Raw genomic sequence first — 55541 nt, 5'->3', positions numbered from 1 at the left:
CGGAGTTGATGAATATTCCACCTGATAACCCGCCACCAGTTCCGATTCCGCCTCGGGCAGATCGAACGGCGGGCGGTTGGTTTCGGCCAGCGCGCTGATAAAGAACAAGAACAGCATCGGGAAATGTGCGACCCAATACCAGCTGAAGATACCGCCAGCCCCGTCCTGTGCCGCCACGATATCGCCAAAGTTCAGCGACCCCGTGGAAATAATGACACCGACAATGATCAGACCGATCGACACTTCATAAGAAATCATCTGTGCCGCCGACCGTAACGACCCCAGGAACGGGTATTTGGAGTTTGACGCCCAGCCGCCCATAATGACGCCGTAAACCTCAAGGCTGGAGATCGCAAAGATATACAGGATCGCAACGTTGATATCGGCCAGCACCCAGCCGTCGTTGAAGGGGATCACAGCCCATGCGATGACAGCCAGCACAAAGGCAATCATTGGCGCAAGGAAGAAGACAAACTTGTCAGCGCCCGCAGGCACGACGATTTCCTTGACGATGTATTTCAGGAAATCTGCGAAGGATTGCAGCAGGCCAAAGGCGCCCACCACGTTCGGACCCTTGCGCATTTGCACAGCGGCCCAGACCTTGCGGTCCGCATACATCAGAAATGCCAGCGCCAAGAGCAGTGGAACAAGCACCAAAAGGCTTTGCCCCAATATCACAAGGACAATGCCAAGGTTGGTATTGGTAAAGAATTCAATCATCTTTGTCCCTCACACCGGTCTTGCGGTGTCTTTATGATCCAGCGCGTAACCAATCCGCGCCGCAGATGCCAGCCCTTGACAGGCAATTTTCCGGGCCAGGCCCGTCACTTATTCCGCCGCAACCGGTATTGACCTGCGCGCCTTGGCGTTTGCGCTTAATTCGGCCATCAATGTTGACGCCCGCGCAATCGGGTTTGTCAGGTAAAAATCACTGATCGCATTGATGAAATCAGCCTTGCCTGGCGTTTTAACAGGCAGCGGATTCCAATCGTTTTCAGGCACCTGATCCACCTTGCCAAGATGCGGGTGCGCGGCGACCAGCGCCTGACGCAATTGCGCCATGCTGTCGAATGGCAGCGTGGCCCCCAGTTCCGCAGACAGCGCCCGCAGAATGGCCCAGTTTTCCTTGGCCTCGCCCGGCGGGAAGCTGGCACGCAGCGCCAGTTGCGGCCGCCCTTCAGTATTCACGAACAGGCCGTTTTCTTCGGTATAGGCGGCACCCGGAAGGATGATATCGGCGCGATGCGCACCACGGTCCCCGTGGCTGCCCTGATAAATCACGAACGCGCCCGGTGCGATATCAACTTCGTCCGCGCCAAGATTATAAATAACTTCCGCCTCCTTGACCGCATCCATGCCACCCTCTGCCACAGCACCCACATCCATCGCACCGACACGACCCGCAGCGGTGTGCAACACCAGCAAGCCGGAACCCGACATTTCCGCCAGCTTCATCGCATGAGCCAGAACCGCCGCGCCATCGGCTTCGCGTAGCGCACCCTGCCCGACGATCACGACAGAGGGCTGATCTTTCACCGCGTTAAAATCTTGCGCCGCAAGCGCCACCAATGCCGCACGATCGGCACCCGCGTGGGTGTAGTCATAGGTCAGATCAACCGCCTCACCCACCAATGTTACATCCGCACCACGCGTCCAGACCCTGCGAATACGCGCGTTCAGCACTGGGGCTTCGACGCGGGGGTTGGTGCCGATCAGATACACCTGCCTGGCCGCATCAATGTCCTCGATCGTCGCCGTGCCGACATAGGCCGACCGGTTTCCGATGGGCAGTTTTGCCCCATCGGTGCGACATTCAACAACACCGCCCTGCCCTTCAACCAAATGCTTAAGCGCGAACGCCGCCTCGACCGGGGCCAGATCACCGACCAGACCGGCCAGTTTACGGCCCTGCATTGCAGCGGCGGCCACTTGCAGCGCCTCATCCCAGCCCGCTTTGCGCAGCTTGCCATTTTCGCGGATATAGGGGGTATCCAGCCGCTGGCGGCGCAGCCCGTCCCAGACGAAACGGGTCTTGTCGGAAATCCACTCTTCGTTCACGCCATCATGGTTGCGCGGCAGGAAACGCATGACTTCGCGGCCCTTGGTATCAACCCGGATGCTGGACCCCAGCGCATCCATCACATCGATGGATTCGGTCTTGGTCAATTCCCAGGGACGGGCGGTAAAGGCATAGGGTTTCGACACCAGCGCGCCAACCGGACACAGATCAATGATGTTTCCCTGCATGTTGCTGTCGAGCGTTTCACCCAGATAACTGGTGATTTCCGCGTCTTCACCGCGCCCGGTCTGGCCCATCTGGGTGATGCCCGCAACTTCGGTGGTGAATCGGACGCAGCGGGTGCAGGAAATGCAGCGGGTCATGTGGGTTTCGACCAGCGGCCCCAGATCCAGATCCTCGGTCGCACGTTTTGGTTCGCGGAAGCGGCTGAAATCAACGCCATACGCCATCGCCTGATCCTGCAGGTCGCATTCGCCCCCCTGATCGCAGATCGGGCAATCCAGCGGGTGATTGATGAGAAGGAATTCCATCACGCCCTCACGGGCCTTTTTCACCATGGGGCTGTTGGTTTTCACCACGGGCGGCTGCCCTTCAGGGCCCGGGCGCAGATCCTTGACCTGCATCGCGCAGGATGCGGCGGGTTTGGGTGGGCCGCCCACAACCTCGACCAGACACATGCGGCAGTTACCCGCGATGGACAAACGTTCATGATAGCAGAACCGGGGAATTTCAATTCCCGCCACTTCACAGGCCTGAATCAGGGTCATTGCCCCGTCAACTTCGACCTCTTTTCCATCAATGATGACTTTGCGCAGATCAGACATGGCACGCCTTTATGTTCCCAGTCGCGTAGCCCCCATCGTGATCGGGCCACGGCGTTGATCGCGTTCTAACGCGACATCGGGGACGATGCCAGCCGGATCGACAAAAAACCTGTCATATTCCGCAGTTTGCATGTGTTTTTAACGCAAGAGCCACCCCACGCGCGTGTCTGCATCAATCTGCGCACGACCCACGGCACAATATGTTTCCGCGTCTCCTGCGACAGCCCCAAGGGCCGCCAGTCGATCGCGCGCAATTTGTTCCAACCGGCGCTTTTCGGCGCGATCATTCACGTAGGCGTCGATGTCTTCGGCTGAATACCCCAGTTCACGCGCCCGATTCTTGAGCGATTGCAAATAACCGATACCCCGAAAGGTGCGCGCGCGGATACCGTCGCATTCTTGCGAAATCTCATAGGCCATGCCGACATGGATGATGCCATCGCGGACCTCGGCCACATCTTTCAGTTCCGTTTGCGCCGAAAGGCCCCCCGCCAGTATCACAAGGCCCAAGGCTGTAACGAATGCGCGTATCTTGTTCATTGTCCGCTCCTGCCCCGCCTGTCGGGATCTGTTATATGGACAGAGATCGCGCTTGAGCGTCGGATATTCAATAACACGACACCAAACAGATGGGATTACGCCCATCGCGGCATGTCATCAGACAAAAAAAGGCCGCAATTGCTTGCGACCTTTCAAGACATCACAGTTTGCGCGATCACACGGGAATCAGCACCGCGCTGAGCGCAGAACCTTCCAGCATTTCCCCATCAGCCGCCGCGCACAGATCGTCGGCCGCATCCATGTCAACGCCATGTTTGGCGGCAAAACTGCGTTTGGTCACATCGGTTTCCAGATCAATCGCATCGCGCAGCGCCATCGCAGACAACGACCCGCGCCCGACCTCGTTACGCTTTTCGTTGACCTGCACATCCAGCACGGAATCGTAAGTATAGCGCGCACATTTCTGGGCAATCAGACTGCCCAAACCAGTGGTGGCATAATATTCCGGTGTTGTCAGATTATACAGCTTTTGCACCGCCTGATCGTCAAACGGCCGCGCCGCTTGCAAGCCCATCGCGCAGGCTGACAATGCCAAAGCTGCGGCAACCATGCCCGCGCGCAAAATCACTCTGCCGCCATCCCGGGCATCCGTTTATGTTTGATCCGGTCCTCGATCTCGTCACGGAAATTCTTGATCAGACCTTGAATTGGCCATGCCGCCGCATCGCCCAGCGCACAGATCGTATGCCCTTCGACCTGTTTTGTCACGTCCAGCAGCATGTCGATTTCCTCGACGCTTGCGTTGCCTTCGACCAGCCGCGCCATCACGCGCATCATCCAGCCTGTGCCTTCGCGGCAAGGCGTGCATTGGCCGCAGCTTTCGTGCTTGTAGAATTTCGACAGCCGCCAGATCGCTTTGATCATGTCGGTGGACTGGTCCATCACGATCACCGCAGCCGTGCCCAACGAAGACCCTTTTTCCTTAAGCGCATCGAAATCCATGATCGCGTCGCGCATGTTTTCGCCACGCACGCAGGGCACGGACGACCCGCCGGGGATCACGGCCTTGAGGTTATCCCAACCGCCCCTGACCCCGCCGCAGTGCTTTTCGATCAATTCCTCGAAGGGGATCGACATTTCCTCTTCTACGACACATGGGTTGTTCACATGGCCGGAAATCGCGAACAGTTTGGTGCCTGCATTGTTTGGACGGCCCATGCCGGAAAACCACGCCCCACCGCGCCGCAGGATCGTGGGCACCACGGCGATTGATTCCACATTGTTCACCGTCGTCGGGCAACCATAAAGACCCGCACCCGCGGGGAATGGCGGTTTCATCCGCGGCATGCCCTTTTTACCCTCAAGGCTTTCCAGCAGGGCTGTTTCTTCGCCGCAGATATAAGCACCGGCGCCATGGGTCAGATAAATATCGAAATCCCAGCCGGATTTGCAGGCATTCTTGCCGACCAGACCAGCGGCATAGGCTTCGTCAATGGCGGCTTGCAGCGCCTCTTTCTCGCGGATGTATTCACCGCGAATGTAAATATAGCAGGCGTGGGCATTCATTGCGAAGCTGGCAATCAAGCACCCTTCTACCAGCGTGTGCGGGTCGTGGCGCATGATCTCGCGGTCTTTGCAGGTGCCCGGTTCGGATTCGTCGGCGTTGACCACCAGATAGGCCGGGCGCCCATCGCTTTCCTTGGGCATGAAAGACCACTTGAGACCCGTGGGAAAGCCCGCACCGCCGCGCCCGCGCAGGCCCGACGCCTTCATTTCGTTGATGATCCAGTCACGCCCCTTCTTGATGATATCGGCCGTGCCATCCCAATGCCCGCGCTGTTGCGCGCCGGCAAGGCTGCGGTCGTGCATCCCGTAAAGGTTGGTAAAAATCCGGTCTTGGTCTTTGAGCATCAGCTATCGCCCTTGTCATTCTGGCGCGCGCGCCAGAGTTGAAATGTCTGCCACAGCGCAAAGCCGAAACCGGCCAGCGCTGCAAGGTCAAAAAACGCGCGTGTGCGATTTAACCAGTTATATTCCGACCCGATCAAGGACGCCATAATCCAGAAAACACCTGTTCCTGCCACCGTCAACGCGATGCGTCGTCCCGCCCTTGCCTGATCTTTTTGCCCGGACTGTGCCATGAACCAAACCGCATTCGCAAACGCAGCCCCCTGCTTCGTCAAAACCTAGCTGTGCGCACCATTGGCCAATGCTTTGGCCTGCGCAACCCAGTCATCACGCGTGACACGCCCTTTGAAGCCTTCAAGGTTATCATCCATCCATGCCTCCTCTGCGGGGCCCCAGGCGGCAATCTGGTCAAAATGGAACACACCCATATCATGAAGTATCTTTTCCAGCTTTGGCCCCACGCCTTTGATCAGCTTCAGATCATCAGACCCGCTGTCGCGCGCAGCACGCAGAAATGTCGGTTTTCCATCAGACCCCTGCGGAACAATCGTTGCTGTGGTTTGGGCCGTAGCAACCGCCGGTTTCGGCGCAGCCTGTGGACCGGGCGCAGGTTCCCGCCAGCCCAGAAACAACACGCCACCAGTGACAACGCCAACCACCGCCCCGACAAACACCGCAGCGATAAAGCTGTAATCATACAAAACAAACGCCACGCCGATGGCGATGATTGCAAACAGGGCCGCAACCGCGACAATCCCTTCAAACTTTGATGCAGGCGCATTGAAATTAATCATGACTTATCCCCCCTTGTCTGGGCACTTCAAAACATAATGCGCATGACAATTCAGACCAGCATCATGCCTGCGCGACGGTTAAAATCTCTTGCGACATATTTAGCTGATTTACGCTAAAAAATGAACCACTTTGACGTGACGCACTGTTCAAGCTCTTTTTGGCCCAAAGCCACGTCAATCTTTTGTTTTTGCCAGCGCCGCAGCCTGTGCCATCCAGTTATCCCGTGTGATCCGCCCCTTGAATTTCAAGCGGCTGTCAACCCAAGCCACCTCGGCCTCTGTCCATTTCGCGATCTGGTCAAAGTGCCAGAACCCCAATTCATTCAGCACGGCTTCCAATTTTGGGCCGACGCCGCTGATTTTTTTCAGGTCATCCGCCCCACCGCTGCGCGGCTGTGCGATTGTTTCGGGTTGCTGTTCGGCTGTATCCCCCGGATCCGATTTTGACACCGGCTTGGCCTCAGATGTCGCTTGCGCCTCTTGCTTGGTCACGCCTGTGCTGTCGGCGGGCACTTTTGCCGCTGGCTTGGGTTCTTTGGCTTTTTTACCAGCTACGGCTTTTTTCCCGCCACCCGCGATCCATGGCGTCAGCAAAGGCACTTCGGTGCCGTCAATCCGTTTGACGGTATCGCCAATATCCACGGCCAGTTGCGCGCTGGCGTTATATTCCGTCTTGCCGCTTTCGTAGCCGCGCAGACTGGTCAGCCCCTTGCGCGGTTCCGCAGCAAACCGCCCGTTTTGCGGACCGGGCACAGGCACGCGGCCTGCGGCCAGTTCATCAATGATTTCGCCCAGACGTTCCGCGGTCAGATCTTCGTAATAATCCTTGCCGATCTGGGCCATCGGCGCATTTGTGCATGACCCCAGACATTCCACCTCTTCCCACGAAAACTTGCCATCAGCCGACAGCGCGAAAGGCTTGTCCGCGATCTTGTCACGGCAAACGCCGATCAGATCCTCGGCGCCGCAGATCATGCAGGTTAGCGTGCCGCAGACCTGAATATGCGCGACCGAACCGACCGGCTGCAACTGGAACATGAAATAGAAAGACGCGACTTCCAGCGCGCGGATATAGGCCAGATCCAGCATTTGGGCCACATATTCAATCGCGGGCCGGGTCAGCCAGCCTTCCTGTTCCTGCGCGCGCCAAAGAATAGGGATGATGGCGCTGGCCTGACGGCCTTCGGGAAATTTCTTGATCTGCGCTTCCGCCCACTTCAGGTTATCTGGGGTGAAGGCAAAGGTTTCGGGCTGGTCGTGATAAAGGCGGCGTAGCATTCATTCATTCCGGTCATCATGGCAGCGCCAATCATCAGCGCAAACAAGGCAGCAAGGCAACGCCCCACCACGGTTCATGCTTGCCCTAGCACAAGGAACGTGCCGGGCAAACCAATTGTCATCAACTACAAGCTGGTGTGGTCAGCCGCAGCGATGCCCCCATTGAGGTTTCGATCTTACCCTCACCCGCCAACTTTGTGACAATCTCGGTCACTTGCTCCGGGGTGACTTGCGCCTGGTTCAGGACACGTGCCGTGTTCGCCTGATTGAGGATACAGCCGTTATTTTCCACCGCTGACACGAACCGCGCCTCGGCAGAGCCGCCGGACATCGCGGTGGGCATACCATCGGCACAGGCAGCCAGCGCAAACAGTGACACAAGGATCAGAGAAGGTTTCATAGGTCTTTTCACTTTCTTTGCGTTATAAAGCCGGGTCACAGTCACAACAGGCCACGCACAACGTCCACCACAAAGACGATGATTGCGCCAACAACCGCCGCTTTGACCAAACGGTTGCCGCCCCGCGCCGCCAAAGCAGCACCAAAGCCGGCCAGTGCGCCGTAAATCAACAGCCAGTAATTCAGCGTCAATGTCATCATGGCCACATCATTCCAGCGGTGCGGCGTCGGGGAAGGTCGTGCCACCCAAACCGTAATACAGGACCAGCACCGATACCAAGATGCCCGCAACCCCACCAATCACAACACCCGCTGCAGTCCGGCGAAACATCCGCGACACAATCGCCGAAACAAAAAACCCACCTGCGATCATAAACCCGATCAGAACATCAACCATGGTCATCGGTCGATTTCACCAAACACAACATCCATCGTGCCGATCACGGCGCTGACATCAGCCAGCTGGTGCCCTTTGCAGACATGATCCATCGCTTGCAAATGCAGATAGCCCGGCGCGCGCAGTTTGACGCGGTAAGGTTTGTTGGTGCCGTCCGCCACAAGGTATACACCAAATTCCCCCTTGGGCGCTTCAACCGCGGCATAGACTTCGCCTGCGGGCACATGGAACCCTTCGGTATAAAGCTTGAAGTGATGGATCAACGCCTCCATCGAGGTTTTCATTTCGCCACGGGTCGGCGGGGTCATTTTGCCGCGCGCCATCACATCGCCTTTTTCGTGGCGCAACTTTTCGCAGGCCTGACGGATGATGGACGTGGATTCGCGCATTTCCGCCATCCGGCAAAGATAGCGGTCATAACAATCGCCATTCTTGCCAACGGGGATTTGAAACGAAAATTCGTCATAGCATTCATAAGGTTGCGCGCGCCGCAAATCCCATGCAAGGCCAGACCCGCGCACCATGACTCCCGAAAAGCCCCATTCCTGAATGTCCTCTTCGGTCACGATCCCGATATTGGCGTTGCGCTGTTTGAAAATGCGGTTTTCCGTCAGCAACCCGTCGATGTCATCCAACACCCCGGGAAACGCCACGGCCCATGCATCGATGTCTTCGACCAGTTGATCCGGCAGATCCTGATGCACCCCGCCGGGGCGGAAATAGGCGGCGTGCAAACGCGCCCCGCAGGCGCGTTCGTAAAACACCATCAGCTTTTCGCGTTCTTCAAAGCCCCAAAGCGGCGGCGTCAGCGCACCAACGTCCATGGCCTGTGTCGTGACATTCAGCAGATGCGACAGAATGCGCCCGATTTCGGAATACAGCACCCGGATCAGGCTGGCGCGGCGCGGCACCTGCGTGCCGGTCAGCCGTTCGATGGCCAGACACCAAGCATGTTCCTGGTTCATCGGCGACACGTAATCAAGCCGGTCCAGATAGGGCAGGTTTTGCAGATAGGTGCGCGATTCCATCAACTTTTCGGTGCCACGGTGCAGCAGGCCAATATGCGGGTCACAGCGTTCGACGATTTCACCGTCCAGTTCCAGCACCAGCCGCAAAACACCATGCGCGGCAGGGTGTTGCGGGCCAAAGTTGATGTTGAAATTACGTATCTTCTGTTCGCCACTCACAGCGTCAGTGGATCCGTCATCATAGGTATTCACCCGGATATCGCCGTCCATCATTTCGCGGCCTCCTTGGTCTTTTCATCGCCCGGCAGAATGTATTGGGCCCCTTCCCAAGGCGACATGAAATCAAACTGGCGATATTCCTGCACAAGGCTGACAGGTTCATAGACGACACGCTTTTGCACCTCGTCGTATCGCACCTCGGTGTAGCCTGTTGTCGGAAAATCCTTGCGCAGCGGATGCCCGCGGAAACCATAATCGGTCAGGATGCGGCGCAAATCAGGGTGGCCCGAAAACAGAATGCCGAACATGTCAAATACTTCACGTTCGAACCAGTTTGCGGCAGGATGCACCGACAGGATCGACGGCAACACATCTTCTTCGCGGATTTGCACCCGCAGGCGGATACGCTGGTTCTGATACATGCTCAGGAAATGATAGACGACATCGAACCGCTTGGCCCGGCTGGGATAATCCACCGCCGTGATATCCACCAGCGTCGAAAACTGGCACCCTTGGTCCAACTTGAGAAACTCGACAAAGCTGACCAGCGATGACGGCGCGACAGTCACCGTCAGTTCGTCATGCACGACATGCCATGACAACACACAGTCTGTGCGTTTCATTTCCAGATGGGTGCCAAGTTCTTGCAAGGCTTCGGTCATCGTAATTCCTTTTCACAGGTGCCTGACGCACGCTTGTCACGCCGCCGGGCGATCAGCGCACGATTGTCCCGGTTCTGCGCATCTTGCGTTGCAATTGCAGGATACCATAAAGCAGCGCTTCTGCCGTAGGTGGGCAGCCCGGCACATAGATATCCACCGGCACGATCCGGTCACAGCCCCGCACCACGGAATAGCTGTAATGATAATACCCGCCACCATTGGCACACGACCCCATCGAGATCACGTAACGTGGTTCAGGCATCTGGTCATAGACCTTGCGCAGGGCCGGCGCCATCTTGTTGGTCAGCGTGCCCGCCACGATCATCAGATCAGACTGGCGCGGGCTGGCGCGCGGCGCGGTGCCGAACCGTTCGAGATCATAGCGCGGCATGGATGTATGCATCATTTCGACCGCACAACAGGCCAGACCAAATGTCATCCAGTGCAGCGATCCGGTGCGCGCCCAGTTGATGATGTCAGCGGTGCTGGTGACAAGAAACCCCTTGTCCTGCAATTCGCGGTTCAGGGTTTGCGTGGCGTGTTCCTTGTCGGCCCCCACGGCGGTTCCGGTCATCACTCCCATTCCAGCGCCCCTTTCTTCCATTCATAGGCAAAGCCAATCGTCAGCACGCCCAGAAATACCATCATCGACCAAAATGCCGTCATTGAAATATCGCCAAACGCGACGGCCCATGGGAACAGGAACGCGACCTCAAGATCGAAGATGATGAACAGGATCGACACCAGATAAAACCGGACATCGAATTTCATCCGCGCATCGTCAAAGGCGTTGAAACCACATTCATAGGCCGACACCTTTTCAGGGTCGGGGTTACGCACGGCGACAATGGCCGCAGCCAGAATCAGGATCAGGCCCAGCGCGATCGCCAGCCCCAGAAAGATCATGATCGGCAGATATTCGGACAACATTTCCTGCAAAGGAAGTTCCTTTCAGCACGGTACGCCACACGGCGGATCAAAGCGACTGTGTGTTGCATACCCCCGCACCCCAGCGCGGTCAACCAAAGCCAAGCCTGATTCACGGTGTTTTTCAGGGCGTCATCTTGCCACTGGCCCGCGCCGACATCATGCCCAAGGGGCAGGTTTTTTACCGAAAAACGCCGCAATCCCCTGCGCGGCTTCATCGCTTTCCCAGCGTGCGATCAGGGCATCGACCGACCGGGCAACCGTTGCAGGATCAATGACAGGGCCAAGGCTGCGCGCCAAAGCCTTGGCCGCCGCCACCGCCCCCGGTGCGCATGACAGATAAGGCGCGACTTCGGCCGCAACCGCCGCGTCCAACGCACTGGCTGGGACTGCTTTGGCGACAATCCCCAGCGTCACAGCCTCGGCTGCATCAAACACCCGCGCCGACATGAACACACGCCGCGCATGCGCTTCGCCCATCCGCGCCAGCACATAAGGGCCGATCGTTGCGGGAATCAGACCCAGTTTCGTTTCCGTCAGCCCGAATTTCGCGTGATCCGTGGCAATTGCCACATCACAAACGCAGGCCAGCCCCACCCCACCGCCAAAGGCATTTCCCTGCAAACGGCCAATGACCGGCTGTGGCAGTGTATTCAGCGCGCCCAACATATCCGCCAAAGACCGGGCCGCTGCCCGTTTCATCACCGCGTCACCGGCCATCTGGTCGCGCATCCATCCCAGATCGCCACCCGCACAAAAAGAAACGCCCCGCCCGGTCAACACAACAACGCGGACCCCTCGGTCAGCGGCGATTCGGTCAGTGGCCTTGCGCACTGCGTCAATCAGCGCCTGTGACAACGCATTATGTTTTTCGGGCCGCGCCAGCGCCAGGGTCGCCACGCCGCGCCCGTCGACTGTCAGATCAATCATCGCATCGCCCTCGCCATCTCAGCCGCTTTGGCAATCACATCCACGTCCACGCCCGTGGTAAAGCCCAACCCATGCACCAGTTCCAGCAGCGCCTCGGTTGCAAGGTTGCCCGGCGCACCCGGCGCATAGGGGCACCCGCCAAGCCCCCCCACCGCGCTGTCAAAGGCGCGCAGGCCCATGTCCAGCGCCATCTTTACATTGGCAAGCGCGCGACCACCGGTATCATGAAAATGCCCCGCCAGATCCGCCAGAGGCACCACCACCATCACCGCATCCAGCATCGCCGCCACACGCGCGGGCGTGCCCTTTCCGATCGTGTCGCCCAGTGACACCTGCATCGGCGCCACCTTTCGCAACATTGCCGCCGCGCGCGCCACGGCTTCGGGCGGCACCGGGCCATCGAACGGGCAATCTGTGACACAGGAAATATACCCCCGCACACCAACCCCCGCCGCCTGCGCCGCGTGCACCACAGGCGTCAGACGTTCCACCGATGTGGCGATGGAACAATTCAGGTTGCTTTGCGAAAACCCTTCGGATGCGGAAATGAACACCGCCACCTCGTAGGTGACACCGGGCACGCGGGCTGCAACAAACCCGTCCCAGCCGCGCAGATTGGGCACCAACACACCGTAACGCACACCCGCAACAGGGCGCAGCCGGGCCAGCACGCGATCGGTATCGGCCATCTGCGGCACCCACTTGGGGCTGACGAAACTGCCCACCTCGATATCGCGCAAACCCGATGTGCCCAGCAGATCAATCAGCGCGACCTTGCGGTCCACCCCAATCAGCGCCGGTTCATTCTGCAACCCGTCACGCGGGCCAACCTCGTGAATCCGCACAAACTCAGCCATGACGCCCCGCATCTTCCGAGCATAAATATCCCGGGGGTGTGCATGCCAAAGGCCGGGACGGGGGCCGCGCGCCCCTCATGGCGCCACATCCCAGGCCGGATAAAAACTCTGCGCATATAGGCCTGGACCGTCCGGCAATGCCTTTTGAAACGCAGGCCGTTCCTGTAACCGGCCATACCACGCCGCAACCTTCGGAAACCCTTCAAGTTTGACAAAATGCGCCGCCATGTAAACCGCCTGCCCCACGCCCACATCCGCGGCCGAAAAAGACGACAAAAGATAGTCTGCCTGAAACGCTGCCTCGACCGTGCCCAGCGTGCGTACAAGTCGCTTGGCCTCCAGCTGCATGATGATCGGGCTGCGCATATGATCATCGCGCAGGGCAACATGCTGCTGGGTCAGTGCCGCGCAATGCTGGCTGATGGTTTCGGCAAAATGAATCCAGTTCAGCCACGCCGCCCATTCCGCATCAGCCGGCCCGCGCCCAAGGCCCACCGCAGGAAAGCGCGCGCACAGGTATTGCGCGATGGCCCCGCTTTCGGTCAGCACAACGCCGTCAATCTCCAGCGTCGGCACCCGGCCCGTAGGGTTTAGCAACCGGTAAGGTTCTTCGCGCAGCGTCTTATCAAACGGGTAGACAACCAGTTCGAAATCCACCCCGACTTCATACAGCAACCAAAGACTGCGCATCGACCGGGTCTGAGGGCAGTGATGCAACCGGATCATTCCACCGCCTCCAGCGCCACCATCAGCGCCCCCGCCGTCACCTGGTCGCCCTTTGCCACTGCAACGCTGGCAATCACCCCGTCGCGGGGCGCGCGCAGCACATGTTCCATCTTCATCGCCTCCAACACCACCAATCGGTCGCCCGCGCAGACCGGCTGCCCGACGCTGACGGCCACATCATGCACCAGCCCCGGCATCGGGGCCAGCACCGTGTCACCGCCAAAGGCATCGCCGGCGCGCGCCAGCGGATCGACAATATCAAAGGTCAGCGTTTGCGGGCCAAAAACCGTGACACGCCCGCCATGCCGCACCGCAGGCAGGCCCCAGTCATCGCCGCGCCAGCGCAATGCCATATGTTCAGCGCCCACCGTCACATCACAACGGCCACCCGCATGAACCATCAGCCGCACGGCAACATCCGCGCCCGCATGGGCCAGCAAAATATCCCGGCCCAGCGGTTCCCACAGCGTAAAGCCCGCCAGCGCATCCCGCCCGATCCCCGCCGCCACAACAGCCGCGACCGCAACTGCAAGCGCATCCGGCACAGGCGCCGCGCAAAGCCGCGCCTGTTCGCGCGCAATCAGCCCGGTATCAACCTTGCCCAAAACAAACCCCGGATCGCGCGACAGCGCCCGCAGGAAACCGATGTTGGTCACCGTGCCCGCCACCTGCGTCTGATCCAGCGCCGCCGACAGCGCCCGCAGCGCAGTTGCGCGATCCTCCCCGTGAACTGTGACCTTGGCGATCATGGGGTCATACCATGGTGAAACCTCGGACCCGGCAACAACGCCGCTGTCGATGCGGGCGTTATCGGGAAATTCCAGATGCTCGATCACGCCTGTGGCGGGCAGGAACCCTGCTGGCACGTCCTCGGCATATAGCCGCGCCTCGAACGCGTGGCCTGTGATTGCCAGATCTTCTTGCCGTGCGGGCAGCGCCTCGCCTGCGGCGACGCGCAATTGCCACGCGACCAGATCAACGCCGGTGATCGCCTCTGTCACGGGATGTTCCACCTGCAACCGCGTATTCATTTCCATAAACCAGAAGCGGTCAGGGTGCAGCCCGTCAGAGCCGTCCACGATGAATTCGATGGTGCCTGCGCCAGCATAGCCAATCGCCTTTGCTGCCGTCACCGCCGCGTCGCCCATAGCCTTGCGCATCGCGTCGGTCATGCCCGGTGCGGGGGCTTCCTCGATCACCTTTTGATGGCGGCGTTGCAGCGAACAATCGCGTTCGAACAGATGCACCGCATCCGTGCCATCGCCGAACACCTGCACCTCTATATGGCGGGGGGTGGTGATGTATTTTTCGATCAGCACATCGGGGTTGCCAAAGGCCGTGCGCGCCTCGGCCTGGGCAGAGGCCAAATTTTCGCGAAAACTTGGTCGCGTCTCGACCAGGCGCATGCCCTTGCCGCCGCCCCCCGCAACCGCCTTGATCAAGACCGGATAGCCGGTCTCATCGGCTTTTTTAGCTAAAAAATCCGGCTCCTGATTATTGCCATGATACCCCGGCACGACAGGCACGCCTGCCTTTGCCATCAGCGCCTTGGCCGCATCCTTCAGCCCCATCGCCCGAATTGCATCCGCCGACGGGCCGATAAACACCAGCCCCGCCGCCGTCACCGCATCAACGAAATCAGGGTTTTCGGACAAAAACCCATAGCCCGGATGCACCGCCTGTGCGCCGGTATCCAACGCCGCCTGAATAATCAGGTCACCCCGCAGGTAACTGTCAGCCACGGGGGCTGGACCCAGCCGCACCGCCTCATCCGCCAGCTGCACATGCAATGCCATGTTATCCGCATCGGAATACACCGCCACCGTCCGCACCCCCATGGCCAGCGCGGTGCGTATGATCCGGCAGGCAATTTCGCCCCGGTTGGCGATGAGGATCTTGTCAAACATGGCCATTACATCCGGAACACGCCGAAACGTGTCTCCTCTATTGGCGCGTTACAGGCGGCGGCGAGCGACAGCGCCAGCACCTCGCGCGATTTGCGCGGGTCGATGATTCCATCGTCCCACAGCCGCGCGCTGGCATAAAGCGGGTGCGATTGCTGCGCGAACATATCAATCGTAGGCTGTTTGAAGGCCGCTTCCTCTGCCGCCGACCATTCACCGCCCGCCCGTTCGATGGCATCGCGTTTCACTGTCGCCAGCACGCCCGCAGCCTGTTCGCCGCCCATCACGCTGATCCGGCTGGTCGGCCACGACCACATGAAATGCGGGCTGTAAGCCCGACCAGACATGCCATAATTTCCCGCGCCAAATGATCCGCCCACGACCATCGTGATCTTGGGCACCTTCGTGGTTGCCACCGCTGTCACCATCTTGGCCCCGTGACGCGCGATGCCTTCGTTTTCGTATTTCTGCCCGACCATAAAGCCCGTGATGTTTTGCAAAAACACCAGCGGAATTTTCCGCTGGCTGCACAGTTCCACAAAATGTGCACCCTTTTGCGCGCTTTCGGAAAACAGCACCCCGTTGTTGGCCACGATCCCACAGGGCCAGCCGTCAATATGGGCGAACCCGCAAACCAGCGTTTCGCCAAACCGCGCCTTGAATTCGTCAAAGCGCGACCCGTCCACTATCCGGCCAATCACCTGGCGGATATCATAGGGCGTGCGCAGGTCGGCGGGGATCACATCGAACAATGTCGCCGGATCAAGTGCCGGGGGTTCGGATGACAAGCGATTGACATTCGAAATATTATCAAGATTGCAAGACGCCACCGCCTGCCGCGCGAGTGCGAGCGCATGGGCGTCATCTTCGGCCAGATAATCGGCCACACCGGACAGGCGGGTATGCACATCGCCGCCGCCCAGCGCCTCGGCGCTCACCACCTCACCCGTCGCGGCCTTGACCAGCGGCGGACCGGCCAGAAAGATCGTGCCCTGATCCCGCACAATGATTGACACATCGGCCATCGCCGGCACATAGGCGCCGCCTGCCGTGCAGGATCCCATGACAACCGCAATCTGCGGGATACCCGCCGCCGACATTTGCGCCTGATTGTAAAAGATACGGCCGAAATGGTCGCGGTCGGGGAACACCTCGTCCTGATTGGGCAAGTTCGCGCCGCCGCTATCGACCAGATAGACGCAGGGCAGACGGCAGGCCGCAGCGATTTCTTGCGCGCGCAGGTGTTTTTTCACCGTCATCGGGTAATAGGTGCCGCCCTTGACCGTCGCATCGTTGCAGACAACCATCACCTGCGCGCCATTCACAAGCCCCACACCCGCGATCACACCGGCACAGGGGGCGGCCCCGTCATACATGTCATGCGCTGCCGTTGCACCGATTTCCAGAAATGGGCTGCCGGTGTCCAGCAGGCTGGCCACACGGTCACGCGGCAGCATCTTGCCCCGCGAAACATGACGCGTGCGGGATTTTTCGCCGCCGCCAAGGGCGGCCTGTTCTGCCGCATCGCGCACCTTTTTCAACGCGGCAAGGTGAATCTCGGCATCGCTCATGCGGCTGGTCCTTGGTGTGGGTCGGGCAGTGGTTCACCGCGCGGACCCGCGTAAAATGTCGTGGCAACGCCGTTGGGATGCACGCAGGTAATCACCATGCGCACGCCGGGATCAGGGTGCGTGGTGGCGGCGCAATCGGTCAGGCTGGCCCCGGCGGGCGACATATCCAGATAGGCGGCGGCATAGCGGTTGATAATCTCTGTCTCGGACGGCACCTGCCCCATCCGCAACCCCAGCACCCCGGCAAAGACGGCCAGCGCGGCGACGGGGATAAAGACCATCCAGCGTTTCACCCCATCGCCCCCATCAATTCGCGGCCCACCAGCATCCGCCTGATCTCGGACGTGCCGGCGCCGATTTCCATCAGTTTCGCATCGCGGAACAGCCGCGCGACGGGCGCGTCGGCCAGAAACCCCGCGCCGCCCATCGCCTGCACCGCCTGATGCGCCTGTTTCATCGCCTCTTCACTGGCATAAAGGCAGCAGGCGGCAGCGTCTTGCCGCGTCACGGTGCCTCGGTCGCAGGCGCGCGCCACCTCATAAACATAGGCGCGGGCAGAATTCATCGCCGTATACATATCGGCAATCTTGCCCTGCATCAGTTGGAAGTTTCCGATGGGCTGGCCGAATTGTTTACGCGACGCAAGATAAGGCATGATTTCATCCAGACAGGCCGCCATGATCCCCAGCCCGATCCCCGCCAGCACGACACGTTCGTAATCGAGGCCGGACATCAGAACACGCACACCGCGCCCTTCTTCGCCCAGCACGTTTTCGAACGGCACGGCCACATCATCGAAAACCAGTTCAGCCGTGTTCGACCCGCGCATCCCCAGCTTGTCAAAATGCGGGCTAGTGCTGAAACCCGTCATTCCTTTTTCGATCAAAAACGCCGTGATCCCTTTTGACCCCGCATCAGGATCGGTCTTGGCATAGACAACAAGCGTGTCGGCATCGGGGCCGTTGGTGATCCAGTATTTGTTGCCGTTAAGGCGGTAATGATCGTTGCGCTTTTCCGCCCGCAGCGACATCGCCACCACGTCAGACCCGGCCCCTGCCTCTGACATCGCTAGCGCGCCCACATGGTCGCCCGAAATCAGGCGCGGCAGGTATTTCGCCTTTTGTGCATCATTCCCGTTCAGCTTGATCTGGTTGACGCAAAGGTTGGAATGCGCCCCATAGGACAGCGACACCGATGCGCTGGCGCGGGCAATTTCCTCTACCGCGACGGTATGGGCAAGGTATGACATGCCCGCGCCGCCGTATTCTTCACCCACTGTCACACCCAGCAGGCCCAATTCGCCCATTTCGGGCCAGAGTTCAGGGGGAAAGAGATTGTCGCGGTCAATTTGCGCCGCCATCGGTTTCACGCGGGTCTGCGCCCAGTCGTGGACCATATCGCGCAGGGCGTTCACATCCTCGCCCAGATCGAATGTCATTGAGGCATGAAACATGGCGCGGCTCCGGTTAATTGAACGCTTGTTCAGTTGTAGGCTTGTGGGGTCACATCTGTCGAGTCATTTTTACACGATTATTGGGCGGCGGCCGGTCGCTGATACACGGCTGACACCTCTGCCCGGATGATGCGTGCAATCAGGGCGCAGTCGTCAAGGCTGAATGTCAACGGCAGGCGCATGTCGATGATGCCTGCCAGCACGCGGTCGGTTTGCGGCATCGGCGGGCTAGGCGCATAGCGCCAGCTGTCATAGCGCGAGGTAAATCCAGTGGGTTCTGCCCCGCCGAACCATTTCAGCTCAACCCCGCGCGCGGCGCACCGGCGCAGCACATCGGCCACCGCATCCGCCGCCCAATCCAGCAACAGAAACTGGAACGACGAGGCGACGAAATGTTCCTTGTCGGGGCGCGGGATCAGCCGCAGCCCCGGCGTATCGGCCAGCCCGGTTTCCAACACGCGGTAACGGTCGTTCCAGCGCCGTGCTTGCGTGGCCAGATCGCGCAGTTGCGGGCGCAGGATCGCGGCGCGCAGATTGTCCATCCGCCCCGAGATATTGGGCGTTTCATATTTGATCTGCGCGAATGTTTCGGGTGGTGGTGCTGCACGGTGTTTTTCATACAGCATATAACTGCCTGACAGGATGATTGCCCGCGCCATACCGTCGGCATCGTCACTGATCAGCAATCCGCCCTCGCCGGAATTGATGTGTTTGTAGGTCTGGGTGGAATAACAGCCGAACTTGCCCCAGCGCCCGCTGGGCGTGCCATCCCATGCGGCACCCATTGTATGCGCGCAATCCTCGATCACGGTCACACCAGCGGCGTTGCATAGCGCCATCAGCCTGTCCATATCGCAGATATGCCCGCGCATGTGCGACAAAAGCAACACGCGCGCGCGGTCCAGTTTGCCCGCCAGATCTTCAAGGTCGATCACCAGATCAGGGGTGACACCGACATAGATCGGCACGCCCCCCACGGCAGCAATGGCACCGGGCACAGGCGCCAGCGTAAAGGCGTTGGTCAGCACCGTGTCCCCATGCTTTACCCCGCAGGCGCGCAGGGCCGTCGCCATGGCGTAACCACCCGATGCCACGGCAAGGCAGTATGCCGCACCGACGCTGGCAGCAAATTCCTCCTCCAGCAGGGCCGTCTGCGACACCTCGTGCGGTGCGGTGTTATAGCGGTGCAGGCGCCCCGTTTGCATGATGGCAACCGCCCCTGCGATGCCTTCTTCGGGAATCGGTTCCTGTTGGGTGAAACTGCCTGTGAAATTCTCTGTCATCGCCTGATCTTGTGGCCCCGCAAGCGCCCCGTCAATCCTCAACCGATCAGGCGGGCCACCACGCCGGGCAGTTCGTCATAGCTGTCGATCGTTGCCTCGGCGTCCAGCGCCAGCACCGCTTCGCGGCCCGGTCCGAAGGTCACCAGCACCGACGGCACGCCTGCATTGCGCGATGTGTCGCGGTCGGTCGCGGTATCGCCCACCAACAGCGACCGGCGCACATCGCCGCCTGCGCGGCGCACGGCCTCGAAATGGTGTTCAGGGTCGGGCTTGCGCACCGGCAGCGTATCGGCCCCGATCAATGATGCAAATTCATCGCGCACCCCAAGACTGCGCATCAGGGTTTCGGCCAGACCTTCGGGTTTGTTGGTGGCGATACCCACGGCATAGCCATCGGCGCGCAACCGCGCCACCGCATCCATCGCGCCGGGGTAAAGCACTGTGTGGGTGTCGATCGCATCGGCATAGGCGGCCAGCAGCACAGGGTATTGCGCATCGACATGGGCCGCATCAAATCCGCCCACGCGGCTGAACCCCAGCGTCAGCATCGCCCGCCCGCCGCGCAGGGCCGTGGCGGCATCATGTGCAGGGTCCAGCAGATCGCCCAGGCCAAGCCCGCGAAAACAATGATTCGCCGCCGCGATCAAATCGCCGCTGGTATCGGCCAACGTGCCGTCGAGATCGAAAATCACTGTGCGCATTCCGCCCTGTCCCATAAATTCTTTGCCCGCCTTCTGTAACGCCCTGTAAACTGATGTGAACCCCCTGCCCTTGTGATCATCACACATCCCGCTAGAAGCGTCATCAACAAGACCGGAATTCGAGGCAGAAATGGCGACCGCACTAATCATCCTTGGCGCAGGCATGGGCACGCGCATGAATTCGGACCGGCCCAAGGTGCTGCATGACATCGCAGGCGCGCCGATGCTGGTGCATGCGATGAAGGCAGGCGGCGCGCTTGACCCCGCGCGCACTGTCATTGTGGCAGGTCATGGGGCCGATGCCGTGGCCAGGGCCGCGCAGGACTATGACCCTGACGCGGTAATTGTGCTGCAAGACGAACAGTTGGGCACCGCCCATGCCGTCGCACAGGCGCGTGATGCGCTGGCGGGCTTTGATGGCGATGCCATCGTGCTTTATGGCGACACACCGTTCATCACACCCGAGACATTGGCCGCGATGGCCGCGGCACGGCTGACGCATGATATCGTCGTGCTGGGGTTTGATGCCACTGACCCTGCGCGCTATGGCCGGTTGATCCTGAAAGACGACCAGTTGGACAGGATTGTGGAATTCAAGGATGCCACAGCCGATGAACGCGCCGTGACCCTCTGCAACAGCGGTGTGGTCGCGGCAAATGCCGCCACCCTTTTCGCGCTGATCGACAAGGTGAATAACGACAATGCAGCGGGCGAATACTATCTGACCGACATCGTGGGCATCGCCCGCGCCCAAGGCCTGCGCGCGACCGTGGTGCAATGTGATGAGGCCGAAACGCGGGGAATCAATTCGCGCGCCGAACTGGCCATGGCAGAGGCGCAGTTTCAGGCCCGCGCCCGCAGCACAGCGCAAGACGACGGTGTGACCCTGACCGCCCCCGAAACGGTGTTTTTCGCCCATGACACGGTGATCGGCCGCGACAGCATTATCGCCCCCAACGTCGTCTTTGGCCCTGGTGTCACCGTCGAATCGGGTGCCACGATCCTGGCGTTTTCCCATCTTGAAGGCTGCCACGTCAGCCGCGGCGCGGTCGTCGGCCCCTTTGCGCGGCTGCGCCCCGGTGCGGAACTGGCAGAAGGCGTCAAGGTCGGCAATTTCGTGGAAATCAAAAACGCACAGATCGCCGAAGGGGCCAAGGTCAACCACCTGACCTATATCGGTGACGCGGACATCGGCGCGCGCACCAATATCGGTGCAGGCACGATCACCTGCAATTATGACGGGGTGTTCAAGCACAAAACGGTGATCGGGGCCGATGCATTTATCGGATCCAACACCATGCTGGTCGCCCCTGTCAGCGTCGGCGATTCTGCCATGACCGGCAGCGGGTCGGTCATTACCAGCGATGTGCCCGCGGGTGATCTGGCCATCGGGCGCGCGCGGCAGGTCAACAAACCGGGCCTTGCCCGCCGTCTGATACAGAAACTGCGCGATCTCAAAGCAAGGAAAGGTTAACCCATGTGTGGCATTATCGGGGTTCTGGGTCAGCACGAGGCTGCACCTATTCTGGTTGAGGCGCTGAAGCGGCTGGAATATCGCGGCTATGACAGTGCGGGCATCGCCACGGTGAACGATGGTGTGCTTGACCGGCGGCGCGCGGTAGGCAAGCTGTTGAATTTACAGGATTTGCTGGTGCATGACCCGCTGGCGGGCAAATCAGGCATCGGCCACACCCGCTGGGCCACACATGGCGCGCCCAACGTTGGCAACGCGCATCCGCATCGCGCCGGCGGCGTGGCGGTGGTGCATAACGGGATCATCGAAAATTTCCGCGACTTGCGCGCGTTTCTGGCGGATCATGGCATCAGCTATGAAACCGACACCGACACCGAAACAGTGGCCCTGCTGGCGCAATATTTCCTTGATCAGGGCATGACCCCGCAAGACGCCGCCGCCGCGACCATCGCAAAGCTGGAAGGTGCCTATGCGCTGTGTTTTCTGTTCGAAGGCCACGACGATCTGTTGATCGCCGCGCGCAAGGGGTCACCGCTGGCAATCGGGCATGGGGATGGTGAAATGTTCGTCGGGTCTGACGCCATCGCGCTGGCTCCGATGACCGACAAGCTGACTTATCTGGACGAAGGCGACTGGGCCGTCATCACCCGCAACACGCTGGACATCCGCGATGCCAGTGGCGCTGCGGTGCAGCGCCCGATCAAGACGATTCAGGTCGATGCCGCCCGCGTGGACAAGGGCGGCTATAAACACTTTATGGCCAAGGAAATCGCCGAACAGCCCACCGTGCTGCAAGGCGCGCTGGCCCAATATATCAACGCCGATGCCACGGCGATTACCCTGCCCGCACCAGGGCTGGATTTCACGAAGATCGAACGCCTGACGTTAGTGGCCTGCGGCACCGCATTTTACGCCTGCATGGTCGCGAAATACTGGTTCGAACAGATCGCCGGTATCCCTGTCGAGGTCGATGTCGCGTCCGAATTCCGCTATCGTGAACCGCCTGTCACACCCGGCACCGTCGCCATTTTTGTCAGCCAGTCGGGTGAAACCGCCGATACGCTGGCTGCTCTGCGCTATATGGCGGGCAAAGCGCAACAAATCGTGTCGGTCGTCAACGTCACCGAAAGTTCCATCGCGCGCGAAAGCGATTTGCCGCTGCCCATTCTGGCGGGCACGGAAATTGGCGTCGCCTCGACCAAGGCATTCACATGCCAGTTGACAACGATGGCCATTCTGGTGCTGCACGCCGCAGCGGTGCGGGGCCGGGTCAGCCCGGCGGAACTGGCCGAAAAACTGGCGGCCCTGCGCGGCCTGCCGGGGGTGATGAACCTTGCGCTGGGGATCGCGGACAAGACCCGCGACGTGGCCCGCAAACTGGCCGAGGCGCGCGATATCCTGTTTCTGGGGCGCGGCGCGATGTATCCGCTGGCGCTGGAAGGCGCGCTGAAACTAAAGGAAATCAGCTATATCCATGCCGAAGCTTATGCATCTGGCGAATTGAAACACGGCCCCATCGCGCTGGTCGATAAAAACGTGCCCGTGATCGTCATGGCCCCGCGCGATGCGCTGTTCGACAAGACGGTTTCCAATATGCAAGAGGTCATGGCGCGGGGCGGCAAGGTTTTGTTGATCACCGATGAAAAGGGCGCTGCCGAGGCTGGCGCCGGCGTCTGGGACACGATCCTGATGCCACCGATCGACCCGTTCCTTGCGCCGATCCTGTATGCCATTCCCGCGCAACTGCTGGCCTATCATACCGCCATTGCCAAAGGCACGGATGTAGACCAGCCCCGCAACCTTGCCAAATCGGTGACTGTCGAATGAAAACATCTGATGCCCTCGCCGCCCTGCGCGACCACGCCGCCCCGGCCAAAGCCTCTGCCGCGCACCGCTATCACAAGGTAGACCGCCCCTATCTGGGCGTGACGAACCCGGTGATTGATGCGCTGGCCAAGGATTGGCGCGCCGCCCTTGATCCGGACACGCGGCTGGTGCTGGCGCGGGGCCTGTGGAAAAGTAATATCCACGAGGCGCGCATTATCGCCGCCAAACTGCTGACGCAGGCGCGCATCCGCCCCGATGACAGCGACGCATGGAACATGATCGTTGCATGGTTGCCCGACTGCGACAGCCTGCCCATTGCCGACGCGGTTTGCACTGCGGGGCAGAAACGGCTGGTGGCAGATCCTGCGCGGCTGGATCTTGTTGCAACATGGATCACGTCAGACAATCCGTGGATGCGGCGGCCCGCCTTTGCCATGACCCTGCCATGGGCAAAACTGAACCACCCCAAAGCGGGCGATCTTGCCCTGCGCGAACGTGTGCTGGACTGGGCGGCGCAATCTGCCGCCGACCCTGACCGCATCGTCGCGCGTGCGCTGGCAGGCTGGTTGCGCGATTTATCCAAACATGACCCCGACCGCGTGCGCGCCTTTCTGGACACCTACGGTGATACTATGCCCCCTGCCACAGCGAAAGCGGCCGCCGCGCATCTGGCCCCCTAGGCCGGGCTGAAACCCGCCCTGACGTGTGCCGATCGGGCTTGCGAAACCCCGCGACGGGGCATAACTTGACATCATGACCCAAGCATTGATCGACCCCTTCGCGCGCGCTATCGAATACCTGCGGGTATCCGTGACGGACCGCTGTGATTTCCGCTGCGTTTACTGCATGTCCGAAAACATGCAGTTCCTGCCCAAAAAGGAATTGCTCACACTAGAGGAGCTGGACCGCATGTGTTCGGCATTCATCCGTCTGGGCGTGCGCAAACTGCGCATCACGGGCGGTGAACCGCTGGTGCGGCGCGATATCATGACCTTTTTTCGCGCCATGACCCGCCATCTGGACAGTGGTGCGCTGCGCGAACTGACGCTGACGACCAATGGCAGCCAGTTGGAAAAATACGCGGATGATCTGTACGCCGCAGGTGTGCGGCGGATCAATATCTCGCTTGATACATTGGACGAGGAAAAATTCGCCCGCATCACGCGCTGGGGCCGCCTGCCGCAGGTGATGCGCGGGATTGATGCCGCGCAAAAGGCCGGTCTGCGGGTCAAGATCAACACAGTCGCCCTGCAAGGGTTCAACGAAGACGAATTGTTCACCCTGACCGATTGGTGCGCGTCGCGTGACATCGACATCACATTCATCGAGGTGATGCCGATGGGCGATATTGGCAACGAAGACCGGATCGGCCAATACTGGTCGCTGAAAGACCTGCGCGCGCGGCTGGCCGAACGGTCGGCCCTGACCGACCTGCCCGAAAGCACGGGCGGACCTGCGCGCTATGTGCGGGTGGAAAACACGGGCCAGAAAATCGGGTTCATCACACCGCTGTCCCATAATTTCTGCGAAAGTTGTAACCGCGTGCGGATCACCTGCACCGGCGAAATCTATACCTGTCTGGGACAGGAAGGCCATTCCGACCTGCGCGCGCCCCTGCGCGCGTCAGAGGCGGACGCCGATCTGGAAGCTGCCATTCGCGCCGCAATTGCCCTGAAACCGAAGGGCCATGATTTCGATTATTCGCGCCAAAAGGTCGATGGGCAGGTCAGTCGCCACATGTCGCACACCGGCGGATAATTTCGCCGGACCGCGCGCTAGATGCCGGGCTTTCGGGCGATATAGTCAAGCAATGCCGCCTGCCCCACATGCCCCCGCCCTGATCGCTGGTCGCGTTCATAGGCTGCGCAGCGTTCGATCTGCCAGCCGCCAAACGCCGCCGTCAGTTCCGCAGCAGCATACATGTTTTCAATATGCGGCGGCCCGCCTGTGCCACGCCCCACCTGTTCGGGCCGGTAACCATGCAACACAATACGCCCACCGGGGCGTAGGGCGCGCTGCATATCGACGAACTGACGCGCGCGAAACGCAGGGTTGGCAAACTGAATAAAGATCGCCACCACCATATCGAACTGGCGCGACCAGTCCCAATCATCCCAAGCTGAAACACGCGCATCGACCTGCACCCCTGCATCCGTCGCCAACGCGTTGGCACGGGTCACGGCGGTCGCGGCGGTATCGAATGCCGTCACCTGCATTCCCGCACGGGCCAGATGCACGCTGTTGCGCCCTTCACCATCAGCCACGCACAGCACGGATTGCCCCGGCAGGATCAGCCAAGGATTATCCGACAGCACCCCCGCCGGTTCCGTTCCGAACAGATAGCCGTCGTTTTCGCGGTAACGTTCTTCCCACATCAGGCGACCGGCATCCGCTGTTCAACGATGCCCGCCCACCAGGAACAGCCCGCAGGGATCGCGTCATCGTTGAAGTTATAGGCAGGATGATGCACAGGCGCGCTGTCGCCATTGCCAACAAGGATATAGGCGCCGGGGCGTTCTTCCAGCATATAGGCGAAATCCTCGCCCCCCATGATCAGCGGCGCCGGATCACACTTGCCGGAAACGGATCGGGCGACAGCGGCGGCAAAATCTGTTTGTGCAGCGTGGTTCACCATCACCGGATAGCCCGGATGATAGACGACTTCGGCGACCGCACCCAGACTTTCCGCGGTCAGCCGCGCAATCGCGGTCAGGCGTTCCTTGGCAAGGGCGCGCATCGCGGGTGACATGCTGCGCACGGTGCCTTTCAGATGCACCTCTTGCGCGATGACGTTGTAGGCGTTGGATGATGACGCGACCGACGTGACCGACACCACCACCTGATCCACCGGGTCCGCGTTGCGGCTGGCGATCGTTTGCAGCGCGGTGATCAGATGCGCGGCCACCACCGTGGCATCGACCGTTTCATGCGGCTTGGCGGCGTGGCCCCCGCGCCCCTTGATCGTGATATCAAACTGGTCGGTCGCGGCAAAAAACGCGCCTTCGCGGATGGCGAACTGCCCCAGCGGTATGCCGGGCCAATTGTGCATGCCGTATACCTCTTGAATGTTCCAGCGGTCCATCATGCCGTCTGCGCACATTTCGCGGCCGCCGCCGCCGCCTTCTTCGGCGGGCTGAAAGATCACCACGACAGTGCCGTCGAAATTCCGCGTTTCCGCCAAATATTGCGCGGCCCCCAGCAGCATCGCGGTATGCCCGTCATGCCCGCAAGCATGCATCGCGCCGGGTGTTTTCGATGCATAGTCAAGCCCTGTCGCCTCGTGGATGGGCAGCGCATCCATATCGGCACGCAACCCGATCACCTTGCCCATAGTATCCTGCTTGCCCCTGATCACGCCGATGACGCCAGTGCGCCCGATCCCTGTTACGACCTCATCACAGCCAAAACAGGTCAGCTTGTCCGCAACCACCTGCGCGGTGCGGTGGGTGTCAAACAGGATTTCAGGGTTTTCGTGCAGGTCGCGCCGCCAGGCAGTGATCTCGGGCAGCATTTCGGCAAAACGGTTCTTGATGGGCATGGGCTTCTCCAGTTCTTGTCTGACATATGGCGTCAGACGGGGCTTTGTCCATGCGACAAAGAAAAAGCCCCGCCGTTGCCAGCGGGGCCATAGGATAGGTGATATCACCCATCTTACCTGTCGTATCTTTATTCGATCTTGGGCAGCAGCGCATCCAGTGACGCCTTGGCGTCACCATAGAACATCCGCGTGTTGTCCTTGTAGAACAGGGGGTTTTCGATACCCGAGTATCCCGTCCCCTGCCCGCGTTTCGACACGATCACCTGTTTGGCCTTCCAGCATTCCAGTACGGGCATCCCGGCGATAGGGCTGTTGGGGTCGTCCTGGGCAGCCGGGTTCACGATGTCGTTGGACCCGATCACAATGGCCACGTCAGTGGTTGGGAAATCTTCGTTGATTTCGTCCATCTCCATCACGATGTCATAGGGCACCTTGGCCTCGGCCAGCAGCACATTCATGTGGCCGGGCAGACGACCCGCAACCGGGTGAATGGCGAAACGCACGTTCTTGCCCTTGGCGCGCAGCTTGCGGGTCAGTTCGGCCACCGCCGCCTGCGCCTGTGCCACCGCCATGCCGTAACCGGGGATGATGATCACACTGTCCGCCTCGTTCAGCAGGGTCGCAACGCCATCGACGTCAATCGCGATCTGCTCACCCTCGACCGACATCTGTTCACCAGATGGGCCGCCAAAGCCGCCCAGGATCACGCTGATGAAACTGCGGTTCATCGCCTTGCACATGATATAAGACAGGATCGCCCCGCTTGAGCCCACCAGCGCACCCACCACGATCAGCAGGTCGTTGCCAAGGCTGAAACCAATCGCCGCCGCCGCCCAGCCGGAATAGCTGTTCAGCATCGACACGACCACAGGCATATCCGCCCCGCCGATCCCCATGATCAGGTGATAGCCGATAAACAGTGCGGCTAGCGTCATGATGAACAGCGGGAAAAACCCACCGGTGTTGAAATACCAGATCAACGCCAGCACCGAAATCACTGCCGCACCGGCGTTCAACATGTGACCGCCCGGCAGTTTGTTCGCGGCGGTGTTCACCTTGCCCGCCAGCTTGCCATAGGCGATGACCGATCCGGTGAATGTAACTGCACCGATGAACACGCCAAGGAACAATTCAACCCGCAGGATGTTGATTTCAACAATATCCTTCTTGGCCAAAAGGGCGGCGAACCCTTCCAGTGCCGCCTTGCCACTGGCGTCCATCGCCAGAACGCGGCCCAGTTCGAAATGCGCGATAAAGCCCACGAAAACTGCCGCCAGACCGACAAGGCTGTGCATCGCTGCAACCAGTTCGGGCATCTGGGTCATCTTCACTTTGGTGGCCAGTTGAAAGCCGATGATCCCGCCGCTGGCGATCAGGACCAGCGACAACAACCACAGACCAGCACCAGGGCCAAACAGCGTTGCCGCAATTGCCAGCGCCATGCCCGCAATGCCATACCAAACCGCGCGTTTCGCGCTTTCTTGTCCCGACAACCCGCCAAGCGAAAGGATAAAGAGAACTGCCGCGACAACATATGCCGCTGTCGTAAAACCGTATTCCATTGCTCTTTACCCCTTTATGACTTCTGGAACATGGCGAGCATGCGCCGCGTGACCAGAAAGCCACCGAATATGTTGATGCCGGTCATGAAAACCGCAAGCGCCGCAAGGATGATGACCAGGAATGACCCTGATCCGATCTGCGTCAGCGCACCCAGAATGATGATCGACGAAATCGCATTCGTGACCGCCATCAGCGGCGTGTGCAGCGAATGGGCCACGCCCCAGATCACCTGGAACCCGACAAAGACGGCCAAGACAAACACGATAAAGTGCTGCATAAAGCTGGCCGGCGCGACAAGGCCCACGCCCAAAAGCAGCACCGCGCCAACGGTCAGCAACGTCACCTGATTCCGGGTCTGCTGTTTGAATGCCGCGACTTCCTGCGCCTTCTTTTCCTCGGCGGTCAGTTCTTTTGGCTTTTCCTTTTTTGGGGCTGCGGCAATCGCGGCCACTTTTGGCGGTGGCGGCGGGAAGGTGATTTCACCCTTGTGCGTCGCTGTCGCGCCACGGATCACGTCGTCATCCATGTTGTGAGCAGGCGCGCCGTTTTTATCCGGGGTCAGGTCCGTCAGCATGTGGCGCACGTTCGTTGCATAAAGCGTGGATGCCTGTGCCGCCATCCGGCTGGGGAAATCGGTGTAACCGATGATCGTCACGCCGTTGTCGGTGACGATCTTTTCGTCCATGACCGTCAGCTTGCAGTTGCCGCCGCGTTCCGCCGCAAGGTCGATGATGACCGAACCGGGTTTCATGCTGTCGACCATATCCTTGGTCCACAGTTCCGGCGCATCGCGCCCGGGGATCAGCGCGGTGGTGATCACGATATCCATGTCCGGCGCGATTTCGCGGAACTTGGCCAATTGCGCCGCCGCAAATTCAGGGCTGGACACCGCCGCATAGCCGCCGGTGGCCGATCCGTCCTGTTGTTCTTCCTCGAAATCAAGGAATACGAATTCCGCGCCCATTGATTCGACCTGTTCGGCCACTTCTGGGCGCACGTCGAAGGCGTATGTAATTGCGCCCAGCGACGTCGATGTGCCGATTGCGGCCAATCCGGCCACACCTGCGCCGACCACCAGCACTTTGGCCGGGGGCACCTTGCCGGCGGCAGTGATCTGCCCGGTAAAGAAACGGCCGAAATTGTTGCCCGCCTCGATCACGGCGCGGTAGCCTGCGATGTTGGCCATGGACGACAGCGCATCCATTTTTTGCGCGCGACTAATGCGCGGCACCATGTCCATCGCGATAACGGTTGCACCCTTGGCGTTGGCGGCCTCCATCAAGGCCTTGTTTTGCGCAGGATAGAAAAAGGAAATCAGGGTTTGGCCTTCGCGGAGGCGCTTGACCTCGGCATCCGATGGCGGGCGCACCTTGGCGACGATATCGGCGGCCTTGTAAAGGGCCGCTGCGGTTTTCACCACATCGACGCCGGCGTCCTTGTAAGCCTGATCAGAAAAGCCAGCAGCCGCCCCGGCCCCGGCTTCGATCACGCAATCATAGCCAAGTTTTTGCAGATCCCTGGCCGAGGCCGGAGTCATTGCGACCCTGTCTTCGCCTTGAAATATCTCTTTTGGTGTGCCGACTTTCACGGACTGTCCCCCATATGCGTTCTTGCAGTTTAAACGATTATCTTGCGGAAGAATATTTCACAAGACATGCAGGCGCGAGTTCTTTTGTATCATGCGTTAAAAGTCACACCCAGCGGCGGGTCTTTTCGCAATAGCGGGCAAATTCGGCGCGAAACTTGCGCCGCAGCATGTTTTCTTCGGGAATAATGAAACGCTGGGTGATCGTCCCGATGAACAACGGCACCAAAACAAGCGCGACCGGCGCTTCCCAGCGCAGTGCCAATCCGGCAAGGATCAGGGCATCGCCCAGATAGATCGGGTTGCGGGTGCGCTTGAATATCCCGCTTGTCACCAGCGCGCTGGCTTCCTGATGCGGCACGAAAGTCGTGCGCCGCTTGCGCATTTCGGCGACGGCCAGCAACATCAGCACCAGACCGGCCCCGACAAGCAGACCGCCGGCAAGGTCTGTCACCGGGCCACCAACGGCAAGCGACATGGGTTGCAGATCGCTGATCAACCACGTCATGATCAGCGCCAGCAACAGCCAAACGGGGGGAATATCAATCCATTTCATACCCCCTTATTGCCGATTGGTTTCGGACTTGTCCACGCCCCCTTTCGCGTTAGCATAGCCGCAACGAAAGGACGGATCATGGAACATGCAGGCAAACATGCGCTGGTGACAGGTGGCGGCAGCGGTATCGGCAAGGGAATCGCCCTTGCGCTGGCCCATGCCGGGGCCGAGGTGACGATCACCGGGCGCCGTGCTGACACATTGGCCACAGCCGCCGCCTTGCACCCACGCCTGAACGCGCTGGAAATGGATGTGACGGACGAAGCATCGGTGCGCGAGGGTATCGCCGCCGCCGCCGCCCTCCGCGGGCCGGTGCGGATTTGTGTGGCCAATGCGGGCATCGCCGAAGGCGGCCCTTTTGCCCAGACCACGCTGGCCGACTGGCGCCACATGATGGCGACGAACCTTGATGGCGCTTTTCTGACCTTTCAGGCCGCCCTTGCCACGCTGGGCGATGATGATGCCGCGCGCATGATCGTGGTCAGTTCCATCGCCGGGGTGCGCGGGCTGAAAAACGCGATTCCCTATACTGTCACCAAACATGGTGTGATCGGGTTGATCCGTGGCCTATCCGAGGAATACATGCGCCGCCCCATTACCTTTAACGCGCTGTGCCCCGGATACGTGGACACGGCAATCGTGCGGGGCCAGTTGCCCGGCCTCATGCGCCGCTTTGATGTTGATGAACAGGGGGCCATCGACATCATCGCCAAAGGCAACCGCCACCGCCGCCTGTTGCAGGTGGATGAAACCACGGGTGCTGCGATGTGGCTGTGTTCGGATGCGGCGCGCAGCGTGAACGGGCAGACAATCGAAATTTCTGGAGGACAAGTATAATGACCGATTTTGCAGCAACCAAGGCGCTTTTTCACCTGCCGGAGGGGATGATTTACCTTGACGGCAATTCGCTGGGGCCCCTGCCCAAGGCGACCGCCGCGCGCGTCGCGCAGACCGTGAACGATGAATGGGGCGAGATGGTGATCACGGGCTGGAACCGCGCAGGCTGGATGGCGCAGCCCAGCGCCCTGGGCGACCGGATCGGGCGGTTGATCGGGGCGGAACCGGGCCACGTCGTTCTGGGGGATACCCTGTCGATCAAGGTCTATCAGGCGCTGGCCGCCGCGATTGATCTGGCGGGCGACCGCAAGGTTATCGTCACTGACAGCGGCAATTTCCCGTCTGACATCTATATGGCCGAGGGGCTGATCAAATCACTCGGGCGCGGGCATGAATTACGCGTTGTCGCCCCCGAAGATGTCGCCAACCACATCAACGACGATCTGGCGGTGCTGATGCTGACGCAGGTCGATTATCGCACGGGGCGGTTGCACGATATGCCCACGCTGACGCAGGCCGCCCATGCGGCGGGCGCCGTCACGGTCTGGGATCTGGCCCATAGCGCGGGCGCGCTGGCGGTCGATGTGGCGGGGAGCAACGCCGATTTCGCAGTCGGTTGCACCTATAAATACCTCAACGGCGGGCCGGGCGCGCCTGCGTTCATCTATGTGGCCCCGCGTCACGTTGACCGGTGCCAGCCTGCGCTGTCAGGCTGGCTGGGGCATGAAAAACCCTTTGCCTTCGATCTGGATTACCGCCCTGGCGCGGGCATCGAACGGATGCGTGTCGGCACGCCGCCGGTGTTGCAGATGGCAGCACTCGATGCCGCGATGGATATCTGGGATACGGTCGATATGGCCGCCCTGCGCCGCGCCTCCATCGCGTTGGCCGAACAGTTTATCACAGGGGTCGAGGCCGCCTGCCCCATGCTGACACTCGCCAGCCCGCGCGATGCGGCCCAACGCGGCAGTCAGGTGTCGTTCCGCTTTGCCGATGGCTATGCCGCGATGCAGGCCTGTATCGCACGCGGGCTGGTGGGGGATTTTCGCGCGCCAGATATCATGCGGTTCGGCTTTACCCCGCTGTTCATCGACGCGGGCGACGTGGGCCGCGCAATCGCCGTCATTGCGGATGTGATGCAGAACCGTCTGTGGGATGATCCGGTGTATCAGCAGCGGGCAGCTGTGACGTAGGTTTGCCATAGCCATGCACCGCCACGTTCAGCGCCGCCCCCAGCAGGATCAGATAGGCGCTGACATAAAGCCACATCAGCAGACCGATCACCGCCCCGATCGAGCCATATACCTCGTTATAACTGCCGAAATTGGTCAGATAATACGATAACCCTACCGAGGCCACGACCCAAAGGATCACCACCACAAAGGCCCCCACGGTGATCCAGCGCCCGCGCGTGGCCTCCATGCGGGCGGGGCCGAACCGGTAAAGCAGGCTTAGCCCCGTCAGCAAAACGACCAGCGCGATGATCCAGCGCACGGCTTCCAGCAGCCACGCGGTTGATGTGGCCAGCGGAATAAAGGCCAGCACGATTGGCAGCACGACAACAACGGTCATTGCCACAATCGCAAGCGCGACCAGCGCAAAGGTCAGCAACAGCGCCACGACCATCTGCCAGATCCCGTTGCGCATCCGCTGGCCTGCGATCGCGTTTAACCCGCCGATCAGCGCGCTGACCCCCGCGCGCGACGACCACAGCGCCAGCGCGATCGACACCACCGTCGCCCAGCCCAGCGTGCCCCTGCCCGCATTCACCAGCCCGTTGATCTGGTTTGACAGCAACCGATAGGCATCCGGTGGGATAATGTCATCCATTAAGGTCAGTTGTTCGGCAATGACGATCGGGTCGGCCATCAGGCCAAAAATTGCGATCACGGCAGCAATGCCGGGAAAAATGGCGAAAATGCCGAAAAATGCCACACCGGCGGCGATCAGGCCAATGTGCTTTTCACCGGCGGTTTGCCCGACAGCGAACAGCACGCGCCACAACCAAAGACCCTTTTGTAACAGCGCACGACCCTCTTTTCTTAACGTCTTTTCTGCAACCTAGGGCAAAGAGGCGGCAGTTGCCACTTTTCATCGCTGTCTTAGCGCAGAAGCCACAGCTTTGCCTATCCCGCGCAAAAACTGATCGCGCGTGGGGGGCAACCGCGATAGAGTTGAAAAACAACGGCAAAGCCGACGAACAGCAGGTAAACCAGTGTCCACACTCACCCATCACGTCAATCTTTTGACGGATCATTTGCGTGACCGTCCTGATACATCGCAACTTGTGGCCATCACCGGTGCGCCGGGGTGCGGCAAATCCACGCTGGCGCGCGAGCTTGCACGCCGTCTGACCCTGCAAAAACGCAAGACAGCCATAGTTACGCTGGACGGGTTTCACCTGGATAATAGCGTGCTGGACAGCGAAGGGTTGCGCGCGCGCAAAGGTGCGCCGGAAACCTATGATGCGCCGGGATTCATCCGGATGATCAAGGCGTTGCGCGCGGGCGAAAAAATCTATGCGCCCGCATTTGATCGCGCCCGGGATATGGCTATCGCGGGTGCCGTGGCGGTGCCGCAAGACGCCGCGATCGTGATCGTCGAAGGTGATTATCTGATGTTCAAGGAAACCCCTTGGGCTGATCTTGCCACATTATGGGATGTGACAGCGCGGATCAGCGTGCCAATGCCCGAACTGCGCGCGCGGTTGATCCAGCGCTGGTTGAGCCTGAATTATTCCCCTTCTGTCGCGACACGCCGCGCCGAAGGCATTGATATTCCCAATGCTATGCGCGTTATTGAAAATGCCTTACCCTGCGATTTTTCGCTTGACGGTCAGCCAGGCCGCACTGTCACGGCCTGACCCGCTGTGATCAAGCGCGGACGATCCGCGTTTCAACCGGATCAAGGCCACCAATCGTGCCATACAGCACGTCACCAGCGACAACAGGCCCGACGCCAGCCGGTGTGCCGGTCATGATCAGATCACCCGGTTGCAAGGTATAAAGCGTTGACAGGTCAGCAATGATTTCCGGCACCGACCAAATCATATCAGATAGAATGGCCGCTTGCGTGACAGCGCCGTTCACGGTCAGCCGGATGGGCAGATCATCAAGCAGACCAAGCTGATCCTTTGGCGTGATCGCGGCGATGATCGCGGCATTTTCGAAATCCTTGCCAGTGTCCCACGGCCTGCGCTTTTCCTTGGCCTGCGTCTGAAGGTCGCGGCGCGTCATGTCCAGCCCGCAGGCATAGCCAAGCACGACACCCAGCGCGGCGGCGGGGGCGATATTGCGCGCCTCGGCCCCGATCGCGACGACCAGTTCCATTTCATGATGTAAATCGGCGGTGCGCGGCGGATAGGGCATGTCGCGCCCCGACAGCAGCACAGCATGGGCGGATTTCGTGAAATAAAAGGGGTCTTCACGGTCTACTTCATTGCCCATCTCAATGGCATGGGCCGCATAGTTGCGCCCGACACAAAAAATGCGTGCGACGGGAAAACCGGCCATGCCCTTGACGGGGATCACGGGTGCGGGACGGGGGGGGAACAGCGTATTGTTCATGCAGGCTCTCTGATAGTTGAATTGCGTGGGCCGGAACTGTGGCATATCCCGCCGCAGACCGGTATCGTCGTTCAAATCCATGGGCGAAATGCCCGCAAACCGCAAGGAGCCAGCGTGACAGCGCCATTGCCGCCATTGAATGATCTGGTTGCCTGCCATCAGTGCGACACGTTGCACGCAGCGACAGATCTACCCCCGGGGACACGGGCCTATTGCCAGCGCTGCGGGGTGCTGTTGATGACATCACAACCTGCGGCGATTGCGCGCATCCTCAGCCTTGCGCTGACCGCTTTCATCATGCTGCTTGCCGCCATCAGCTTTCCGTTTCTGACACTGGACGCTGGCGGGTTTCACAACGCGACCTCTGTTATCGACGCAATCATGGCCTTCAACGACGGGCTGGCCTTGCCGCTGGCGATTGCGGTGGGGTGCTTTATTGTCGTGATCCCCTTGATGCGGCTGGGTGCGCTGATATTTGCCTTGGGGCCGTTGGTCCGCGAACAGCCGGGCGATGCCAGAGCGCGCATCGCCTTTGGCATCGCAGAACGCTTGCGCCCGTGGAGCATGGCTGAAATTTTCATCGTCGGCGTGACGGTCGCGCTGATCAAAGTGTCGGGCCTTGCCGCTGTCACCATCGGTCCGGCATTCTGGGCATTCACAGGCGTCGTGCTGATCACGGTGCTAAAAGACACAATGATTTGCAGGTATTCAATTTGGGAAGCTCTGGACCACCGCAACACCTGATCACGGCGCGCGATGCGGGTCTGGTGGCCTGCCAACGCTGTGGGCAAGTGCATCAAATGGGAACGCAGACCTGCAAAAGGTGTGACGGCCCCTTGGTCAGCCGTGATGAAAAAAGCCTGCAAAAGGTCTGGGCCTGGCTGATTGCAGGGATGATTGCCTATATCCCTGCCAATATCTATCCGATGCTGCTGACATCGACACTGATCGAACGCAGCGAAAGCACGATTGTCGGCGGTGTGATCGAACTGGTCCAGCACGGGTCAATCGGGATTGCCGCCATCGTGTTTATCGCCTCGGTTATCATACCGATCGGAAAATTCATTGCCGTCGGCTATTTGGCGATCAGTGTGCAGCGCCGCTCTGTCGCAAGCCGGCATGCCCGCCACAAGGCATTTGAGGCGGTAGAGTTCGTCGGGCGCTGGTCCATGATCGACGTGTTTGTCGTTGCGATCCTGTCGGCACTGGTGCAGTTTGACACTATTGCGACGATCAACCCCGGCATTGCGGCCGTCAGCTTTGCCCTTTCCGTGATCTTTACCATGCTCGCCGCACAAAGTTTCGACGCCCGGCTGATCTGGGATGCAAACAGGACACCATCTTTATGAATGACATAGACCCAACAGGCCCCGCGCCACTTGATGTGCGCGCCGTAAAGCAACGCATCTGGCGGCGTCTTTCGCTGGTCTGGCTGGTGCCTGTCGTCGCGTTGGCGGTGTCACTGGGGGCTGCATGGCAAAACTATCTGGATCGCGGGGTTTTGGTGACGATCAGCTTTGAAAACGCATCGGGCATCTCAGCTGGCGAAACGCTGGTCAAATACCGCGATGTCACCGTGGGCCGTGTCGAGGATGTGACATTCGCCCCCGGCCTGGGCGAAGTGTTGGTCCATGCGCGCATTGACAACGAAGTGGCCCCATATCTGGATGATGACGCACAATTCTGGGTGGTGCGCCCGAATGTGTCGGTGCGCGGGATCAGCGGCTTGGATACGGTCCTGTCTGGCGTTTATATCGAAGGCAACTGGGACACGGACCCCGACGTGCAGCAATTCGCTTTCACGGGCCGTGAACGCCCGCCTTTGACACGCGCAGGACAGCGTGGCACCCATGTGGTGTTGCGCGCCTCTGATGGCGGGTCGATTGCGGCAGGCGCACCCGTGCTGCACAAAGGCTTGCAGGTCGGCTATCTAGAGACGCCGGAATTATCGTCCGATGGCAATCAGGTCATCGTCAATGCCTTTATCGAAAGCCCCTATGACCGCCGCATCACCACCAATACCAGGTTTTGGGATACTTCAGGGTTCAGCGTGTCGCTGGGCGCGGGGGGCGTGTCGCTGGATGTGAATTCACTGGCTTCGCTGATCGAAGGCGGCGTGGCCTTTGATACAATCGTATCCGGGGGACAGCCCATCGTTGACGGACAAACCTTTGATATCTTCAGCAATCGCGAAACCGCCCGCGATAGCCTGTTCAACGACCCCAATGCCGATGTGCTGGAAGTTGCCGTCTTGTTTGCGGAATCCGTCAGCGGATTATCCGCCGGGTCCGACGTGCGGTTTCAGGGGATCCGTATAGGGCAGGTCAGGACGCTAAGCGCGATTGTCGTGGGCGAAGGTGAAACCGCTGATGTGCGCCTGCAAGCGATCCTTGCGATCGAGCCGAACCGGCTGGGCATGGGGGCGGCCGCAACGCCGGAGGATGCGCTTGCGTTACTGTCTGATTTTGTTACCCGCGGGCTGCGGGCACGCATGGTGACGGGCAACATCCTGTCGGGATCGCTCAACGTTGAACTGGTCGAAATCGAAGACGCGCTGCCCGCCATCATCAACCTGACCTCTGGCGCTTACCCGGTCATCCCCACGACAGAATCGCAAATTTCCGATGTGGCCGCCACCGCCGAAGATGTGCTGGCCCGCATCAACGCCCTGCCCGTCGAAGACCTGATGACCGGCGCGATCGACCTGATGGACAGTCTTGATCAACTGGTGGCCAATCAGGCCACCCGCGACGCGCCCCAAGCTTTGCTGACCCTTTTGCAAGACGCGCGCGCGCTGGTCACCGCAGAAGACACGCAAGCCATCCCCGGCGATCTGCGGCAGGTCATCAACACCATTGATACCATTATCGCCAGCGCATCCGAGGCCGATCTGGTCGGCAATCTTGATGCCGCGCTGGCTGTCGCCACGCAAGCGGCCGCGAATGTCGAACAGGCCACCCGCAACCTGCCCGAAATCACGGCCCAGATCGAAGCGCTGACCGCCCGCGCAAACAGCCTTGAATTCGAGGCGTTGATCGCATCGGCCACGCAAACGCTGGGTTCCATCGACCGGCTGGTCGGAAGCGACGATACCGCCGCCCTGCCCGCATCGCTGAACGGCGCGCTGGACCAGATGCGCGGCTTTCTGGCCGAGGTCCGCGAAGGCGGGGCCATCGAAAACGTGAACGCCGCACTGGCATCTGCCAATGAGGCCGCGCGCGCCGTACAACAGGCCGTCGGCACCCTGCCCGCCCTGTCGGCACAGGCCAGCGCATTGGTCCGCCAGACCGAGGCTGTGATCAACAGCTATGGCGAACGGTCGCGTTTCAACGCCGAAACGCTAGCCACGCTGCGCGAAATCCAACGGGCCGCCGATGCGGTATCGGCCCTGTCACGCGCGATCCAGCGCAATCCCAATTCCCTGATCACAGGACGCTAAGATGCTGAAAAAAATGACAATCGTGGCGATAACGGCGCTGGTCGCGGGCTGCACACCACCGGCTGACAGATTGGCCATGCCTGCGCTGCAATCGCAACTGCAACTGCAACCACGGGTGAACAGCGCGCTTTTGCGCACGGTGTCCCTGCCCACCTATGCCGCGGTCGACGAAATCGCCGTTGAAACCCCCGCCGGGTTGATCGGCGCCAATCAGAATGTGTTCTGGGCGGACGATCCGCAGCGCGCCGTCACGCTGGTGCTGACGCGCAACCTGTCGGATATCCTTAACATCGACGTCGGGCCGGAACCCTGGCCCTTTGTCGAACTGGCCGATGTGGCCGTTGACGTGCGCGTGGCGCAAATGCTGGCAGGCGCCGATGGCACATTCCGGTTGGCAGGGCAGTATTATGTTGGTGGTGACCGCATCGCCTATCGCAATTCCACCCACCGCTTTGCCATTGCGGTGCCGATGCCCGACCTCAGCCTTGGCAGCATCGCAGAGGCGCAGGCACGCGCGCTGCTGGGATTGTCCGAACAGATCGCGCGGACCCTTGCGCGTTAGGCTGATCCACCCCCAAAAAGCGCCAACTGCTTGTCTGTCGCAACGCTTTAATCCGCGACGATAAAATACCTTGCTATTCCGTACACATAAAGCACGGCAAACAGCATGTTGATGTATTTCAATTGCGGCTCGCGGCGCAGCCATCCGCAATACATCCAGATCATGCAAAACGGCAGGCTCAACATCATTGCGCCCAGTTGCCAACCCTGCACGACGCAGATCGTGCTGGCAATGCCCAGCACCACTGCGGCCCACTTCATCTGCTGCTCATAGGCAGCAAAACGCATCAGAAACATTGCATGAGAACTTTGGGTGATGTCCGCAGTTAACCCTGCGCGTAACCCAGCTAGATTACAGCAGTTTAACGGCTGGCACAACGGTTCTGTCGCATGGGATTGTTTTTGTTTTAACCGGATTTACTGATTCCCGTTGTGCGGAAGGGCACGCGCAACGCGTCGCGGGATCGACACGCGGTCTGCGGATCGCATGTCATCCAGCTGAAACCAGCCTTACCCAAGCGCCGTTGCGTTTCGACGACCGCACGCAGGCATCGACGAATTGCATACCTGCAAGACCGTCCTGAATGGTCGGATAGGTCACATCCGCCGCCACATCGCGCCCGTCACGATGGGCCACAATCGCATCCGCCGCCTCGCGATAGATTGTGGCAAAGCCTTCCAGATAGCCCTCTGGGTGGCCAGCAGGAATACGGGTGACACGGTTGGCCGCATCACCCGCGCCCGCGCCGCCGCGCGTCAACAGGCGCTTGGGTTCACCAAAGGGCGTGAACCACAGCTGGTTGGGGTTTTCCTGCGCCCATTCCAGCCCGCCCTTGTCGCCATAGATCCGCAACCGCAGCCCGTTTTCATTGCCGGGCGCGACCTGGCTGCACCACAGCATCCCGCGCGCGCCGCCTTTGAACCGCAGCATCACGTGGGCGTTGTCATCCAACTGCCGCCCGCTGACAAAGGCCTGCAAATCCGCCGACAGGCTGTCCAGTTCCAGCCCGGTGACGAAACTGGCCAGATTGAACGCATGGGTGCCGATATCGCCCGTCGCCCCGCCCAGACCCGATTGCGCGGGGTCCGTCCGCCACGCTGCCTGTTTACTGTCATCCGCCCGCGTCAGCCAATCCTGGGCATATTCCACCTGCACCACATTCAGGTTACCCAACTGGCCATCGGCCACCATCTGTCGGGCCTGCCGCATCATCGGATAGCCGGTGTAATTATGCGTCAGAACGAACAGCGCGTCGCTGTCTTGGGCGGCCTTGGCCAGTTTACGAGCGTCTGCCATCGTCGCGGTCAGGGGTTTGTCGCAGATCACGTGGATGCCGCGTTTGAGAAATTCACGCGCCGCAGCATAATGCACGTGGTTGGGGGTGACGATCGCCACCGCCGCGATCCCGTCTTTCAGCCGCGCCTCGCGGATCGCCATGGCCTTGAAATCGTCATAGGTGCGCGCGGGGTCCAGCCCCAGTGCCGCACCGGATGCGCGCGCCTTTTCTGGCGTCGATGACAGCGCCCCGGCAACCAGCGTGAACCGCCCGTCAATACGCGCCGCAATCCGGTGGACCCCGCCGATAAAGGCGTCATTGCCGCCCCCTACCATACCAAGGCGAATAGGGTTTTGGTGCGTCATCGTGCGGGTCTCCTTACGCGGCTTCACAGCGACGATAACGATTTAGAAACTGTCGACCAGCCCCTTCCGCAACTTTTTACGCGTACAACCGGCAAGTGCAGTGTGGCGCGTCAGTCCAGCCGGACCGCCGCACCGGCTGTGCGTTCTTGCGAGGTAAAGCCAGCATAATCCAGCCCATAATCCGCACCAAACGCAATCAGCCCGGCCACGACAAAGGCAATCAGCATCGGTTTCATGATCTGTATCCTTTATTCAGCTGGCGTGGCTGCGGCGGTAGACGTCTCTTTCGCCTTCACCTCGTCCACCCACAGGCTGTGGTGTTCGCGCGCCCATTGCTCTTCGACCTCGCCGGACCCCATGGCATCAAACGCGCCTTCCATGCCAACCGACCCGATATAGATATGCGCCAGAATGATCGCCATCAGGACGAACCCCATGATGGCATGCCAGAGCTGCGAAAACTGCATTTCCGCGTGCGGGGTCAGTTGGGTCGGCAGCACACCCAGTCCCATCAGTTCCGGCAGCCCGGTCGCGTTGAGCACCCCAAAGGTTTTCCCGAACATCGGCAGTTCGAACGGAAACAGCAGCGCCAGCCCCGACACCGAAATCGAGGTGCCTAGCACGATTACCGACCAGAATATCACCTTTTGGCCGGCATTGAATTTCTTGGCGGGCGGGTGCACGCCCTTTTTGAACAGCCCGCCGCCCACGGCGATCCATTTCAGATCCAGCCGATTGGGGATGTTTTCCAGCACCCACATGAAAAAGATCAATACAAGCGCGATCATGAAGGCCCATGAAATGTTGTTGTGCACCCATTTCGACGCAATCGCGAGGATAGAAAAACTATCATGCCCGAACAACGGGATCATCACCTTGCGTCCAAACAGCGAAATCAACCCGGTGATCCCCAGAACAACGAACGACCCCGCCAATAGCCAGTGACCGAACCGTTCAAAGGATTTGAAACGCGTGATCGTGCGGCCTGTCTTTTCGCCATCGATCCGCACCCGCCCGCGCAACAGATAGAACAGCGCCAGCAGGCCGATCGTGCCGACCAAAAGCCATGCGCCATAAGTGGCCAGTGGTCCTTCGCGGACTGCCAGCCACCACATGCCGCTGTCCTGGATCAGCGTCGTGCTGGCCGGACCCCGTGACTGTGTGTAGATATCGGCCGCATTGAACCGATAGGCGCGCCACAGGTCGGCATCGGATGCACCGCCAAGCGTGCCCAGTTGATCCGTTTCGGGTGATGCAACAGCGGGATCACCGATTTGGGTGGCACGTTCTGCGCCATCGGCGGTTTTCAACGCTTGCTGACGGCGCAAAATATCCTCTAGGCCCGACACCGCCGGGTTGGTCAAGACGGTGCTGTCATTTGGCGCGCGGTCTTGCGCGGGGGCAGCGGCGGCAATGAAGCAGAACAGGCAAGTGGCGATCAGGCGGAGCATAGGTCAGATCCTGTGGCTGGAAAGACGAAGGGACGGCCCCGAAAGGCCGCCCCGTGAGATGTCGGCGAAGCGGTTACTGGGCCTTCATCTGATAGGCCGTGCCCCAGCCCCATGCGCCGGACCCGAAACCACGGGCAACCACCCGTTCGCGGTAGATGTCCGACACTTCGGCACCGTCACCGGCCAGCAGGGCCTTGGTCGCGCACATTTCCGCACAGATCGGCAGTTTGCCTTCGGCGATCCGGTTGCGGCCGTATTTCTGGAACTCAGCCTGGCTGTGGTTTTCCTCGGGGCCACCGGCGCAGAAGGTGCATTTGTCCATCTTGCCGCGTGACCCGAAGTTGCCAGCCTGCGGATACTGCGGCGCACCAAAGGGGCACGCATAAAAACAGTAGCCACACCCGATGCACAGATCCTTGGAGTGCAGCACGATCCCTTCTTCGTTCTGATAAAAGCAATCGACCGGGCAGACCGCCATACAGGGCGCATCGGAACAATGCATGCAAGCGACCGAAATCGAGCGTTCGCCCGGCTTGCCGTCATTGATCGTCACCACCTTGCGGCGGTTAATGCCCCAAGGCACTTCGTGTTCGTTTTTACACGCTGTCACGCAGGCATTGCATTCAATGCAGCGTTCGGCATCGACGAGAAACTTTGCTCTTGCCATCTTATTGGTCTCCTTACGCTGCCCAGATTTTGCAAAGAGTCGCTTTGGTCTCTTGCATCTGGGTCACTGAATCATAGCCATAGGTTTGTGCGGTGTTGGTGCTTTCGCCCAAGACATAGGGGTCAGCGCCGTCGGGGTATTTGTGCCGCAAATCAACACCTTCAAGGTGCCCACCAAAGTGGAAAGGCATGAAGGCCACGCCACTGCCCACCCGTTCGGTCACCATTGCCATCACCTTGACCTTTCCGCCTTCGGGGCCTTCGACCCAGACCTGTGCGCCGTCACGCACACCAAGGTTGTTGGCGTCGCGGATGTTGATTTCAACGAACATGTCCTGCTGCAATTCGGCCAGCCAAGGGTTTGACCGGGTTTCATCGCCGCCACCTTCGTATTCCACCAGACGCCCCGATGTCAGGATGATCGGATATTCTTGCGAAAAATCGTTTTCCTGGATCGATTTGTAAAGTGTTGGCACACGCCAGAATTTGCGGTCCTCATAGGTGGGATAATCGGCCACCAGATCGCGGCGGTTGCTATACAGGGGTTCGCGGTGCAGCGGCACCGGATCGGGGAAGGTCCACACGACTGTGCGGGCCTTGGCGTTGCCGTAAGGGGCGCAGCCATGTTTGATCGCAACACGCTGGATCCCGCCCGACAGGTCGGTTTTCCAGTTGGCGGTTGGGCCGCCCACCGCGTCGATCGCAGCGCGTTCATCCGCCGTCAGGTCACCATCCCATCCCAGATCCATCAGCATCTGCATGGTGAATTCAGGGTATCCGTCCTGAATTTCGGACCCGACAGGGTAAACCCCTTCAGCCAGCAGATTGTCACCGTCGCGTTCAACCCCGAAACGGGCGCGAAAACCCATGCCACCCTGCGCCACAGGGATCGACATGTCATAAAGGTTCGCAGACCCGGGATGGTTCATTTCCGCTGTACCCCAGCAAGGCCAAGGCAGACCGTAGGTATCACCGTCAGCAGGGCCACCCACTGCGCGCAACGTCGTGCGGTCGAATGTGTGCTGGTTGGCCATATGCAGCTTCAGCCGCTCCGGGCTTTGGCCGGTATAGCCGATGGTCCACATGCCGCGGTTGAATTCGCGGGTGATGTCCTCGATGTTCGGCTCTCCGCCCTCATCAATCGCGATGTTGCGGAAGATCCTGTCGTGGAAGCCGAATTTTTCCGAAAACTTTGCCATGATCGTGTGATCGGGCAGCGATTCAAACAGCGGTTCCACCACCTTGTCGCGCCATTGCAGCGACCGGTTGGATGCGGTGACGGACCCGCGCGTTTCGAACTGCGTGCAAGCGGGCAGCAGATACACACCATCGGTGCGGTCCTGCAACACGGCAGACACGGTCGGGTATGGATCAACCACGACCAAAAGGTCGAGCTTTTCCATCGCCGTCTTCATTTCCTTTTGCCGGGTCTGGCTGTTGGGCGCATGCCCCCACAGCACCATGGCGCGGGTGTTGTCTGGCTGGTCGATGTTTTCCTTGTCTTCCAGCACGCCATCAATCCAGCGGCTGACCGTGATCCCGTTCAGGTTCATCATCGAGGTGTCGCCGTAAGACGCATCAGAAAAACGCCCCTTGAGCCAGTCAAGGTCTTCTTCCCAGACACGCGCCCAATGCGCCCATGCGCCGGGGGCCAAACCATAATATCCGGGCAGCGTATCAGCCAGCACCCCAAGGTCGGTTGCGCCCTGCACGTTGTCGTGCCCACGGAAAATATTGGTGCCACCACCGGCGACACCGACATTCCCCAGCGCGAGTTGCAGTATGCAATAGGCGCGGGTGTTGTTGTTGCCGTTCGAGTGCTGCGTGCCGCCCATACACCAGATCAAAGTGCCGGGGCGGTTGTTGGCCAGCGTAAAGGCCACGCGGCGCAGTTGTTCACCCGGCGCGCCGGTGACGCGCTCCACTTCCTCGGGGGTCCATTTTTTAACCTCGTCGCGGATCTGGTCCATGCCCCAGACACGGGTGCGGATGAATTCCGCATCTTCCCAGCGGTTTTCAAAAATGTGCCACAGAATCCCCCAAACCAGCGCTACGTCAGAACCAGGCCGGAAACGCACGTATTCGTCCGCATGGGCTGCCGTGCGGGTAAAGCGCGGATCGCAGACGATCAGCGGGGCGTTGTTTTCTTCCTTGGCTTTCAGCATATGCAGCAGCGACACAGGGTGCGCCTCGGCGGGGTTGCCACCGATCAGGAAAATCGCCTTGGACTTGTGCATGTCGTTGTAGCTGTTGGTCATGGCGCCATAGCCCCATGTGTTCGCCACACCCGCAACAGTGGTCGAATGACAAATCCGCGCCTGATGGTCCACGTTATTAGTGCCCCAATAAGAGGCAAACTTGCGGAACAGATAGGCCTGTTCGTTGTTATGCTTGGCCGAGCCAAGCCAATAAACGCTGTCTGGGCCGCTTTCGTCGCGGATCTGCATCATCTGGTCGCCGATTTCGTCAATCGCCTGTTCCCAGCTGATGCGCACCCATTCGCCGTTTTCTTTCTTCATCGGGTATTTCAGGCGGCGTTCGCCGTGCGCGTGTTCCCGCACTGCCGCGCCTTTGGCGCAATGGGCGCCAAGGTTGAACGGGCTGTCCCAGCCGGGTTCCTGCCCCGTCCAGACGCCGTTGCGGACCTCTGCCACCACGGTGCAACCGACCGAACAATGGGTGCAGACCGATTTGATCGTCTGAACCGCGCTATCGACGGCCTGCGCATTTGCCGCCGTGACGGTGCCGCCAGTTGCGGCAATCGCGGTCAACCCGCCGATGGTCAGACCAGAACCGCGCAGAAATGTGCGGCGGTCAACAGTACCTTTTGCGGTCGGTGTGTCGATGCTTGCGCGCCGTGCGACCCCATTGGTTTTTTTCTTTAACATGTCTCTCTCCCTTGCTGGCCCCGGATCGTCCGGGCTGGCTGGGTTGCGTTGTTTCGGACGATACCCCGAAATTCCTTAAAAACGGGCGCTGGCCAGATAGGCGCGGGTGTGTTCGGTATCCTGCATCTTGTTGGATAACAGATCGACCGGTTGCGCCGCTGCTGCCGTGCCGGTTGTGGCAGCTGCCACCGCCGCCGGTGCCGCGACACCCAGTTTCAGAAAATCGCGACGGCTTGCACCATCTTTGTTTTCGTTGGCCATCAGAGCCTTCCTTTTCTTTCCTAAGGCGGGCAAACCGCCGTCTTGTTAACGGATTACTCCGCAATCATGCGAAACGCCTCGCGTTCGATGTCCATCATATTCCGGCCCACCGCCCCGACCGAGGCATAAAGAACCGAATTTTTCGCAGCTTCCAGATCGCTGAAAAAATGTCCGGCCCATGATCCGATATGTTTGTTGAAAAATGCTTTCTGCGTTTGCAGATCCGCTGGCGGGCCGGCAAAGCGGCCCACGATCATTCCGCCCATCATTTCCATCAGCGACGCGATGTTGTCTTCGGGTTCAAACACGTTGGGCGCACGCCCGATGCCCCGCGCCGCCATGTCGGCACGCAAGGCGGCAAGCGGTTTTTCATTCAGGAAACCCGTCAGATAATAGCTGGCAAAAGGTAGCAATTCACCCCTGCCAAGCCCGATGAACAGCGCATTGTATTCACTGCGCACCGCCTTTGGCTTGCAGACCCTTGCCACCCGCGCCAGCTGCGTGATCGCCTGACCCAGCGCGCTGTCATCGCCATGAAGATCGGCCGTTTGCACCAGCAGCATTTCATCGGGTGGCCCTGACAGCATCAGCCCGAGATAATTATAAAGATCCGCCCGCAGACGGTCTTCGGGGGTGACCGGATCAATGTCGGGCATCGCAGTCATGATGTGGCATCCTGTTCAAATTCAAAACGCATCCGGCGGACAACAGGCTGCGGCGTTTCAGCGGTGGCCGCATCGGCCTTTGCCACCACTGTCGGTTCATCGTCCGATGACGGCATATCTTGCACCTTTTCAACCTGATCCAGATCAACGCCGTGATCATCGGCCGCCAGCAGTTCATCGGCCTTTTGCGCAACATCCTGCAGGTGGGCCAACATACCCTTGCCAACCTGATATGCGGTTTTCATGCCCGGCATGACCGTCGCGGCATCGGTGAAATCGTCTTCGTAGTCGTTCAAACCGTCCAAACAGGCCAGCACCGGATTGGTGCGCCACAGCTTTCGCAGGGCGCGGCGGCGCAGATGTTCGGGCACGGCCCTGGACATAAAGCCCTTGATATCATCACCCAGTTTCAGGCTTTCGGGATCAGGCAAATCGAATTTCGCCAGAATTTCCGCATCTGTCAGATCTTCCTGCGGCAGGTCCTGCACAACCTCTTCGGCTTCGGCCTCTTGTGCGACCTTTGCCTTGCGGCGCGACCAGAAATCGGTTTGCGATACATTCATACCGCCGACCCCTTGCGCTGCGGCGCGCGATACACATCCGTCAGCTGCGCGATACGTCTGTCGCCGATCCCGTCCTGCACACCATCAACGCGCTGCTTGTCACGGCGGCGCTTGATAAACACTTCTTCTTCGAAAAACCGGTCGGTAAATTCGCGCACCCAGCCGATCACCCCGTCCGGCATCGCGACCTTTTCGACGATGTCCTCACCGTTATCCATATAATCCTGCGCTTCATAAGGCGAAGCTGTGACCAAGACCACGTCAAACGGGCGCAGCGCATCATCGCGGCGGCGCATCACGACATAAAGCGCGGGCATTTTCGCGGAAAGACCGGCCATATAGGATTCTGATTCGGCACCGTGCAGTTCCAGGGGGCGGGTGGCGGCGTGGTATTCGGCCACATCACCTGTATCGCGCAAAACCGCCCAGTCAGCCTGTGCCGCACCGGGCAAAACAGCCGTGACTTTCCATGCCCACTTGGCCCAACGCGTCACGCCAGGGCGTCGCTGCACGACAACACCCACAGGCATGGTTTGATATTGGTCAGGATTATGGATCACTATTTTGCTCTGGGTTTTCAGAATGCCGTGGCATACATCATGCCCCACAACACGCGGTTCGAAAAGGGCTTTCTTGCACAAAACTATGCTGCATCGCAGCGCAAACTGTCATCATTTTCGGTTTACGTTACCCCCAAACCATGGCTTAACTTCGCCGACTGCGCACCGCAGACCACCCTGGAGAAAACAATGTCATCTTCGTCAGATACCGCTAAGCAGTTGATATTATGTGATTGTCTGGGAAGTCAGTCAATTGATACGACGAAAATCGAAGATGTCACCGGGCTGAAATGTTCCAAGCTCCACACAAATTTATGTACACAACAAAGCGATCTGGCCACCAAGGCGATCGCTGCGGGCAACGTCATAATTGCCTGCGGTCAGGAACAGGCCCGTTTTGCCGAAATTGCCGCCGAAATCGGGGCAGATTTACCCGTTTTCGTCGATCTGCGTGATCGGGCCGGATGGTCGGCTGACAAATTGTCGCAGGCACCCAAGATGGCCGCCCTTGCCGCAGAGGCAGCATTGCGCCCCGCAGAACCGAAAGTGCGCGATGTGACATCCGATGGCGTCTGCCTGATTATCGGCGCGGGCGAAGTCGCAGTCGCGGCGGCGCGGAAACTCCAAGATACGCTGAGCGTTACGCTCTTGTTGACAGATGACTCAGCGCCACCGGTGACAGGCGGCTTTGACATCATCCGGGGGCGCCTGACGCAGGCCAGCGGCAGCTTTGGCAATTTCAACCTGCGCATTGACGCGGTGCAGGCCCTCGAACCCGGCGGGCGCGGGCAGCCGCAGTTCGGCGCGGCGCGTGACGGGGCGAAATCGCAATGCGATATCATTCTTGACCTGACGGGTGATACCCCGCTGTTTTCCGCCCATGAAAAGCGGGACGGCTATCTGCGCGCCGACCCACGGCATGCTCCATCAGTGGCCGATGCAGTGTTTGCGGCCGCGCAAATGGTCGGCACCTTTGAAAAGCCGCTGTATGTGCGGCTGGAACCGGCACTTTGCGCCCATTCACGGGCCGAACAGCCCGCCTGTTCAAACTGCCTGAACGCCTGCCCCACCGGTGCAATAACGTCAGCCGGGGATACGGTGGCGATTGATCCGATGATCTGTGCAGGCTGTGGGGCCTGTTCCGCGCTGTGCCCGTCGGGCGCAATCACCTATGACGCGCCGCCGGTCGATCATGTCTTTCGCCGCATCCAGACGCTGGCAGAAACCTTTCGCAAGGCCGGTGGCATCAACCCCCGCCTGCTGGTCCACGATGATACCCACGGCATCGAGATGATCCAGCTTGCCGCCCGCTACGGCAACGGCCTGCCCGCCGATGTCATCCCGCTAGAGGTGACGGCACTGGCGGGGTTCGGCCACGCCGAAATGCTCGCTGCACTTGGTGCAGGGTTTGCCTGCGTCGATGTCCTGCTGTCGCCCAAATCCGACCGCGACACGATTGACCGTGAAACCGCGCTGGCGCAGGCGATCAGCGCCCGCACGATCCGCCTGCTGGACATGGCCGACCCCGACGCGTTGTCTGATCTGCTGTTTCAGGGCAGCGACGCACAGGCCATCGCCACGCCGATGCTGCCCATGGGCACGCGGCGGCAGGTCGCCCGCACCGCCGCCAAGGCGCTAACCGACGCCGATGTGATCCCCCTGCCCGACACCGCCCCCTATGGCGCGGTGCTGGTCGATACCGATGCCTGCACGCTGTGCCTGTCATGTGTCTCGCTCTGCCCGTCGGGCGCGCTGATCGATAACGAAGACCGCCCGCAACTGCGGTTTCAGGAAGACGCCTGCCTGCAATGCGGGCTATGCAGCAATATCTGCCCTGAAAAGGCGATCACCCTGCAACCGCAGTTGAACCTGACAGATGCCGCCTTTGCCCAGCAGGTGCTGCACGAGGAAGAACCCTTTGCCTGCGTCGAATGTGGCAGCCTGTTCGGCGTGAAATCCACCATCGAAAAGATCACCGAAAAGCTGGCCGGCAAACACGCGATGTTTGCCAACCCCGACACGGTGCGGATGATCCAGATGTGCGACAATTGCCGCATACAGGCGCAGTATCATTCCCAGAACAACCCCTTCGCAGGGGCAGAACGCCCGCGTGTGCGCACATCCGATGACTATCTGTCAAAGCGCAAGGATCACTGATATCCCCGCGATCATTCACTAATCAGGAGAAAACCCATGAGCGAAGATTTCAACATGTCGATGCGCAAATTCCTCAAGCAGGTCGGCGTCACGTCCCAGCAAGCCATCGAAGAGGCGATGCGCGATGCGGACACAGCCGGAAAAACCTTCGAGGCCAAAATGGTCCTGACAATTCCCGAACTGGGGCTGGAACATGTCATCACTGGCAAGATCACCGGAAAGGACGACTGAGTGAGCATCACCCGCGATGCGGTCATTGCGACCCTGAAAACGATCACAGACCCTGTTTCGGGTGATGACATCATGGCCGCCGGACTGGTGCGCGCCCTGAACGTGGACGGCGGCAACGTGCGTTTCGTGTTCGAAGTCGCGCCATCCATGGCCAGCCAGATGGAACCCGTGCGCGCCGCAGCCGAGACCGCGCTAAAGGCGCTGGATGGCATCGGCACCGTGTCGGCGATCATGACCGCCCACAGCACACCCGCCGCCCCGCCCGATCTGAAACCGCAACGCAGCGCAGAACCCAAGGGCCCGCAAAAGGTGCCGGGCGTTGACCGGATCATCGCCGTTGCATCCGGCAAGGGCGGCGTGGGAAAATCCACCGTATCCGCCAATCTGGCCTGCGCGCTGGCCGCCGAAGGGCGGCGCGTCGGCCTGCTGGATGCCGATGTCTACGGCCCGTCACAGCCGCGTATGCTGGGCGTGTCGGGGCGGCCCGCTTCACCCGATGGCAAGACGATCCTGCCGATGCGCAACCACGGTGTGACGATGATGTCGATCGGGCTGATGCAGAACGACGATCAGGCGGTCGTCTGGCGCGGTCCGATGCTGATGGGGGCGCTGCAGCAGATGATGAATCAGGTGCAATGGGGCGCGCTGGATGTTTTGATCGTCGATCTGCCGCCGGGCACAGGCGATGTGCAGATGACCCTGACACAGAAATTCGACGTGACCGGTGCGGTCATCGTATCCACCCCGCAAGATGTCGCGCTGATCGACGCGCGCAAGGGGATCGACATGTTCAACCAGTTGGGCACGCCGATTATCGGCATGATCGAAAACATGAGCACGCATATCTGTTCAAACTGCGGCCACGAGGAACATACATTTGGTCACGGCGGGGTCGCGGCAGAGGCGGCAAAACTGGGCGTGCCACTGCTGGCTGAATTGCCGCTGCAACTGGATATCCGGCTGGCCGCCGACGGGGGCGCGCCGATCGTGGTGTCGAAACCCGACAGTGCCGCCGCGCAGGCGTTCCGCCAGGTGGCGCGCGACCTGATCGCAGGCGGCAACGCATGACAGCACCGGTGTTTCCGCCGCTGCTGACCGGCGTGGCCACGGTGGATGATCCGCTGGCGGTCGCGGTGGCAATGGCGTCAGACGGCTGCGACGCGGGCACGGTTGTGTATAACCTGACCGGCAATGACCTGCGCGCGGCCATTATCTTTGCCCCCGAGGTGCCACTGGCGCAGGCCATGGCGATGCTGCCCGCCTGCGGCATCGGGTTTCAGAACGCCTTGGGCGCCACAGCCCCGCCCGAAGTCGCCGTGCATTTGGATTGGAACGGTGCGATCCGGCTGAACGGGGGTATTTGCGGTCGGCTGAAACCGCGTGCGTCGGGGCGTGATCCGGCGGCAGTGCCGGACTGGCTGATCATCGGGCTGCACCTGCAACTGTGGCCCGCATCCGACGATCCGGGGCAAACCCCCGATGAAACAGCGCTTTATGCCGAAGGCTGCGCCGAGGTGGACCCGGTGAATCTGCTGGAAAGCTGGGCGCGGCACACGCTGGTCTGGATCAACCGCTGGGACGATGAAGGCGCAAAGCCGCTGCATGCCGAACTGCAGGGATTGATGTATGGGCTGGGTCAGGGGGATTTCATCGGCCTTGATCAGGATTTCGGCCAGTTGTGCCGCAGCGGCCCAACCACCACATTGATCCCGTTAACCACTTTGTTAGGGCAATCATGACCGACCAATACCTGGCCCGCGCCATCCATTTCGACGACAGCGACATGAACATCTTTCACGCGCCCGCGCGCACGGGCGAATGGTGCATCTCGGGAGGATTCGAATTTTCCAACTGGTCCGAAGGCGATCTGTCAGGTAAGGCGAAACAGGCGTTCAGCAATGGCTGGCTGGGGCTGGAAACATTCGGGCGGGTTTCCGTCGTGGCGGTGACCAAGGTCGAACCGGCCGAGATTGCGGCGCTGACCGATGCGCTGGCGGCGCATTTTGTCAGCCATTACGGGGCGCCTTCGGTCGATGCCGCGCGCGGTGTGGCGGCGGATGAAATCGCGCATATGATCGACCTGTGTGACGGGCAGGCACCCAACACGCTGCTGATGGTATCACGGGAATTAACAGGTGCGGGTGTGCGCGAAGGGTATCGCAGCATTGAACCCCAGGGTGCCGGGCTGGACCAATTCGCGATCCACGGGTCGCTGGACGACGAGCCGCATCAACATTGAGGCGAGGGCGCACAAATTTAGCTAAATTTGTGCGCCCTCGCCAGATGCTTACGACTCAGGCTGCGCATTATAGGTGAACAAGGTCTCACCGTTGATCGTGTAGCCGTTGATCAGCTCCGCCGCACGCGGTGATGTCAGCCATTCTTCCAGTTGCACCACAAGATCGGTCTTTACGTGGGGGTGGCGTTCGGGGTTCACAGGAAGATAGGCGTATTGGTTGAACAACACCGGATCGCCCGCAAACAGCAGTGCAAGATCGCCCTTGTTGCCAAAATTCAGCCAGCTTGCCCGGTCGGCCAGAATATAGGCGTTCATGCCTGCCGCCGTGTTCAGCGATGCCCCCATGCCTGCGCCAACAGGCCGATACCAGTCGCCGCCACGCTGGACACCGGCCGTATCCCACAGCGAGAGTTCCTTTTTGTGGGTACCGCTGTCATCGCCACGGCTGACAAAAACCGATTCTGTCTGCGCAATCCGCACCAGCACGTCGGCGGCTGTATCAGCCTGCGCAATGGCGGCGGGGTCATCCGACGGCCCGATATAGACGAAATCGTTGTACATGATTTCGCGACGGTGGGTGCCGTAGCCTGCTTCGACAAACGCCTCTTCGGCGGCACGCGCATGCACAAGAACCGCATCGACATCACCGCCCTCACCCAAACGCAGCGCCTGTCCTGTGCCCACGACCAGCAGTTGCACGTTGATGCCCGTATCCTCGGCGATCGCGGGCAGCAGTATTTCCGCCAGTCCCGAATTGTTGAACGACGTTGTTACCGCCATTTTCATGTCTTCGGCTGCGGCCATACTGCCCGCCAGCCCCAGAACCAGTGCCAGAATATGCTTCATTCTACGATCTCTCCCTTGAGTAATGCCGCGGCTTGCCGCGTTTTGGGCGCATTGAAAAATGCCTGCGCCTGCGCCGTTTCAATGATTTGGCCATGCATCAGAAACACGATATCACTGGCCAGACGTTTTGCCTGCCCAATGTCATGGGTGGACATAAGTATACGTGTGCCATCCGCCTGCGCCGTTTTCAAGATCGTTTCAATCTCACGGGTGGCGCGGCCGTCCAGACTGGCGCAGGGTTCGTCCAGAAATACGATATCGGGGTTGCGCATCAGCGCGCGGGCCAAGGCAAGCTTCTGTTTTTCACCGCCCGACAGGCGCGGCGCCTGTTGGTCCAGCGCCGCCCCCAGCCCGACTCGCGCGGCCCAGTCGGCGGCCATCGCATGGGCCTGCGCCTTGGGCATACCATGCAGGATCAGCGGATAGGCCAGATTGTCGCGCACCGACCGGCGCAGCATGATCGGGGTCTGAAAGACGAACGCCTGCCTTTGCAGCGTGTCAGCTACCGGCACCTGCCAGTCCACCCGCCCCGCTGCCAGTTTTTCCAACCCGTGCAAGGCGCGCAGCAGCGTTGTCTTGCCCGCCCCGTTCGGCCCCATCACAATCGTGAATCCCTGCGCGGACACGGTAAAATCCACCGGCCCCAGCAGGATCTTGCCACGCCGTTTGATAACGCCGCCTTTCATTGTCAGCGGCAGGATCGGCTTCACCATTTGCCCTCGCTTTCGGTGCGGCCAATCATGTGGGTTGCGATGTTGACGGCAATCGCCAGTCCGATCAGCACAAACCCCAGGCCAAGTGCCAGCGCAAAATCGCCCTTGCCGGTTTCCAGCGCGATGGCCGTGGTCAGCACGCGGGTGGCGTTATCGATATTGCCGCCAACGATCATGATCGCGCCAACCTCGCCGATCGCACGGCCAAATCCGGCCAGCGATGCCGTCATCAGCGCCCGCCGCCCATCCCACAGCAGGGTCATGATCCGCTGCCTTTTCGTCGTTGAAAAAGACAGCAGAAGGTCATGATATTCCGCCCATAAGTCGCGAACCGCTTGATGCGCGATTGACGCAATCAGTGGCGTGATAATGATCACCTGCGCAATGATCATGGCCGTGGGGGTGAACAGCAAGCCAAACACCCCGAACGGCCCCGAACGGGACAACAGCAGGTAGACCACCAGCCCCACCACCACCGGCGGCAGCCCCATCAGCGCGTTGAGCAGGGCAATCGTCGTGCGCCGGTGCCGGAACCGCCGGATCGCCAGCCACGCCCCGAATGGCAGCCCGATCGCCGAAGCAATGACCACCGCCGACAGTGTGACCTGCAAGGACCGCAGCGTGATATTCACAAGGTCAGCGTCCATCGTCACGACAAGCCATAACCCCGCAACCAGTCCCTGCCAGATTTCACCCATGCCGTCAGCCTACCTTATCTTGCCACGCATAGTTTTTCATGCCTGACAGATGGGGACAATGGCGAAACGACGCAATCACAACGGCTGGATCAGCCCTTGCGGCCTGTTGTGACAGCATCCGGGATATTATAGAACATAAAGTGAACATACATGGGAATCGCTGTGCGTGCATGATTTTGAACATTGCAAAAGACGCCCCCTGGCAGGTGGCTGTGCCGGTGCTGCGGCATACCCTGTCAGAGGCATTTTCCGCAACCGCGACAGATGCGGGCATCGTGGGTTTTGTGCTGTCACGTGCGGCGCAGACCGATGCACCAATCCTGTGGGTGCAGGACCGGCTGTCGCAACGCGAAACGGGCCAGCCATATCTGCCCGGATTGCGCCGCAAATCCGTGATCCGGGTCGATGTCAGCCGCGCCGCGGATGTGCTTTGGGCGATCGAGGAAGGATTGCGCTGCAAGGCGCTGTCTTGTGTCATCGCCGAAATCTGGGGCAATCCACCTGCGTTGAATTTTACCGCAACCAAGCGGCTGGCGATCCGTGCAGAGGCCGGTGCAACCCCCTGCTGGCTGATCCGCCGCGCGGCCGCACCCGATCTGAGCGCCGCGCGCGACCGCTGGCGAATTGCATCGTTGCCGTCGCTGCCGCACCCCGACGACCCACAGGCCCCCGGCGCACCCCGCTGGCAGGCGG

The 55541-nt window shown here is 60.2% G+C and carries 61 protein-coding genes (1 of these 61 running past the window's edge); 17 read left to right on the top strand and 44 right to left on the bottom strand.

The window, feature by feature from the left end; genetic code table 11:
* The 24 genes from nuoH to IBX59_RS06050 form a co-directional block, all read right to left on the bottom strand.
* Window positions 1-720: the 5' portion of an NADH-quinone oxidoreductase subunit NuoH gene (gene nuoH, locus IBX59_RS06165; protein ID WP_296373480.1), read on the bottom strand. The gene continues 321 nt to the left of window position 1, outside the view; 720 of the gene's 1041 nt are visible here — the first part of the coding sequence; its start codon is at window positions 718-720; its stop codon lies beyond the left edge, outside the window.
* Between the two features lie 108 nt (window positions 721-828).
* Window positions 829-2844: an NADH-quinone oxidoreductase subunit NuoG gene (nuoG, locus tag IBX59_RS06160; RefSeq protein ID WP_296373478.1), complete on the bottom strand. Its 2016-nt coding sequence runs from the start codon at window positions 2842-2844 to the stop codon at window positions 829-831.
* Between the two features lie 138 nt (window positions 2845-2982).
* Entirely contained in the window at window positions 2983-3384 is a 402-nt protein-coding gene (locus IBX59_RS06155; protein ID WP_296373476.1) for a DUF5333 domain-containing protein, read from the bottom strand.
* A gap of 175 nt (window positions 3385-3559) precedes the next feature.
* Window positions 3560-3973 carry a hypothetical protein gene (locus IBX59_RS06150; protein WP_296373474.1) on the bottom strand — a complete coding sequence of 138 codons (414 nt, stop codon included), beginning with the start codon at window positions 3971-3973 and terminating at the stop codon, window positions 3560-3562.
* A complete protein-coding gene (gene nuoF, locus IBX59_RS06145) occupies window positions 3970-5256 on the bottom strand; it encodes an NADH-quinone oxidoreductase subunit NuoF (RefSeq protein ID WP_296373472.1) in 1287 nt (428 codons plus the stop codon). Before nuoF ends, IBX59_RS06150 begins: the two co-directional genes overlap by 4 nt.
* Window positions 5256-5486 carry a DUF5337 domain-containing protein gene (locus tag IBX59_RS06140; protein WP_296373470.1) on the bottom strand — a complete coding sequence of 77 codons (231 nt, stop codon included), beginning with the start codon at window positions 5484-5486 and terminating at the stop codon, window positions 5256-5258. Before IBX59_RS06140 ends, nuoF begins: the two co-directional genes overlap by 1 nt.
* Before the next feature lie 45 nt (window positions 5487-5531).
* Complete coding sequence (locus IBX59_RS06135; protein ID WP_296373468.1) at window positions 5532-6047, bottom strand: NADH:ubiquinone oxidoreductase; 516 nt, start codon at window positions 6045-6047, stop codon at window positions 5532-5534.
* Between the two features lie 174 nt (window positions 6048-6221).
* Window positions 6222-7325 (bottom strand): NADH-quinone oxidoreductase subunit E, encoded by a 1104-nt coding sequence (locus tag IBX59_RS06130; protein WP_296373466.1) that lies wholly within the window; start codon window positions 7323-7325, stop codon window positions 6222-6224.
* 121 nt (window positions 7326-7446) lie between these two features.
* Window positions 7447-7725, bottom strand: coding sequence for a hypothetical protein (locus IBX59_RS06125; protein ID WP_296373464.1), 279 nt, complete (start codon window positions 7723-7725; stop codon window positions 7447-7449).
* 41 nt (window positions 7726-7766) lie between these two features.
* Window positions 7767-7925 (bottom strand): hypothetical protein, encoded by a 159-nt coding sequence (locus IBX59_RS06120; RefSeq protein ID WP_296373462.1) that lies wholly within the window; start codon window positions 7923-7925, stop codon window positions 7767-7769.
* 7 nt (window positions 7926-7932) lie between these two features.
* Entirely contained in the window at window positions 7933-8127 is a 195-nt protein-coding gene (locus IBX59_RS06115; protein WP_296373460.1) for a hypothetical protein, read from the bottom strand.
* Complete coding sequence (locus IBX59_RS06110) at window positions 8124-9362, bottom strand: NADH-quinone oxidoreductase subunit D (protein ID WP_296373457.1); 1239 nt, start codon at window positions 9360-9362, stop codon at window positions 8124-8126. Before IBX59_RS06110 ends, IBX59_RS06115 begins: the two co-directional genes overlap by 4 nt.
* On the bottom strand, window positions 9359-9970 hold the full coding sequence (locus tag IBX59_RS06105; RefSeq protein ID WP_296373455.1) for an NADH-quinone oxidoreductase subunit C: 612 nt from the start codon (window positions 9968-9970) through the stop codon (window positions 9359-9361). Before IBX59_RS06105 ends, IBX59_RS06110 begins: the two co-directional genes overlap by 4 nt.
* 52 nt (window positions 9971-10022) lie before the next feature.
* Window positions 10023-10553, bottom strand: coding sequence for an NADH-quinone oxidoreductase subunit B family protein (locus tag IBX59_RS06100; protein ID WP_296373453.1), 531 nt, complete (start codon window positions 10551-10553; stop codon window positions 10023-10025).
* Window positions 10544-10909 (bottom strand): NADH-quinone oxidoreductase subunit A, encoded by a 366-nt coding sequence (locus IBX59_RS06095; RefSeq protein ID WP_296373451.1) that lies wholly within the window; start codon window positions 10907-10909, stop codon window positions 10544-10546. The genes IBX59_RS06100 and IBX59_RS06095 overlap by 10 nt, the downstream gene beginning before the upstream one ends.
* A gap of 147 nt (window positions 10910-11056) precedes the next feature.
* Window positions 11057-11827 carry a crotonase/enoyl-CoA hydratase family protein gene (locus tag IBX59_RS06090; protein ID WP_296373450.1) on the bottom strand — a complete coding sequence of 257 codons (771 nt, stop codon included), beginning with the start codon at window positions 11825-11827 and terminating at the stop codon, window positions 11057-11059.
* Window positions 11824-12684 (bottom strand): hydroxymethylglutaryl-CoA lyase, encoded by an 861-nt coding sequence (locus IBX59_RS06085; protein WP_296373448.1) that lies wholly within the window; start codon window positions 12682-12684, stop codon window positions 11824-11826. Before IBX59_RS06085 ends, IBX59_RS06090 begins: the two co-directional genes overlap by 4 nt.
* A gap of 75 nt (window positions 12685-12759) precedes the next feature.
* A complete protein-coding gene (locus IBX59_RS06080) occupies window positions 12760-13410 on the bottom strand; it encodes a glutathione S-transferase family protein (RefSeq protein ID WP_296373446.1) in 651 nt (216 codons plus the stop codon).
* Window positions 13407-15317, bottom strand: coding sequence for an acetyl/propionyl/methylcrotonyl-CoA carboxylase subunit alpha (locus IBX59_RS06075; protein ID WP_296373444.1), 1911 nt, complete (start codon window positions 15315-15317; stop codon window positions 13407-13409). Before IBX59_RS06075 ends, IBX59_RS06080 begins: the two co-directional genes overlap by 4 nt.
* A gap of 5 nt (window positions 15318-15322) precedes the next feature.
* On the bottom strand, window positions 15323-16885 hold the full coding sequence (locus IBX59_RS06070) for a carboxyl transferase domain-containing protein (protein ID WP_296373442.1): 1563 nt from the start codon (window positions 16883-16885) through the stop codon (window positions 15323-15325).
* Window positions 16882-17178 (bottom strand): hypothetical protein, encoded by a 297-nt coding sequence (locus IBX59_RS06065; RefSeq protein ID WP_296373439.1) that lies wholly within the window; start codon window positions 17176-17178, stop codon window positions 16882-16884. Before IBX59_RS06065 ends, IBX59_RS06070 begins: the two co-directional genes overlap by 4 nt.
* The gene (locus IBX59_RS06060) at window positions 17175-18338 is read right to left on the bottom strand and encodes an isovaleryl-CoA dehydrogenase (RefSeq protein ID WP_296373436.1); all 1164 of its coding nucleotides are present in this window, start codon (window positions 18336-18338) and stop codon (window positions 17175-17177) included. Before IBX59_RS06060 ends, IBX59_RS06065 begins: the two co-directional genes overlap by 4 nt.
* Window positions 18339-18415: 77 nt before the next feature.
* Window positions 18416-19621: a DegT/DnrJ/EryC1/StrS family aminotransferase gene (locus IBX59_RS06055; RefSeq protein WP_296373435.1), complete on the bottom strand. Its 1206-nt coding sequence runs from the start codon at window positions 19619-19621 to the stop codon at window positions 18416-18418.
* Window positions 19622-19659: 38 nt separating this feature from the next.
* Window positions 19660-20322, bottom strand: a complete 663-nt coding sequence (locus tag IBX59_RS06050) for an HAD-IA family hydrolase (RefSeq protein WP_296373433.1) — start codon at window positions 20320-20322, stop codon at window positions 19660-19662.
* Between the two features lie 130 nt (window positions 20323-20452).
* On the opposite strand from IBX59_RS06050, the gene glmU reads away from it, so the two are divergent.
* From glmU to moaA, 4 genes are all read left to right on the top strand, one after another.
* Window positions 20453-21796: a bifunctional UDP-N-acetylglucosamine diphosphorylase/glucosamine-1-phosphate N-acetyltransferase GlmU gene (glmU, locus tag IBX59_RS06045; protein WP_296373431.1), complete on the top strand. Its 1344-nt coding sequence runs from the start codon at window positions 20453-20455 to the stop codon at window positions 21794-21796.
* 3 nt (window positions 21797-21799) lie between these two features.
* Window positions 21800-23623 (top strand): glutamine--fructose-6-phosphate transaminase (isomerizing), encoded by a 1824-nt coding sequence (gene glmS / locus IBX59_RS06040; RefSeq protein ID WP_296373429.1) that lies wholly within the window; start codon window positions 21800-21802, stop codon window positions 23621-23623.
* Window positions 23620-24303, top strand: coding sequence for a DNA alkylation repair protein (locus IBX59_RS06035; RefSeq protein ID WP_296373427.1), 684 nt, complete (start codon window positions 23620-23622; stop codon window positions 24301-24303). Before glmS ends, IBX59_RS06035 begins: the two co-directional genes overlap by 4 nt.
* Before the next feature lie 73 nt (window positions 24304-24376).
* Window positions 24377-25381: a GTP 3',8-cyclase MoaA gene (gene moaA, locus IBX59_RS06030; RefSeq protein WP_296373425.1), complete on the top strand. Its 1005-nt coding sequence runs from the start codon at window positions 24377-24379 to the stop codon at window positions 25379-25381.
* A gap of 17 nt (window positions 25382-25398) precedes the next feature.
* Here moaA and IBX59_RS06025 read toward each other — a convergent pair whose 3' ends face one another.
* The 5 genes from IBX59_RS06025 to IBX59_RS06005 form a co-directional block, all read right to left on the bottom strand.
* Window positions 25399-25998 (bottom strand): cyclopropane-fatty-acyl-phospholipid synthase family protein, encoded by a 600-nt coding sequence (locus IBX59_RS06025; protein ID WP_296373423.1) that lies wholly within the window; start codon window positions 25996-25998, stop codon window positions 25399-25401.
* Window positions 25998-27161 carry a M20 aminoacylase family protein gene (locus tag IBX59_RS06020; RefSeq protein ID WP_296373421.1) on the bottom strand — a complete coding sequence of 388 codons (1164 nt, stop codon included), beginning with the start codon at window positions 27159-27161 and terminating at the stop codon, window positions 25998-26000. The genes IBX59_RS06025 and IBX59_RS06020 overlap by 1 nt, the downstream gene beginning before the upstream one ends.
* 128 nt (window positions 27162-27289) lie before the next feature.
* Window positions 27290-28723, bottom strand: a complete 1434-nt coding sequence (locus IBX59_RS06015) for an NAD(P)(+) transhydrogenase (Re/Si-specific) subunit beta (RefSeq protein WP_296373419.1) — start codon at window positions 28721-28723, stop codon at window positions 27290-27292.
* Window positions 28724-28737: 14 nt separating this feature from the next.
* Window positions 28738-30312, bottom strand: coding sequence for a Re/Si-specific NAD(P)(+) transhydrogenase subunit alpha (locus IBX59_RS06010; RefSeq protein WP_296373417.1), 1575 nt, complete (start codon window positions 30310-30312; stop codon window positions 28738-28740).
* 103 nt (window positions 30313-30415) lie between these two features.
* A complete protein-coding gene (locus tag IBX59_RS06005; RefSeq protein ID WP_296373413.1) occupies window positions 30416-30865 on the bottom strand; it encodes an isoprenylcysteine carboxylmethyltransferase family protein in 450 nt (149 codons plus the stop codon).
* 78 nt (window positions 30866-30943) lie between these two features.
* Between IBX59_RS06005 and IBX59_RS06000 the strand changes: the two genes are divergently transcribed.
* Together IBX59_RS06000 and kynU are read left to right on the top strand one after the other, a co-directional pair.
* On the top strand, window positions 30944-31702 hold the full coding sequence (locus IBX59_RS06000; protein WP_296373412.1) for an SDR family NAD(P)-dependent oxidoreductase: 759 nt from the start codon (window positions 30944-30946) through the stop codon (window positions 31700-31702).
* Complete coding sequence (gene kynU / locus IBX59_RS05995) at window positions 31702-32895, top strand: kynureninase (RefSeq protein WP_296373410.1); 1194 nt, start codon at window positions 31702-31704, stop codon at window positions 32893-32895. Before IBX59_RS06000 ends, kynU begins: the two co-directional genes overlap by 1 nt.
* On the opposite strand, the gene IBX59_RS05990 is transcribed toward kynU, so the two are convergent.
* Window positions 32825-33697: a YihY/virulence factor BrkB family protein gene (locus IBX59_RS05990; protein ID WP_296373521.1), complete on the bottom strand. Its 873-nt coding sequence runs from the start codon at window positions 33695-33697 to the stop codon at window positions 32825-32827. The two genes, kynU and IBX59_RS05990, sit on opposite strands and share 71 nt — an antisense overlap.
* A 220-nt stretch (window positions 33698-33917) precedes the next feature.
* Between IBX59_RS05990 and IBX59_RS05985 the strand changes: the two genes are divergently transcribed.
* On the top strand, window positions 33918-34565 hold the full coding sequence (locus IBX59_RS05985) for a sugar transporter (RefSeq protein WP_296373409.1): 648 nt from the start codon (window positions 33918-33920) through the stop codon (window positions 34563-34565).
* Window positions 34566-34575: 10 nt separating this feature from the next.
* Here the strand turns inward: IBX59_RS05985 and IBX59_RS05980 are convergent, their stop codons facing one another.
* Window positions 34576-35268, bottom strand: a complete 693-nt coding sequence (locus tag IBX59_RS05980; RefSeq protein ID WP_296373520.1) for a fumarylacetoacetate hydrolase family protein — start codon at window positions 35266-35268, stop codon at window positions 34576-34578.
* A 114-nt stretch (window positions 35269-35382) separates the two neighbouring features.
* Here IBX59_RS05980 and IBX59_RS05975 point away from each other — a divergent pair, with 114 nt between their 5' ends.
* Genes IBX59_RS05975 through IBX59_RS05960 form a run of 4 tightly spaced genes read left to right on the top strand, consistent with a single transcriptional unit; the run spans window position 35383 to window position 39269 of the window.
* The gene (locus IBX59_RS05975; protein ID WP_296373408.1) at window positions 35383-36012 is read left to right on the top strand and encodes a paraquat-inducible protein A; all 630 of its coding nucleotides are present in this window, start codon (window positions 35383-35385) and stop codon (window positions 36010-36012) included.
* A gap of 56 nt (window positions 36013-36068) precedes the next feature.
* Window positions 36069-36617 (top strand): paraquat-inducible protein A, encoded by a 549-nt coding sequence (locus IBX59_RS05970; RefSeq protein ID WP_296373407.1) that lies wholly within the window; start codon window positions 36069-36071, stop codon window positions 36615-36617.
* Entirely contained in the window at window positions 36614-38707 is a 2094-nt protein-coding gene (locus IBX59_RS05965) for an MlaD family protein (protein ID WP_296373406.1), read from the top strand. Before IBX59_RS05970 ends, IBX59_RS05965 begins: the two co-directional genes overlap by 4 nt.
* 1 nt (window position 38708) lies before the next feature.
* A complete protein-coding gene (locus IBX59_RS05960; RefSeq protein ID WP_296373403.1) occupies window positions 38709-39269 on the top strand; it encodes an ABC-type transport auxiliary lipoprotein family protein in 561 nt (186 codons plus the stop codon).
* Window positions 39270-39316: 47 nt separating this feature from the next.
* Here IBX59_RS05960 and IBX59_RS05955 read toward each other — a convergent pair whose 3' ends face one another.
* The 10 genes from IBX59_RS05955 to IBX59_RS05910 form a co-directional block, all read right to left on the bottom strand.
* On the bottom strand, window positions 39317-39529 hold the full coding sequence (locus tag IBX59_RS05955) for a peptidase (protein WP_296373401.1): 213 nt from the start codon (window positions 39527-39529) through the stop codon (window positions 39317-39319).
* Window positions 39530-39758: 229 nt separating this feature from the next.
* On the bottom strand, window positions 39759-40910 hold the full coding sequence (locus IBX59_RS05950; RefSeq protein ID WP_296373399.1) for a Gfo/Idh/MocA family oxidoreductase: 1152 nt from the start codon (window positions 40908-40910) through the stop codon (window positions 39759-39761).
* 110 nt (window positions 40911-41020) lie between these two features.
* Window positions 41021-41146 carry a hypothetical protein gene (locus IBX59_RS05945; RefSeq protein ID WP_296373397.1) on the bottom strand — a complete coding sequence of 42 codons (126 nt, stop codon included), beginning with the start codon at window positions 41144-41146 and terminating at the stop codon, window positions 41021-41023.
* A gap of 12 nt (window positions 41147-41158) precedes the next feature.
* Window positions 41159-42361, bottom strand: a complete 1203-nt coding sequence (locus IBX59_RS05940; RefSeq protein WP_296373395.1) for a formate dehydrogenase subunit gamma — start codon at window positions 42359-42361, stop codon at window positions 41159-41161.
* Window positions 42362-42434: 73 nt separating this feature from the next.
* On the bottom strand, window positions 42435-43028 hold the full coding sequence (fdh3B, locus tag IBX59_RS05935) for a formate dehydrogenase FDH3 subunit beta (RefSeq protein ID WP_296373393.1): 594 nt from the start codon (window positions 43026-43028) through the stop codon (window positions 42435-42437).
* Between the two features lie 13 nt (window positions 43029-43041).
* Window positions 43042-45915 carry a formate dehydrogenase subunit alpha gene (locus IBX59_RS05930; RefSeq protein WP_296373391.1) on the bottom strand — a complete coding sequence of 958 codons (2874 nt, stop codon included), beginning with the start codon at window positions 45913-45915 and terminating at the stop codon, window positions 43042-43044.
* 75 nt (window positions 45916-45990) lie between these two features.
* Window positions 45991-46176, bottom strand: a complete 186-nt coding sequence (locus tag IBX59_RS05925; RefSeq protein ID WP_296373387.1) for a twin-arginine translocation pathway signal protein — start codon at window positions 46174-46176, stop codon at window positions 45991-45993.
* Between the two features lie 53 nt (window positions 46177-46229).
* Window positions 46230-46841, bottom strand: coding sequence for a molecular chaperone (locus IBX59_RS05920; protein WP_296373385.1), 612 nt, complete (start codon window positions 46839-46841; stop codon window positions 46230-46232).
* A complete protein-coding gene (locus IBX59_RS05915; RefSeq protein ID WP_296373383.1) occupies window positions 46838-47404 on the bottom strand; it encodes a DUF3306 domain-containing protein in 567 nt (188 codons plus the stop codon). Before IBX59_RS05915 ends, IBX59_RS05920 begins: the two co-directional genes overlap by 4 nt.
* A complete protein-coding gene (locus IBX59_RS05910; RefSeq protein WP_367119363.1) occupies window positions 47401-47964 on the bottom strand; it encodes a DUF3305 domain-containing protein in 564 nt (187 codons plus the stop codon). Before IBX59_RS05910 ends, IBX59_RS05915 begins: the two co-directional genes overlap by 4 nt.
* Window positions 47965-48153: 189 nt before the next feature.
* Here IBX59_RS05910 and IBX59_RS05905 point away from each other — a divergent pair, with 189 nt between their 5' ends.
* From IBX59_RS05905 to IBX59_RS05885, 5 genes are read left to right on the top strand one after another with little or no spacing between them, the layout of a single operon-like run.
* Window positions 48154-50121 (top strand): 4Fe-4S binding protein, encoded by a 1968-nt coding sequence (locus IBX59_RS05905; RefSeq protein WP_296373381.1) that lies wholly within the window; start codon window positions 48154-48156, stop codon window positions 50119-50121.
* Between the two features lie 36 nt (window positions 50122-50157).
* Entirely contained in the window at window positions 50158-50352 is a 195-nt protein-coding gene (locus IBX59_RS05900) for a DUF6494 family protein (RefSeq protein ID WP_296373379.1), read from the top strand.
* Window positions 50353-51420: an Mrp/NBP35 family ATP-binding protein gene (locus IBX59_RS05895; protein WP_296373377.1), complete on the top strand. Its 1068-nt coding sequence runs from the start codon at window positions 50353-50355 to the stop codon at window positions 51418-51420.
* Window positions 51417-52091, top strand: coding sequence for a biotin/lipoate--protein ligase family protein (locus IBX59_RS05890; protein WP_296373376.1), 675 nt, complete (start codon window positions 51417-51419; stop codon window positions 52089-52091). Before IBX59_RS05895 ends, IBX59_RS05890 begins: the two co-directional genes overlap by 4 nt.
* Complete coding sequence (locus IBX59_RS05885) at window positions 52088-52591, top strand: DUF6505 family protein (protein WP_296373374.1); 504 nt, start codon at window positions 52088-52090, stop codon at window positions 52589-52591. Before IBX59_RS05890 ends, IBX59_RS05885 begins: the two co-directional genes overlap by 4 nt.
* Window positions 52592-52639: 48 nt before the next feature.
* Here the strand turns inward: IBX59_RS05885 and IBX59_RS05880 are convergent, their stop codons facing one another.
* The 3 genes from IBX59_RS05880 to IBX59_RS05870 are packed head-to-tail and all read right to left on the bottom strand — an operon-like array spanning window position 52640 to window position 54848.
* On the bottom strand, window positions 52640-53437 hold the full coding sequence (locus IBX59_RS05880) for a substrate-binding domain-containing protein (RefSeq protein WP_296373371.1): 798 nt from the start codon (window positions 53435-53437) through the stop codon (window positions 52640-52642).
* On the bottom strand, window positions 53434-54150 hold the full coding sequence (locus IBX59_RS05875; protein ID WP_296373369.1) for an ATP-binding cassette domain-containing protein: 717 nt from the start codon (window positions 54148-54150) through the stop codon (window positions 53434-53436). The genes IBX59_RS05880 and IBX59_RS05875 overlap by 4 nt, the downstream gene beginning before the upstream one ends.
* A complete protein-coding gene (locus tag IBX59_RS05870; protein ID WP_296373368.1) occupies window positions 54144-54848 on the bottom strand; it encodes an ABC transporter permease in 705 nt (234 codons plus the stop codon). Before IBX59_RS05870 ends, IBX59_RS05875 begins: the two co-directional genes overlap by 7 nt.
* 170 nt (window positions 54849-55018) lie before the next feature.
* Between IBX59_RS05870 and IBX59_RS05865 the strand changes: the two genes are divergently transcribed.
* A partial coding sequence (locus tag IBX59_RS05865) for a hypothetical protein (RefSeq protein ID WP_296373366.1) occupies window positions 55019-55541 on the top strand: 523 nt, incomplete at its 3' end.

This window comes from Yoonia sp. (assembly GCF_014859355.1).
Classification (GTDB): domain Bacteria; phylum Pseudomonadota; class Alphaproteobacteria; order Rhodobacterales; family Rhodobacteraceae; genus Yoonia.
This window is presented reverse-complemented; position numbering and strand designations above follow the sequence as displayed.

Bases quoted from the DNA above. Each gene is read 5' to 3' on its own strand.
- IBX59_RS06085 (WP_296373448.1), bottom strand. From the start codon at position 12,684: ATGGCTGAGTTTGTGCGGATTCACGAGGTTGGCCCGCGTGACGGGTTG.
- IBX59_RS05880 (WP_296373371.1), bottom strand. From the start codon at position 53,437: ATGAAGCATATTCTGGCACTGGTTCTGGGGCTGGCGGGCAGTATGGCC.
- IBX59_RS05955 (WP_296373401.1), bottom strand. From the start codon at position 39,529: ATGAAGTGGGCCGCAGTGGTGCTGGGCATTGCCAGCACGATCTGCGTC.
- IBX59_RS05885 (WP_296373374.1), top strand. From the start codon at position 52,088: ATGACCGACCAATACCTGGCCCGCGCCATCCATTTCGACGACAGCGAC.
- IBX59_RS06115 (WP_296373460.1), bottom strand. From the start codon at position 8,127: ATGACCATGGTTGATGTTCTGATCGGGTTTATGATCGCAGGTGGGTTT.
- IBX59_RS05950 (WP_296373399.1), bottom strand. From the start codon at position 40,910: ATGACGCACCAAAACCCTATTCGCCTTGGTATGGTAGGGGGCGGCAAT.
- nuoG (WP_296373478.1), bottom strand. From the start codon at position 2,844: ATGTCTGATCTGCGCAAAGTCATCATTGATGGAAAAGAGGTCGAAGTT.
- IBX59_RS06080 (WP_296373446.1), bottom strand. From the start codon at position 13,410: ATGATCCGGTTGCATCACTGCCCTCAGACCCGGTCGATGCGCAGTCTT.
- IBX59_RS05870 (WP_296373368.1), bottom strand. From the start codon at position 54,848: ATGGGTGAAATCTGGCAGGGACTGGTTGCGGGGTTATGGCTTGTCGTG.
- IBX59_RS06015 (WP_296373419.1), bottom strand. From the start codon at position 28,723: ATGGAATACGGTTTTACGACAGCGGCATATGTTGTCGCGGCAGTTCTC.
- glmU (WP_296373431.1), top strand. From the start codon at position 20,453: ATGGCGACCGCACTAATCATCCTTGGCGCAGGCATGGGCACGCGCATG.
- IBX59_RS05960 (WP_296373403.1), top strand. From the start codon at position 38,709: ATGCTGAAAAAAATGACAATCGTGGCGATAACGGCGCTGGTCGCGGGC.
- IBX59_RS06090 (WP_296373450.1), bottom strand. From the start codon at position 11,827: ATGATTGATCTGACAGTCGACGGGCGCGGCGTGGCGACCCTGGCGCTG.
- IBX59_RS06035 (WP_296373427.1), top strand. From the start codon at position 23,620: ATGAAAACATCTGATGCCCTCGCCGCCCTGCGCGACCACGCCGCCCCG.
- IBX59_RS06110 (WP_296373457.1), bottom strand. From the start codon at position 9,362: ATGATGGACGGCGATATCCGGGTGAATACCTATGATGACGGATCCACT.
- moaA (WP_296373425.1), top strand. From the start codon at position 24,377: ATGACCCAAGCATTGATCGACCCCTTCGCGCGCGCTATCGAATACCTG.
- glmS (WP_296373429.1), top strand. From the start codon at position 21,800: ATGTGTGGCATTATCGGGGTTCTGGGTCAGCACGAGGCTGCACCTATT.
- IBX59_RS05890 (WP_296373376.1), top strand. From the start codon at position 51,417: ATGACAGCACCGGTGTTTCCGCCGCTGCTGACCGGCGTGGCCACGGTG.
- IBX59_RS06120 (WP_296373462.1), bottom strand. From the start codon at position 7,925: ATGATGACATTGACGCTGAATTACTGGCTGTTGATTTACGGCGCACTG.
- IBX59_RS05900 (WP_296373379.1), top strand. From the start codon at position 50,158: ATGAGCGAAGATTTCAACATGTCGATGCGCAAATTCCTCAAGCAGGTC.
- IBX59_RS06020 (WP_296373421.1), bottom strand. From the start codon at position 27,161: ATGCCCATCAAGAACCGTTTTGCCGAAATGCTGCCCGAGATCACTGCC.
- IBX59_RS06055 (WP_296373435.1), bottom strand. From the start codon at position 19,621: ATGACAGAGAATTTCACAGGCAGTTTCACCCAACAGGAACCGATTCCC.
- IBX59_RS06050 (WP_296373433.1), bottom strand. From the start codon at position 20,322: ATGCGCACAGTGATTTTCGATCTCGACGGCACGTTGGCCGATACCAGC.
- IBX59_RS06130 (WP_296373466.1), bottom strand. From the start codon at position 7,325: ATGCTACGCCGCCTTTATCACGACCAGCCCGAAACCTTTGCCTTCACC.
- IBX59_RS06125 (WP_296373464.1), bottom strand. From the start codon at position 7,725: ATGAAACCTTCTCTGATCCTTGTGTCACTGTTTGCGCTGGCTGCCTGT.
- nuoF (WP_296373472.1), bottom strand. From the start codon at position 5,256: ATGCTCAAAGACCAAGACCGGATTTTTACCAACCTTTACGGGATGCAC.
- IBX59_RS05875 (WP_296373369.1), bottom strand. From the start codon at position 54,150: ATGGTGAAGCCGATCCTGCCGCTGACAATGAAAGGCGGCGTTATCAAA.
- IBX59_RS06155 (WP_296373476.1), bottom strand. From the start codon at position 3,384: ATGAACAAGATACGCGCATTCGTTACAGCCTTGGGCCTTGTGATACTG.
- IBX59_RS05915 (WP_296373383.1), bottom strand. From the start codon at position 47,404: ATGAATGTATCGCAAACCGATTTCTGGTCGCGCCGCAAGGCAAAGGTC.
- IBX59_RS06025 (WP_296373423.1), bottom strand. From the start codon at position 25,998: ATGTGGGAAGAACGTTACCGCGAAAACGACGGCTATCTGTTCGGAACG.
- IBX59_RS06075 (WP_296373444.1), bottom strand. From the start codon at position 15,317: ATGTTTGACAAGATCCTCATCGCCAACCGGGGCGAAATTGCCTGCCGG.
- IBX59_RS06005 (WP_296373413.1), bottom strand. From the start codon at position 30,865: ATGAAATGGATTGATATTCCCCCCGTTTGGCTGTTGCTGGCGCTGATC.
- fdh3B (WP_296373393.1), bottom strand. From the start codon at position 43,028: ATGGCAAGAGCAAAGTTTCTCGTCGATGCCGAACGCTGCATTGAATGC.
- IBX59_RS06135 (WP_296373468.1), bottom strand. From the start codon at position 6,047: ATGATTAATTTCAATGCGCCTGCATCAAAGTTTGAAGGGATTGTCGCG.
- IBX59_RS06070 (WP_296373442.1), bottom strand. From the start codon at position 16,885: ATGAGCGATGCCGAGATTCACCTTGCCGCGTTGAAAAAGGTGCGCGAT.
- kynU (WP_296373410.1), top strand. From the start codon at position 31,702: ATGACCGATTTTGCAGCAACCAAGGCGCTTTTTCACCTGCCGGAGGGG.
- IBX59_RS06140 (WP_296373470.1), bottom strand. From the start codon at position 5,486: ATGGCACAGTCCGGGCAAAAAGATCAGGCAAGGGCGGGACGACGCATC.
- IBX59_RS05965 (WP_296373406.1), top strand. From the start codon at position 36,614: ATGAATGACATAGACCCAACAGGCCCCGCGCCACTTGATGTGCGCGCC.
- IBX59_RS05920 (WP_296373385.1), bottom strand. From the start codon at position 46,841: ATGACTGCGATGCCCGACATTGATCCGGTCACCCCCGAAGACCGTCTG.
- IBX59_RS06100 (WP_296373453.1), bottom strand. From the start codon at position 10,553: ATGGGAGTGATGACCGGAACCGCCGTGGGGGCCGACAAGGAACACGCC.
- IBX59_RS06000 (WP_296373412.1), top strand. From the start codon at position 30,944: ATGGAACATGCAGGCAAACATGCGCTGGTGACAGGTGGCGGCAGCGGT.
- IBX59_RS05970 (WP_296373407.1), top strand. From the start codon at position 36,069: ATGGGAACGCAGACCTGCAAAAGGTGTGACGGCCCCTTGGTCAGCCGT.
- IBX59_RS05925 (WP_296373387.1), bottom strand. From the start codon at position 46,176: ATGGCCAACGAAAACAAAGATGGTGCAAGCCGTCGCGATTTTCTGAAA.
- IBX59_RS05940 (WP_296373395.1), bottom strand. From the start codon at position 42,361: ATGCTCCGCCTGATCGCCACTTGCCTGTTCTGCTTCATTGCCGCCGCT.
- IBX59_RS06105 (WP_296373455.1), bottom strand. From the start codon at position 9,970: ATGACCGAAGCCTTGCAAGAACTTGGCACCCATCTGGAAATGAAACGC.
- IBX59_RS05980 (WP_296373520.1), bottom strand. From the start codon at position 35,268: ATGAACAATACGCTGTTCCCCCCCCGTCCCGCACCCGTGATCCCCGTC.
- IBX59_RS05930 (WP_296373391.1), bottom strand. From the start codon at position 45,915: ATGTTAAAGAAAAAAACCAATGGGGTCGCACGGCGCGCAAGCATCGAC.
- IBX59_RS06060 (WP_296373436.1), bottom strand. From the start codon at position 18,338: ATGTTTCATGCCTCAATGACATTCGATCTGGGCGAGGATGTGAACGCC.
- IBX59_RS05945 (WP_296373397.1), bottom strand. From the start codon at position 41,146: ATGAAACCGATGCTGATTGCCTTTGTCGTGGCCGGGCTGATTGCGTTT.
- IBX59_RS05905 (WP_296373381.1), top strand. From the start codon at position 48,154: ATGTCATCTTCGTCAGATACCGCTAAGCAGTTGATATTATGTGATTGT.